The following is a 53,625-nucleotide window of genomic DNA, read 5'->3' as shown; positions in this document are numbered from 1 at the left end:
GGCCCCGAGGGCCCCGAGGCCCCGAGGGCCCCGAGGCCCCGAGGGCCCCGAGGCCTCGCCGCGGCGGCCGGTGCGCGGACGAGGCCCTACGGCCGGTGGTTCAGGCGCGCGGTGGCGTCTCGTCGGTCACGGTCCAGCGCTGGTTCGCGCCCGACGTGGGGGTCCATGTCGTGACCCGCGCGCCGTCCGCCGTCGCGTGTCCGGCGACGTCGAGGAGGCGGCCGGTGGCGGCGTTGACGAACGTCCAGGTGCCGTCGCCCGTCGTCGACATGATCCACTGCGCTTCCCGGCCGGCCGGGACGGAAGCCGGGTCCTCCAGGACCGCTGTGCCCTCCCGCACCGCCAGCCGCTTGCCCGTCGCGGTGTGGACGATGCCGTACCGCTCGCGATTGCCGTTGCCGTGGGTCAGTTTCCGCACGGACCACCGCTGGGCGTCGGCGGCGGTGTCGGTGGTGCGGATGACGAGCCCGGTGGCGTCGTCGTTCGGGGCCAGCGACTTGCCGCTCTGCACGCCCTGGAGCCGGTAGACGTGGCCGGGCCGGACGAGCGAGGCGTCCCGCGCGGTCCCGCTGACGCCCGAGACGCGGAAGGTGGTGACCGACCTGGCGGGGACGGTGAGCGTGGCGGACCGGCCGGTCACCCGCACCGGTTCGCCGCTGACCAGTGCCCCGGCGTCGCTCGTCACCACGGGGGTCACGGTGGCTCCCGGCGCGACCCGGCGGAAGCGGGAGAGGTCCAGGGTCACCGTGCGGGCCGTGGTGCCTTCGTTGACGTGCACCACCGTGGCCCCGGTGCCGGACTTCTTCACGGCGGCGACGCTGGAGGCGTCGTCGGTCCTGACGAAACGGTCCCCGGGCCGGATGTAGTGGGTGAAGTTGCGGATGGTGTGGAACTTGGTGTTGGTCCGGATCGGACAGGTCTGCGGGGTGGCGTCGGCCGTGCAGTTGAACGGGATGTGGATGCTGCCCCAGTTCTTGCCGGCCGCCGCCTGCGGGACGGAGTCCTCGACGGGCTGCCAGAACACCCAGGCGGACGGCTCCAGTTCGCGGATGTCGCCGACCATCCGGGTGGCGATCCCCAGCCCCGGCTCCATGCTGGTGAAGTCCGTGCCCGTGCCCCAGGTGCCCTCGACCTCGCTCATCCACAGCTTCTTGCCCGTGCCCTTGGCGCCGTCACGGGCGCTGGTGCGCTGGGCCGTGCCGTAGGTGTGCACATTGAGCTGGTCCACGGCGGCCCGCGTCGTCGCGTCGTAGGCGTTCCAGTTGTCCGTGAAGATCTTCGGGTTGGTCTCGTCCATCGCGGAGACCGTGGCGTGCGTCTTCGCCCCGGTGAGGGCGCGTCGCAGCGCCAGGACCACCTTCTGCTGGAGCGCGGGTCCCGCGTGGGCGCCCTCCTGACGCCCGCCCGTGGGCTGACCGTCCGCTCCCAACTGCGTGCCCCAGTAAGGAGTGTTGGGCTCGTTGAGCGGGGCGATGGTGTCGAAGTCGACGCGGTGCTCCTTCTCCAGGTGCTCGGTCACCTTCACCAGGTAGGCGGCGAAGTCGTCGACCCGGTCCGCGCGGATCTGGTCGGCGCTCGCGTCGAAGCCGCCGGAGACGTATCCGCTGACCGTCTGGAACCAGGGCGGTGAGTTGCTGAACGCCTCCCAGCGGGTCACCTTGCCCTTGATCTGGTCGATCCACCAGCGCTGGTTGGCGTCGGCGGACCAGTTCCAGTGGTCGGGGTCGGCGGGGTCCCACCAGTCCATGTCCTCACGGGTGGTGCCCTCGGGGGCCTTCCAGAAGCCCTCCATGGTCGCGCCGGTCTTCATGTAGTCCTTGCGCACGTCCGGGGCGTTGCCGCCGCCGATGTTGTAGCGCGCGATGTTCAGCCGCAGACCGTCCCGGCCGAACAGCAGGTCCACGAGCTGTCTGCGGATCGGGTCCGGGTAGCCGCCGGTGACATTGGCGAACCAGACCAGACTCGTCCCCCAGCCCTCGAACTCCTGCTGCTGGTACGACGGATCGACGCGCACGGTCACGGCGCTCACCGCCTCGGCCGGGGGCGGGTCGGCGGCATTGACGGCGGGGGCGGTGGCGAATCCCGCCCCGAGCGCCAGGGGGAGGGTGAGCGCCATGGCTCGGACTGTGCGACGTCTCCTGGGCATGACGATCCCTTCGTGACGTGGGGGTGACACGGAGGACAGCTGCTCCGGACGGATCAACCATCGAGAGCGAACAAAAACAAGCAGAACTCGGCGGGCTGAAGGGATGCTTGACGACAAGACCGAACACGTCAAGACATCGTGCCGGGTTCGGCCTGATCACGCGGTGCCTCGGCGCGGCGAAGGTCCGGCAACGGCCGGGCCCCGCGACGCCGGGGTCCTGACCGTCACATGGTCGAGGAGGATCCGTGTGCGGTCCTCGGGCACCCTCGGTCCACGCCGAGCGCGACGGTGATGTCCAGTCCGTGCACCACGTGGCAGGTTCATGTAGGCGAACGCCCGTCACGTACATAACTATTGACGTGCTCAGGGCAACGCCCTACGGTCGCACGGACGCGTCACTGGAAAGCGCTTTCTCCTCTCGTTCCGTCCAAGGCCCGCACACCCTGGAGACGAACCATGCGCCTGCGATCCGCCGCTCTCTCCGTCGGCTTCCCCGGTCTCCTGGCCGGTCTGCTCGTCCTGCCGTCCGGGGCCGCCGCCCATGCCGACGCGAGTGCGGTGCAGGCGACCGACCTGTATGTGGCCACCAACGGCAGCGACAGCAACCCGGGAACCCTCAGTGCCCCGTTGAAGACGATCCAGCGCGCGGTGGATCTCGCGCAGCCGGGGACCACGATCCAGGTCAGGGGCGGTACGTACGCCCCGAGCGGCAACATCCGGCTGCTGAAGAGCGGCAGCGCCGGCCAGCCGATCACCCTGCGCGGCCACAACGGCGAACGCGTGGTCATCGACGGTGAGAACATGCCGTACACGCCCGGCGCGGTGGGGTCGAGCATCCCCCGGGCCGAGCGCGGCGCCGTCCACATCGAGGGCGACCACTGGCGTCTGATCGGCCTGGAGATCATCCACGGCCCCTACGGCGTGTTTGGACTGGACACCAACAACAACGTCTTCGACCGGCTCGTCACCCGGGACAACTACGAGTCCGGCTTCCATCTCCAGGGCGCCTCGGCGAACAACCAGATCCTGAACCTGGACAGCCACGGCAACCGCGACCCGCGCAAGAACGGCGAGAGCGCCGACGGGCTGGCCGTCAAGGAGGGTTCCGGCGCCGGGAACGTGGTGCGGGGAGCCCGGCTGTGGAACAACTCCGACGACGGCCTGGACTTCTGGATGTTCGACGCGTCACCGATCCTCGTCGAGAACACCCTCGCCTGGGGCAACGGGTTCAACCGGTGGAACCTGCCCGACTACCAGGGCGACGGCAACGGCTTCAAGATGGGCGGCAACGGGGTGGCGGCCGACCACACCGTGCGCAACAGCATGGCGTGGGACAACTCCGCCGGGGGCTTCGTCGACAACAACAACCCGGGCCGGATGAAGATCGAACGCTGCACGGCGTGGCGCAACCCCAAGACCGGGTTCGCCTTCAACCGGTCCTCCAGCACGCTGACCAAGAACCTCGCGGTCGCCAACGGCACCAACGCCTCGCTGGGGTCGACCTCCACGGGCAGCGGCAACTCCTGGAACCTCGGCGGCACCTGGACCCTCGCCGGCACCGACGCGAGCGCGATCACCGGCCCCCGGACGGCCAGTGGCGCCATCCCCTCCTCCACCTTCCTGCGGCCCGGCAACGGGGCGGACGTCGGGGCGCGGTTCTAGGTGTAGGAGGGCTGGACATGGGTGACACTGACCCGAAGCCGTGAGGCTGGCGATTGCCTCCTGCTCCGCTATGCGGGCGGCGGTTGTCGCAGTGGATGTTCCAGACTGCGATCGCCGCTGACCTGCCGTCCTCGCTGGTGTACTCGCGCACGTAGAAGACTTCCTCGGCCAGGATGCGCTGACAGCGCTCTACCTTGCCGTTGTGGCGCGGGGTGGAGGGCTTGGTCTTCTGGTGCCGAGACTGGCTGCCGACGACGCGGGCGAAATCGGCAGATCGATAGCAGGCGCCGTTGTCTGTGACGACACGGTGGATGTGGGTGATCCCATGAGCTGCGAACCAGACCTTCGCTCGGGCGAGGAACGCCTTCGGACTCCGGTGTGGCGTCGAGGGACGGTCCTGTAGTCCGGCATCGCCATGGCGTCGCCAGCGGTTGACCCATGTCGACGCGCAGGCACGTGAGATGCCCATCTCGGCGGCGACGTGAGCGATGGGCGGGTGCGGCAGCGTTCGATCAGGCGTCGACGGCCTTCGATGCTGAGGGGTGAGCTGGCATGTGTCATCTCTTCTTCCTTCTTGGCGGCTGCCGGGCGGACAAGCGCAGCAGGTGCGAGGGCTCGGGTCGGAGGCTCTACCCGAACCAAGGCACCCAGGGGCCGCGGTGTCCTCGGCCCGAGTCGTTCGAGACCCGGGACGCCCGGGGTCAATCTGCGGTGACTACGGCGTCTTCGTGGTTGGTCTCGCGCGAGGGGCGGGTAGCCACGACCGTCATGAGCAGGCCGCACATGGTCAGGCCCGCTGCTGCGAGGTAGATGGGCCTGGGGCCGGCAGCGGAGTCGGTGATCAGTCCGCCGACCAGGCCGGCGCAGGCGGCTGCGACCTGGTATCCGGAGGCGTTGACGGCCATCGCCAATGTCGGGGCTTCGCCCGCGGTCATCATCACGCGAGCTTGCATTCCGGGGATGATGGCGAAGCCGAACAGACCAATCACGACAACTGCCACCCCAGTAAGGGCTGTCGAGGCTGCAACGAACCAGGTGCCGACAAGTGTTGCCGCCAACAGGCCGAGCAGGGCGGGTTGGAACAGTCGCGGGTTGCGATCGTAGAGCGTGCCGCCGACGAGGTTGCCGATCGTCGCGCCGACGCCATAGGCGAGCAGCAGAAGCGGCAGTCGGGTCGTCGAGTGACCACCCAGATCCGTGAGCAGGGGCGCGAGGTAGCTGAACACCATGAGCGCACCAACGTTGCCGACCGCGGTGATGGCCAGTGCGAGCAGCACCGGCGCTTGTCGCAGCACTCGCAACTCCGAGACCGCGGAGGTCCGAACCTTCTCACGGGGCGGCGTGAGTTGCCAGAACACCAGACCCAGCCCGATCAGGCACGCAACGGCAATCGCGACGAATGTCGAACGCCAACCCCACTGACCGCCGATCTGGGTGCCGATGGGCGCGCCGAGGATCATGGCCAGGTTCATCCCGAACGCCAGCCGGGCAACCATGGTCCCGGCTCGCTCAGGTGGCGCGGACTGGACCGCGATCACAATGGCTTGGGCGAAGAAGGTCGAGGTCACCAGTGCGGTGATCACCCGGGCCGCCAACAGCAAGGAGAACTCAGGAGCGAGCGCGGAGACCGCATTCCCGACGACCGCGACAGCCAGCAATGACAACATCAGTGGTTTCCGGTCGACACCGGTGGTCACCGCAGTAAGCACCGGACCGCCGATGATCATGCCGACGGCGTACGCAGTGACCAACAACCCCGCGGTGCCGACGGTGACTCCGAGGTCGGTGGCGACCTCGGGCAAGATCCCGGCGACCACGAACTCGCCGGTGGTGATGCTGAAGACGCAGAACATGAGGATGGCAAGTCGAAGCATGACCGGCACGCTAAACTCTCACGTCAACGTGAGAGTCAAGCCCGAGTCGTGAACGGGGCAGCCAGGTGAAGATCGGCGAACTGGCAGATCGGACCGGAGCCAGCGTGCGAGCGTTGCGCTATTACGAGGAGAAGGGCGTCCTGACCCCGGACCGGACCCCCAGCGGATACCGAATCTTCGCCGACTCCGACATCCACAAGGTCGCGCACATCCAGACCCTGCTCGCCGCGGGTCTCGGCATGGACCTCATCGGCGAAATCCTGGCGTGCCTGTCCGGCGAGTCGCTGCTGCTGGACGACTGCCGGGAACGCCTCGAAGCAGAGCGTCGCCGGATCACCGGCGACATCGACCAACTCGTCCACACCCGATCGCTGCTAGACGAGTTGCTCGCCACCACTCGCGGACCCGCTCGACGAGACACTGCTGAGCCATCCGGCGCGTAACCACCAGCCCGACTGTCACAAAGGTCTTGCCCCGCAACATCTAGGCATTCCCCCGGAGGCGGCGCCCGGCCGTGGGGTCGGGCCGTGGCGCCCGCCGCACAGGAGGTGCGGTGGCGCCGCCGCCGTCGGTCCCCCGGCGCGCAGGGTCTACGCTGTGCCGCGGTCACGGCGCGATCTTGGGACGCGGCGCAGGCGGAGAGCGGAGACGACAAGTGAACAGCCGAACGGGAGACCCGCGAAGAAGCGCTCGCGGGATACGACAGGGCCGTCGGGGACGGCCCCTCCACCGGACACGCACGGTGATACGCGCCTCCGGACCCCTCCCCGCGACACCGGTGCGCACCGGACCGGTCCCGGCCGGCGAACGTCCGCCGCTGCTGCCGGAGTTCGCCCGGCGCCTCGCCGCGGGGAGCGTGCTGGTGCTTCTGCTGAGCGGTGTCGTCTCGCTGGTGGTGTGGTTCTGCGTCACCTTCCAGGCCGTCGTCACGCCCGTGCTGCTCGCGCTGCTCGGCGCCGCCCTGTTGGGGCCGCTCTACCGGCGGTTGGTGGCGATGAAGGTCAACAAGTCGGTCGCGGCCGGGCTGACGTGTGCCGCGGTCGTCGTGGTCATGGGCGGCGCGGTGTCCATCGTGGTGTTCGCGCTCATCGACACCGGCGACCAGATCATCTCCTCGCTGCGGGACGCGGCGCAGGCGCTGAGCGAGCGGTTCGAGGCGGCGGGGACCTCCGTGGACGACCTCGCGGCGAACGCGAAGGACATGCTGGGCAAGTTCGGCGGTACGGCGGTCTCCGGTGTGCTGAGCGGCGTCGGCGTCGTCACCGGGATGCTCGCGACGGGGGTCCTCGCGATCCTGCTCCTGTTCTTCTTCCTGCGCGACTCCGACAGGGCCGTCGCCTCGCTGCACTCGCTCGCGCCCCGTGGCTCGGGGGAGACCGCGGAGGTCATGGCCCGCCGCGCCTTCCAGGCCATCGAGGGCTTCATGCGCGGCACCACGCTCATCGCCTTCATCGACGCCCTGTGCATCGCCGTCGGCCTGCTGATCCTCCAGGTGCCCAACGCCATCGGGCTCGGGGCGCTGGTGTTCGTCGGCGCCTACATCCCGTACCTCGGTGCTCTCCTCTCGGGCGCGGTGGCGGTGCTCGTCGCGTTCGCGGACGGCGGTTACACGACCGCGCTGTGGGCCCTCGGCATCGTCCTCGCCGTGCAGGTCCTGGAGGGGAACGTACTCCAGCCGATGATCCAGAGCCGCACGGTGCAGATGCACCCGGCGGTGGTCCTGGTGGCCCTGACGGCCGGAGCCTCCGTCGCGGGGATCCTCGGCATGCTCCTGTCGGTGCCCCTGACCGCGGCGGTCTTCGGAGTCCTGTCGGAGCTGCGCGGGCGCTACGCGGAGGCGGAGAACAGGGCGACGGCCGGTCCCTCATAGGGAGTCGGGCGGCCGACGACCGGCATACGCGTATCTGGCGGCCGACGACCGGCACAGGTGCATCGGGCGGCCGACGACCGGTGGCTGTGAGGCGGGCGCGCGGCCCGCGTGGCGCACGGCGCGGACGGCTGGTTCAGCCCGGACCCGCCCGGGCTTGTCGCGCTCGGCTCCGGCGGGGCTGGTTCGTTCCGGCCCCCGCCAGGGCTCGTCACGTCCGGCTCCGGCAGGGCGGGTTCTGCCCGGACCCGGCAGGGCTGCTGAACTCCGGCTCCGGCAGCGGGTCGAGGCCCCGGGTGCCGGTCACCACGGCCGTGGCCAGTTCCACCCGGGAGCGCACGCCGAGGCGTTGGTACAGCCGGTTCAGGCGGGTCGACACGCTGGTCTCGCTCACCGACAGCACGGTGGCGATACGGCGGTTGGACAGGCCCTCGGACACCAGCCGGGTCAGCAGTACGTCGTTCTCCTCGGCGACGGCCGGCCGGCGCGGCACCGGCAGCCCGGCGTCCCGCAGGGCCGTGCGGGTCCGGTGCCGCCACAGCAGCGCGCCCAGCCCGCCGAACAGCTCGTACGCCTCGCCCAGGAGCTGTCCGGCGGGCACACCGTGCCCACCCGGTTCGAGGAAACGTTCCGCCCGAGCGACCGCCAGCAGGGTGCGGGCCAGTTCGAAGGGCTGCCCGAGCGAGCGGGCCAGCGCGATGGCCTCGGAGGCGGCCCCGGCGTGCCCGGCGCGGGCCTCGACACGCGTGCGCAGGTAGGTCAGGCGGTCGCCGTCACCGCCCGTGGAGGCGATGCGGCGCAGTTCGTCCAGACCGGAGGCGACGAGGTCGGCGCGCCCCCGCTCGGCCTCGACCAGGGTCAGCCCCGACCACAGGGCCGCGGTGCCCACCACGGCGCCGCGTTCGGCCGCTTCCGCCAGTCCGCGGCGCAGACTGTCCCGCGCGGCGTCGGTCCGGCCGAAGAAGAGGTGGACCGCGGCTCGTTCGGCGGCCAGCAGGTAGGCCATGGGCAGCCCGGGGACGTCCGCGATGTCCAGCACGGTGCCGGCGCGGGACGGCCAGCCCTGGGCGAGCAGCGTGGTGGACGCCCTGGCGTGGACGAGGACACCGACCGGTCCCGAGACGGTGGGCGGGGTGGTGGCCATGAGGGACCCGGCGGCCGCCAGCGCCCGGGACCAGGCGCCGGTGAGGAATCGGTGCAGGACGGCGGCGGGCGCCGGTAACCGGTCCGACGTCGCCCCGTGGCGGGCGAGCTGGGCCGTGACCGTCCTGGCGTCCTGCCCGATGAGCAGGCGTTCGCACAGCGGCACGACGGCCTCCAGGGCCGGGGTGTGGGAGGGGCGTTCACCGGGCGGCAGGTCCAGCATCCGGTAGAGGTCGGCGGGGTCGCCCGCGACGAGCCGGGCCGCCGCCTTGGCCATGCGGGGGAAGTACCGCACGCCCGGCTCCGGGTGCCGGTCCGCCCCGGTCGCGTCGATCAGGCCGGGGAGGTCGGACCAGCGGCCCAGCAGACAGGTGGCCACCACGGCCGGCAGCAGGGGCACGCGCCGCACATCCGCGACCAACGCCCGGTAGCGCGCCGCCAGTTCGGCCAGGTCGCCCTGCGCGGCCAGCTGCGTCATCTCCATGGCGAGCAGCGACTGCCGCGTCTGGGGATCCAGCTGTCCGGACCTGGCCCGCACCACGGCCCAGATCGTCTCGTCGAGGGCCTGGAGGTCCTGCTCGCGCATCGCGTTCACCGCGTACTCGATCACGGTGGAGGTGTACAGCGCGGGCTCGTCGGCCAGTTCCACCGCGGCCGTCAGCCATCTGGCGGCCTGCCCGCGGTGGGTGTCGCGCAGCCGTGTGACAGCGGCCGCCAGCTCCCGCGCGGCCCGTTGTCGGTCGACCAGACCGCCGGCGTCGACCAGGCGGTCGGCCAGCCACGCGTCGCTCTCCGCGGTCCGCGCGCCGAGGTCTTCGCCGGCGTCGTCGGCCGCCCAGCGGGCGCGTACGGCGACGGCGGAGACCGCCCGGCGTTCGTACGGGCCGACCCGGGCCCGCACCGCGAGGGCGACCAGCGGGACGCGGAAGGCCCAGCCCGAGGGGCGAGCCGCGGCCGCGCACCCGCTCCCAGGGCGGGTCCGGTCCTCGGGGCCGGTCACCAGCCCGGACGCCGCCAGGCGGCCGAGCGCCTCGTCCACCGCGGCGGGGGACAGCCCCGTCGCGCTCGCGACGAGCCGCGCCGTGCGGATCGGTGCCCGCTCCAGCAGGCTCAGCGCTTTGGCCACCCGCCAGGCCGTGTCCCCGAGTTCCCGCAGGGCCGGCGTGAAGCGGTCGTCGTCCGGCGGCACGGCGGGCATCCGGCCCTCCACCAGGTGGGCGCGACCGATCAGGACTTTGACCATCGTCGATCCGGCCGCACCGACGACCGCCAGGACCGCCGCCGGATTGCCCGCCCCGAGCCGGTGCACCTCGTCCAGCAGACGTTCGTCCGGAACGGCGCGCAGCCGGGCGGTGAGCAGGCGGGCGACGTCGCCGCGCGCGAGCGGGGGGAGATCGACCACGATGCCCGTGCCGTCCTCGCACCACGGCGTCGGGGCCGCCGCTGCCCGCCGCCCGGCCTGCCGTGAGGAACCCGCCGCGGAAAGTCCGAGCACGAGCCTGACGGACGGGAGCGTGGGCAGCAGCGAACGCAGCAGCGAGACCGACTCCGCGTCGGCGTGCTGGGCGTCGTCGATCAGCAGGACGGCGGGCCCGTGTACCCGGAGCGCCTGGTCCAGCGCGGGCGGACGGCCCGCCGGACCGGAGTCGCCCGGGCCGCCGGCCGGATCCGGTGCCTCACCGGCCCGGCGCGGCTCGGGCGGGTGGCCGGCGCCGGGGCACCCGGACGCCGGCTCCGTCAGCGCCGCGGTCAGCCGGTGCGCGAGCAGACCCGGCGTCAGACGCGCACCGGGCAGACAGGTCAGATGGTGGGAAGGCGTGCCGGCGGCCCGCAGGCGCCGCCCGAGCGCGTCGAGGACGGTGGTGCGCCCGGCGCCCGCCTCGCCGCGCAGCAACACGACGGCGGGCCCCGAGGGCGTGGTGACGGCATCCCACAGACGGCGGATCTCCGCGTCCCGGCCGACGAGTTCGGGCTGGGCCGGCGGGGCGGCGGTCTCCGTGCTCCCGCCCGGCCGGGCAGCGAGGTCCGTGGTCACGGCCACCCCCTGAAGGCGCTGGTGAGCCGCCCCCCACCCCACGGCACGGCGTGCCGACGGAGCCCGGCCTCATTGACGTTTCAAGGAAGCATAGATCAACTGGCCTGCCAGGGACGGAGATCGGGTCGGAGCGTTACGCGGAGGTGCTGACCGTTGGTGCGGATTCCGAGCCGGGGCAACCCGGTGCTGGCGGGACGGCGGGAGGAGTTGGAGGAACTCGTCGAGGCCCTGCGCGCGGCCGGGTCCCAGGGGCGGTTGCTGGCGGTGCTCGGCCTGCCCGGGGTGGGCAAGACCACGCTGGTGGAGGCGGCGCTGCGCACGGCCGCACGCGACAGACACCTGGTGCTCGCACTGGGCGCCGGGACGCGCCGGGTGCTGGGTCCGGACGCCCTGGTGGACCAGGTGTGCGACACGCTGGTCGGGGAGTCCGGCACGCGAGCCCTGGTGATGACACTGCGCCGCAAGCAGACCCGGACGCCGCGGGACGGCCGTTACGGCCTCTCCCTGATGCTGGAGACGCTGACGGCCGTGGAGCGGGCCGCCGCCTCCCGCCCGTTGGCGGTGCTGCTCGACGACGCCCATCTCGTCCCGGAGGGGGACCGGGGCGCGGTCGGGGCGCTGGTGCACGGACTGCGTTCCGCCGGCGCGTGCGTGGTGGTGTGCGCGGTGACGACGCACCAGGACACGGGTGCCGTCGCCGTCCGGGGCCTGGTCGGCCACGCCGACCGGACCCTGACGCTGCCGCCGCTCACCACGGCGCAGAGCGCCGAGCTGATCGGCCGCCACCTCGGCATGCCGCCCGCTCCGGAGCTGGTGGCCACGGTCCGCCGAGGGCTGGGACCGCTCCTCGCGGGCAACCCCGGGGCGCTGACGGAGGCGGTCGGCGCTCTCCGGCGGCGCGACCGGCTGGTCGAGGTCGACGGACGGGTCCACCTGGACAATCCGCACGGCGTGGTGTCGCTGCCCGGCTTCCCCACCCGGCTGCGGGCACTCCGGCCGTACCCGTGCGGCGCTCCGGACGCGGACGACGTCACCGGTGAGGTGCTGGCACTGCTCACCCGGCTGACCGCGGCCGGGGAGACGACGCTGGACGACTTCCTGAACCTGGCCCCGGCGTTCGGCGCCTCGGCCGACCGTCTGGGGCAGGCCCTGGACGCCCTGGTCGCGCTGGACCTGGTCGCCGTCGACGACCGGCAGCGCCTCACCTGCGCCGTGCCCGCCGTCGCCATCGAGCTGCCGCCCGGCCGGACGGAGCGGGACGTCGCCCGGCTGCACGCCCGGCTGGTGCTGAACGCGCACCGCGGACGCCGTGCCGCGGTGCGCGCGACCCCCGCGCGGCTCGTCGACCACGCCGTGGCCGCCGGGGCCGAACTGCCCACCCCGTTACGCACCGAACTGCTGCTCGCCGGCGCCTGGGGGAGCGGACGGCAGGATCCGCACCGCGCCCTGCGCGCCTGCCGCGTCCTCGTGCGCGAGCTGCCGCCCGACGACCCGCGCCTGCCCGGGCTGCTGCGCACCGCCGTCCCCCTGATGCTCCGGCACGGCGAGCCCGCCGACCTCCTCGACCTCGGCACCCGCCTCCTGCCCCGCCTCGCCCCCGGCGCGGCCGCCCCGCTCGCCCCCGCGTGGGCGCTGGCCGCCGCCCACGACCAGTGGCTGGGCGCGCGCACCGCGACCGAACCCACCCCGGCGGCCCGGGCGGCGCGGCGGGCACCGTCCGCCGCGCGACTGCTGGACCTGGCCGTACAACTGGCCGGCGAACCCGACGGGGGCCGGCCGGCACAGGAGGCGTCCCTGCCGCCGGAGTTCCCTCCCACGGGTGTGGAGCGCGCGGTGCCGTCGGACTCGTCTCCCACGGGCGTGGAGAGCGCGGTGCCGTCGGCGGAGGCGATCGAGTGGCTGGCCCGGGCCTGGGACCGGGGGGACCGGCAGGAGGCGTGGGTCGAGCCCGTCCCGGACGGTGGGCGGGCGGATGACGTCATGCCGCGGTCTCGGGAGGCGTCGGTCTCCTCCGGCCCGGGCGTGCGGGCGGATGACGTGCTGGACGGGCAGGAGGCGTCGGTCTCCTCCGGTCCGGGTGTGCGGGCGACCGACGTCATGCCGCGATTGCGGGAGGCGCTGGCCCTGGGGGATCTGGTGAGCGCGTGGGAGGCGCTGCCGGGAGAGCGGTGGACGACGTTCCGGGACAGCCCGCTGCATGTCCACCGCACCCTGGTCCGTGAGTACCTCACCGGCTCCTGGGACGTCGCCCTGCGGCTCGCGGGCAGCCTGGAGGCCGACCGCGCCGCCACCGGGCACGGTCCGCTGTACCTGCACAGCCGCAGCATCGCTGCGGAGATCTGCCGTCGGCGGGGCGACATCGCGCGGGCCGGCGCCTGGCTGGACCGGGTCACGGACGGCGCGGGCCGCTGGCCGCTGCCGGTCTGGGCCCGCATGGGGCTGCGCCACAGCAGCGGCGACACCACCGGCGCCTGGCGGCAGGGCCTGCGGGACTGCCATGTGCTGTGGCGGGGCGGACGGGTCGCGGGCCTGGAGAGGCCTCTGGTCCGGGTGGTGGAGTACGCCGTGGACGAGGCGCGGGGTGCCGACGCCGCCCGTACCGCGCTGGAGATGCTGGAGGAACTCGACGCGGCCGCGCCCTCACGGCTGACCCGGGCCGCCGCGCTGCTCGCACGCGGCTTCGTACGGGACGACGTGGACAGCGCCGCCCGGGCCTACGACCTCCTCGCCGCGGGCGGCGGACGGCAGCCGGCGTTCAGCGCCGCGCGGTGGCTGCTGCGGCGCACCGGCGAGGAGAAGTGGCTGCGCGAGGCGTGGCGACAGCACGAGGGCATGTCCTCGCGGCCGGACCGGGACGTCCTCGTGAACCTGGCCCGCCGCTTCGGGCTCCCGGTGCCGCGGCAGAGCGAGGACAGGCCCGTCCTCGGCCGGCTGGAGCTGCGGGTCATCGAGATGGTCGCCGCCGGATCGACCAACCGGCAGATGGCGGCCGCGCTCGCACGCAGCGAGAAGACCATCGAGGCGTATCTCGCGCGGATCTTCAAGCGCACCGGCTGCCGCTCCCGGGTGGAACTCGCCACGGCCTGGCTGGACGGCGGCCTGACGCGGATGGTGCCCTAATTCCTGACCGACATTCAGTCACGACAAGGAAAGCGGGTGCCTTTCGGCTTCCCGGAACAACCGCGCCCGAGCGCGGCGTGACTTTTCCCTATCCTCGGCCGACCGACTGTGCGAACCGTGTGACCGCAGTGGCTCCTGTGCCATCATCGGCTGCATTCGTCAGGCATCAAGCGGGCGGTCGTTCCGGCAGTGGGAGACCTTTGTGCGCGATGTTCGAGTGGCGGTGCACGCCGAAGACGCCATCACATTCCTCGGGCTCGTCGGCGTGTTGGCGGACGCGCCCGGCACCACGCTGGTGGCGCCCGCCTCGGGCGGCGAGGCCGACGTCACCGTGGTGTCCGAGCCGTCCGCGGGCGCCGCCACCACGGAACTGCTGAGGGCGCTGGAGAAACCGGCCTGCGGGTTCCTCCTCATCTCCGCCCACGCCGCCACCGCCGATTGGGCGCGGCTCGTCGAACTCGAAGTCCGGGCCGTATTGCCGCGCGCGGAGTTCACCCGGGAGAGGCTGCTCCAAACCATCCGGGTCATCCATGACGGCCAGGCATGCTTTCCCCCCGCACTGCAGGGCGGGCTGCTGGACCATATGAACCGTGTCCAGCGGGAAATCCTCACCCCCCGGGGCCTTTCCGCCTCCGGTCTCTCCGTGCGGGAAATCGACGTTCTGCGGATGGCCGCCGACGGGTACAGCAACGTCGAGATATCCAAGACACTGCCGTATTCCGAGCGCACCATCAAGAACGTCTTCTACGGTCTCATGAAGCGATTCGACCTGAGGAACCGCACGCACGTCGTCTCCTACGCGATCCGGTCCGGTCTGATCTGAGCCCCGCGCTCCCGGTGCCGCGGGAATCCGTGCCGCGGTGACCCGAGACCGCGACGACGGCGTCCGGGAGGAGCCGCGGCGCGCGCACTCGAGCATTCTTCACTCCGGGCGTCAAGGTAATGAAATGTATGACCACCGTCCGGCGTCGGGTCCGACTTCGGAGCCGGCCGCGGAAAGGCTCCGGTGACTATGCACTCCGGTTCTGACGGACGGCTGACTCGGCGCTGACCATTGTCCGGCCGCGGGTCGGCGCACCCGCATCCGGGACCCGTCGGCTTTGGCGTCCGCACGCCCCGCCGCGGAATTGCGGGACCGCCGCGCGAAGCGGGCCCACCGGACTGTTTCGCCATCCCGGGCGCGCGGCGGAAGGGGCGTCGAGGCAGGTCACCCGGGTTGCCGAGCCGGTCGCGCCGGCCCCGTCGCGCTGCCTCCGCTCCACCGCTCATCCGCCGTTCACCTGGTGTTCCGCGCGGCCGGTCCCCCGCCGCCCGGGGTGTCGTGAGAAGTCGACGACCGTCGCTGACCGATCGCGCGGGGATATGCTTCAATGAGTAATGCCTGTCAATTACCTCCGAGGTAATGCGCGATGACGCTTGCCCGACCGGGCCGTCGCTCTGCCCAAATGGGCATGCCTTCCGATTCGAATCGGTCAACGTGATGTAGCCGGTATCGCGCGCTACGTGCCGGTAGCCAGCCCCCTGACCGCGCAAGTGTCCTTTTTGTAGCGGTGTGCGGTCCAGTGCGGGCGCAAATAAAGGTTCGCCGCAGGTCGTGGCCAATAATCGACTCTCACCCCCTCCCGCCCTTGCCTTCCGGTTGCGGCATGGCATTAATTAATGCGTTGACGGGGGTGCGCTGCTCGTGCGTGATCGGAGAATAGCGGTGCTTCAAAGAGTTGACTCGATCGAACAGAATGCGGCCTTCGGGCATCGTTCCCACGAAGAAAAAGTAAACCCGGCACAGATTAAAGGCCCGCTAAATTTCCGGCTTCTGGGGCCGCTGGAAGTACGGGCCGGCGACCGGGTGAGCACACTGGCCGGCGCCCGCCAGCGGACTCTGCTGGCGGTCCTGCTGGTCGACAGCGGACGTCTGCTCCCCGTCGAGCAGCTGTACAACGAACTGTGGGGGGAGGCGCCACCGCCCACGGTGGGCAACTCGCTCCAGGCGCACGTGTACCGGTTACGCCGCACGCTCCAGCGCCTCGCGGAGCCGGGCACCGGCCCCGTCCTGCTGACCCGTCCCTCCGGGTACGTCCTGGAGCTGAACGGGGCCACGGTCGACACGGACCTCTTCCACCGGTCGATCGCGCAGGCCAGGGCCTGCATGACCAGCGATCCGGTGAAGGCCCACGCCCTGTTCGAGGAGGCGCTGGCCCTGTGGCAGGGCGACCCGCTCCAGGACGTGGTCCAGGGCCCGATGTGCCGCAGCGTCGCCCTCCAGCTCAAGGAGGAGTACCTCACGGCGGTGGAGGACAAGCTGTCGCTCGGCATCGACATCGCCGACCCGGTCCGTACCATCGGCGAGCTCAAGCGGATGAGCGTGGCACACCCGTGGCGCGAACGGATCACCGAACTCCTCATGCTCGCCCTGTACCGGGCCGGCCGCCAGGCCGAGGCGCTCGAGACCTACAACTGCGCCCGGCGCAGACTCGTGGACGAACTGGGTATAGAACCCTCCGTCCAGCTGCGGCAACGGCTGCGGGAGATCCTCAACCAGGCGCCCCACACGCGCGGACACCTGTCGGCGCACGGGATCCGCGCGACGGCGGCCGGACCCGATCAGATGGCGGTGGCGCCGCCCGGGAGGATGCGGTCGAAGCCCGCGTAGGGCACCAGCGCCTTGGGCAGCACCACCGAACCGTCCGGCCGCACATGCTGTTCGAGGAGCGCGGCCATGGTCCGGCCGACCGGCAGCGCGGAGCCGTTGAGCGTCACGACGGGCGCCTTCCGGGAGCCCGGGCCACGGTGGCGGATGCCGGCCCGCCGCGCCTGGAAGCCGCCGCAGTCGGAGACCGAGGAGATCTCCCGGAAGGCTCCGCCGCCCGGCAGCCACACCTCCAGGTCGTAGGTCATCCGGGCCGAGAAGCCGAGGTCCCCGGCCGGCAGCAGCACCACCCGGTACGTCAGCTCCAGCGCCCGCAGGCACTCCTCGACCTGGCTCACCATCAGCTCCAGCTGCTGCCGCGCGTCGTCCGGCGCGCACAGCCGGACCAGCTCCACCTTCTCGAACTGGTGCAGCCGCAGGATGCCCCGGTTGTCCCGGCCGTAGGAGCCGGCCTCGGCGCGGAAGCAGGGGGAGTGGGCGGTCACGGCGAGCGGCAGCCGGGCCGCGTCGATCACCTCGCCGGCGAAGAGGTTCGTCAGCGGCACCTCGGCGGTGGGGATCAGCAGCAGATCCCGGTCGCCCACCCGGGTGGTGAACAAGTCCTCCTCGAACTTGGGCAGTTGCCCGGTGCCGGTCATCGTTTCCCGGGTGACCAGGTACGGCACGGAGTACTCGGTGTATCCGTGTGCCCCGGTGTGCAGGTCCAGGAAGAAGTCGACCAGCGCTCGCTCCAGCCGGGCGCCGGCACCCCGCGTCACGGAGAACCGGGCGCCGGACAGCCGGGCGGCGCGGTCGCCGTCCAGGACGCCCAGGGCCGCGCCGACCGCCGCGTGATGGCGGGAGCCGTCCGCCGGGGCCGGCGGCGGCCCGCCCCGGCGCACCTCCACCGCCTCCTCCTCGGTCCGGCCGTCCGGGACCTCGTCCAGCGGGATGTTGGGGATCGTCAGCAGCAGTTCGGTGAGGCGCTCCCGGGCTTCCCGGGAGCGCGCCTCGGCCCGCTGCACCCGCTCCCGCAACTCCCGTGCCGCGGCACGCCGTTCCTCCGGGACGCCGTCCTTGCCGCCGCCCCGGGAGGAGCGGTTGAGCGCCGCCCGGGCGGTGTCCAGCTCCGCCGCGGCGTCCGTCCGCTCCCGGTGCAGTGCCTCCAGCTCCTCCAGCCGCAGCGTGTGTCCGCGGCGGGCGAGCCGGGCCACCGCCTTCTCGCCCAGCGCCAGCAGCTCACGGGCATCGTGCATCGATCGTCCCTTCTTCCAGGTGCCCGCGGTGCCGCAGGTGCCTGCGGCACCGCGGATGGAGGTTGCGTCAGGTGTGGCGGTGCGTCAGATGTCGGTGCCGCAAAGGGTGCGGTGCGGCAGGTGTTCGCGGTCCGGCAGGTGCCTGCGGTGCGCGGCCGGGCGCGCTCAGGCCGCCGCGATGGCGAGCACGGCGTTCTGCCCGCCGAAGCCGAAGGAGTTGCTCAGCGCCAGTTCCGTCCGGCGGGGCGTCACCGTGGTCGCGACCTCGATGTCCAGCCGCGGATCGAGCCGGGACAGCCCGGCCGTCGGCGGCACCACGCCCTCCTCCAGGGTCAGCACCGTCAGCGCGGCCTCCACCGCGCCCGCCGCGCCGAGCAGATGTCCGGTCACCCCCTTGGTCGAGGTGACGAGCGGGTCACCGGTCAGCACCCGGCGCAGCATCCGGCCCTCGGCCAGGTCGTTCAACGGCGTCGACGTGCCGTGCGCGTTCACATGCCCCACGTCCGACGGGGCCGCGCCGGCGTCGGCCAGGGCCGCGCGCACCGCGGACTCGGCGCCCGCCCCCTCGGGATGCGGGCTGGTCATGTGGTGGGCGTCGGCGCTCGCCCCGTACCCGACGACCCGGGCCCGCACCCGGGCGGCGCGCGCCCGGGCGTCGGCGAGCCGCTCCAGCACCAGCACCCCGGCGCCCTCGGCGGCGACGAACCCGTCCCGTCCCGCGTCGAAGGGACGCGAGGCGCTGTCCGGGTCGTCCTCCCGCTGCGAGAGCGCACCCATCTGCGCGAACCCGGCCATCACCAGCGGCGTGATCATCGCCTCGCTGCCACCGGCCAGCACGATGTCGCAACGGTCGAGGGCCAGCAGGTCCCGGGCGGTGCCGACGGCCGTCGCGCCCGACGCGCACGCCGTCGCCACCACCAGGTTCGGGCCGGTGGCGCCCAACTCGATGGCGATCTGCCCGGCCAGCATGTTGGGCAGCTGCATGGGCAGCAGCAGCGGGGAGACCCGGCGGGCCTCCTCGGTGATCAGCACCAGGTGCTGCTCCTCCACGGTGCCCGGCCCGCCGTCGGCCGAGCCCATGACCACACCGACCCGGGCGCCGTCCCAGGTCCGCGGGTCGAGACCGGCGTCCGTCACCGCCTCCTGCGCCGCCACCAGCGCGAACTGCACGAAACGGTCCAGCCGCAGCGCCCGGCGGGCGCCGAGCAGGGCGTCGGCGTCGAAACCCGGCACCCGGCAGGACAGCCGTACCGGGTTGCCCTCCAGCGCCGGGTCGAGGGCCGCCGTCGGCCGGCCCGCGCGCACCGCCGCCCAGTTGTCGGCGGTGCACGTCCCGGCCGGCGTCACCAGTCCCACACCGGTGACCGCGATGTCGGCGCCGACTTTCACGCCGCCGCGCTCCGCTGCTCCATCAGCTTCGCCATCTCGCCCACGGTCTCCGCCGACAGCAGTTCGTCGTCGCTGATCGTGAGCCCCAGCTCCTTCTCCAGGACCAGGGACAGCTCCACCACGGCGAGCGAGTCCAGCTCGATGTCCTCCCGCGTCGCGTCGGGGACCACGCTCTCCGGGGTCACCTTGAGCTTGCTGACCAGCATTTCCTTCAGGGTCTCGAACACGGTGTCTCCTAGATGTGAGTGCGTCGGGGTGTCGTGGGGATACGGTCTTCGCCGCGGACGGCGGTGCTCAGCCCGCCTTGAGGTCCGGCCACACCAGCGCGGTCGCCCCCCAGGCGAGGCCACCGCCGAACGCCGTCAGCAGCAGCCGGTGACCGGCCGACAAGGTGCCCTCCGCGGTCGCCTGCGCGAGCAGCACCGCCAGGGACGCGGCCCCGGTGTTGCCGACCCGTTCGATATTGGACAGCCGCCGCTCGGGCGGGATGCCCAGCTCCTGCGCGACGGTGGCCAGGATCCGGGCGTTCGCCTGGTGCGCCCCGAACCGGTCGGCCGCCGCCGGGGCGCCCCAGCCGGCCGCCTCGGCGGCCTGCCGCGAGGAGGCGGTCATCCGCTCCACGGCGTGCCGGTACACCTCGCGGCCGGACATGCGGAAGAACTCCTCACCGGGCGCCGCGGCCACTCCGGAGGAACGCTGCCGCGACCCTCCGGCCGGCACCTGGATGAGCCGGTTCAGCCCACCGTCGCTGCCCAGCACCACCCGGCCGACCGCGCCGGGCTCGTCCGGGTCGCCGGCCCGCAGCAGGACCGCTCCGGCACCGTCGGCGAAGATCACCGCCGTGCCGCGGTCCTGCGGATCGATGATCGTGGTGAACGCGTCGGCGGCGATCAGCAGCACCCGCTCGGCGGTCCCGGACGTGATCAGCCCGGAGGCGGTGGCCAGCCCGTACAGGAAGCCGCTGCACACCGCCGACACGTCGAACGCGGCGACGTTGCCGAGCCCCAGCCGGTCGGCGACGTCCGGGGCGGTCGCCGGGCAGGGCCGGTCGGGCGTGGTGGTGGCCAGGACGACGGCGTCCGCGCCGTCTCCGGCCGATTCCAGCGCCCGCTGCCCCGCCTCCACGGCCAGGTCCGACGTGGCGACGCCGGGGGCGACCATGTGCCGGGCGGCGATCCCGGTGCGGGAGCGGATCCACGCGTCGGAGGTGTCCAGACGGCGGGTCAGGTCCTCGTTGGTCACCACGTCCGGCGGCAGGTGACAGCCGATCCCGGCGATCACCGCCGCCCGTCCGCGGAAGGCGCCGCTCATGCGGCGGACCCCCCGCCGCCCAGCAGTTCCGGCGGCAGGCCCATGTACGCCATGCGGACCTCGGCCATCTCCTCGGTCCAGCGGTCCGCCATGTCGTAGCGCTGGTCCGGGGTGGTGTCCAGCATGCGCACGCCCGGCCAGATCTCGTAGTCGCCGATCAGGTCCGCGTGCGCCGCCATGCCCTCCTGGAACAGCTTCTCGCGGTGGATCACGAACTCCCGGTCGGGCACCTCGTCCCACATCTTCACCCCGGCCTGGATGATCTCCACGATCCGGTCCCGGGACTCGGGGTGCGCGGCGAGATGGTCCTTCAGGATCGTGCTCGCCACGGTCAGGTGCCGGATCTCGTCGATCGCGGTGCCCCGGGAGATCTCCCCGGTCGCCGGGGACAGCGGGGTCCACTTGCGTTCGCTCAGCTCGGCGGCGGGCGCGAGGACGCCCTCGATGACGATGGCGAAGACGGCCACCCCGCCGGCGAAGTCCTTGCGGTCCCGCACGATCTCCAGGGTGAAGTCCTCGACCGGCTGGAGCACCCGGCGCCGGTAGTCGGCGGACATCTCCGTCAGGTCCCGCAGCAGGGTGTCGGCCGGCATGCCCAGCTCCACCAGGTGGTTGCGGAACACCCGGGCGTGCCGGGCCTCGTCGAGCAGCTGCGTCGCGTAGAACTCCATCTCCGGGATGCCCGGCGCGTGTTCGACGTACGGGGCGAGCAGCCGGGTGGCGATCTCCTCGGACACACCGCGGAAGCCGAACTCCAGGATCAGCGCCTCGCGCAGCGGGCCGGGCTCCTTGAGGAAGTCCGGGACCTTCGCGTCCACGTGGTGGCCGGTCACCCCGCGGTCGCGCAGGGTGCCCTGGGCGACCGAGGTGATCCAGTAGGCGAGATCGCAGTCGGCGGGCCCGAGGGTGAGCTGCATGGCACCGTCGAGGAGTCCGGGAGCGGCGTCCCAGTCGGCCTCCGGGGCGACGGGCCGGTCGCGTTCGTCGATGCTCACAGTGCTGCCTTCTCCTTCTCCAGGGAACGGATCGCGGGAAACACGGGAACCACGGGAAAAGCCGTGGGGTACGGCGTCCGCGCCAGGTCGGTCGCGGGGCCCGGCGCGCCCGCGCACAGCTCGCCGTCGTAGCTCAGCAGCGGCACGCCCGGCGGGCCGCCGTCGGCGCGGACCACCAGCCCGAGCAGCACCTCGTGGTCACCGACGACGAAGCTGCCGCGGACCCGGCAGGCGTAGTGCGCCAGCGCCCCCTCCAGCAGCGGCGCGCCGGAGTACGGGTCGCGGCGCCGGGCGAGCCCGTCGAACTGGGCGGCGCCCGGCGGGCGGGACGGGTCGGCGAACCGCCTGGCCAGCGCGGACTGCCCGCCGCTGAGCACATTCACGGCGAACCGGCCCTCGGCGAGCGCGAGATGGGCCAGGTGCGAGCCCTCCTTCAGGCCGGCCGCCATCAGCGCCGGGGTGCGCGACAGCTGGGTGAGGGCGGACACGGTCGTCCCGTGCACCTGTCCGGCATGGCACACCGTCAGGACGGTGACGGGCGCGGCGAGCCGGCCCACCGCGGCGTGCCGTGCCTCCGCCGCGGCCGGGGCGCTCACCGGACGGCCCGGTGCGTCGCCGGCAGATGCCCCACCGGAACGGGACCGTCGGCGTGGCCCGCCGGCTTGGGGTGAGGGAGCCCCAGGTCGTCCAGCAGCCGCAGGTAACCCCGCTGCCGCACCGGCTCGAAGGGCAGCGCGAACGACTTCATGAAGTTGCCGAACAGCCCCCGGTCGCCGAACAGATGGAACGGGATCGCCAGCAGCGCCCACTCCGGCCCGACCAGCCAGCACCACAGGGCCACCACCGCGCCCTGCGTGATCAGACTGTGCATCACGTTGTAGAGGACGTAGTACGCCTTGGGGATCGGGCGTCCCTTGGCGCGCTTGAACGCGAGGGCGCCCGGGATGTAGCCGATGAGGTCGATGTAGAGGAACAGCCCGATGAAGGGCAGCCACCGGATCTCCCCGAGGTTGGCGAGGATCAGCCCGGTGGACACCGCGAAACCGACCAGGTACTCGGCGCGGTGCAGGGCGAAGGTCCGGGGCGTTTCGAAGGGATTCGCTTGGTCCATGGTGTCTCCTGCTGAGAGCCCGTCCGGCCGACGGGGCGCGTCACGCGGTGGCGGGTACTGAGGTGGACGGGCTGCCGAGGCCGGGGTCCTCGCCCAGCACCTCGGTACGGGGGAACAGGCCGGTGACGGCCCAGGCGACGGTCTCCCTGATGACCCGCTCGGCGATCGGGTCGAGGATGCCCTCCAGGCTGGGGATGCCGAAGTCGAACACCGCGCTGAAGCGCACGGTCACGTCCGGGCCGTCCTGGGCGATGTGCCAGGTGCCGTGGAAGGAGTCGAAGTCCCCGTCGGTCTGCTCGAACCGGATCTCCAGGGTGTCGGGGAGGAAGACGTCCCGCTCGGTCCAGCGCAGCAGGCCGCTGCGGAAGTGCAGCTCCCAGCTGGAGGAGCAGTCCGGGTCGGGGTGGGTGGCGTGCACCGTCGTGGCCTCCACGTGCGGCGCCAGTTCGGGGTAGCGCTCCCAGCGCCGTACGGCGTGGAAGACGTCCTCGGCCCGTTCCGCGCGCACCAGCGCCTCAAGGGTTACCTCTCGCACGGTTCGCTACCGCCTTTCCGGCATCGTGGCGGAGCCGCTGACCAGGTCGCGGGTCGCCTTGTCGAAGGAGTCGAGCAGGTGGTCCACATCGGTGTCGGTCATGATCGCGGGCGGTGTGAAGCGCACCACCGAGCTGCCGTTCATCGAGTGGTTGGCCACGACCCCGTGGTTGAACAGCTCGATCAGCAGCTCTCCGGCCAGCCCCGCCTCGACCAGCTCGACACCGATCAGCAGGCCCCGCCCGCGTACGTCCACCAGCAGGTCGGGCAGGTTGCGGCGGGCGATCTCGGTGATCCGCGGCAGCAGCCGGGCGCCCAGCTCCATGGACCGGGTGACCAGCCGTTCCTCCTGCACCGCCCGGATCGCCCCCTGGACGGCGGCCATCAGCAGCGGCTGACCGGAGAAGGTGCCGGTGTGGACGTAGGGGTCCTTGTCGAACGGCCGGAACGCCTTGCGGGTGGCGACGACCGCGGACACCGGGGCGACCCCGCCGCCGAGCGCCTTGCCGGCCAGCAGGACGTCGGGGACGATGCCCTCGATGTCCGCGCCCCACCACTCGCCGAGCCGCCCGAAGCCGGACTGCACCTCGTCGAGGACCAGGAAGCCGTCGTACTCGCGGACCAGTTCCTCGACCTGCTTCAGGTAGCCCTTCGGCGGGATGATCACCCCGCCCTCGCCCTGCACCGGCTCCAGGATCACGCAGACCTCGCCCGGATGGGCGGCCAGTTGCTCGCGCAGGGCGTCGGCGTCGCCGTAGGGGATGTGGGTGAAGTCGGGCAGCAGCGGGCGGAAGGGGTCCTGGTAGACCTTCTTCGCGGTCGCCGACAGCGCGCCCATGGTCTTGCCGTGGTAGCCGCCGAGCATCGCGACCGTGCGGCGCCGGCCGCTCGCGCGGGCCAGCTTGAGCCCGGCCTCGACGGCCTCGGTGCCGGACAGCGCGAAGTGGACGCGGTCCAGGCCGGCCGGCATCACCGAGACCAGCGCCTCGGCGGCCTGCGCCACGGTCGGCTCCAGCAGGATGCGGGTCGCCACCGGGTGCCGGTGCAGCTGCCGTTCGACCGCCTCCACGACCATCGGGTGCCGGGCGCCCATGATGAAGACGCCGTAGCCGCCCGCGTTGAGGAAACGCTCGCCGTCGCTGGTGGTGAGCCAGGCGCCGGACGACTCGGTCTCCATGTGGCTGCCGAACAGCTCGGCGACGGTGGCCCGGCCCTTGCTCAGGTGGGCCCGGTACAGGCCGAGGACCTCGTCCTCGCCGACGGTGCCCAGGGTGGTGGGGGGTTGTGCGGTGGTGGTCATGGAGTGACTCCCGGAAAGCGGAGACGGACGACGTGCACGGTCATGACAGCTCCAGGGATCCGCCCGCGAACCACTGGAGCAGCGGTTCGGCGGCGGACGCCCGGCCGGGCGGGTGGAAGGCGAGGGGCCGCACCGAGTCGGCGAGCCGGGTGTGGTCGCCGCCCCGGACGAAGTCGATGCCGCCCAGCAGCTCCAGCGCCTGGTCGGCGGCCCGCACCAGGGCCTCCTGGGCGGCGTACCGGGCGACCAGCACCTCCGCCACCGCCGCCTCGCCCGCCAGCCCGTCCCGGACGGCCCGGGCGGCGCCCTCCAGCAGCGCGAACGCCGACTCCACGCGGACCGCGAGCGCCGCCCGGTCCTGCGCGCCGCCGCGCTCCCGCTCCAGCACCGTGGCGGCCAGCGCGGTGGCGGCGCCCGCGTACCCGGCGCAGATCAGCAGCTCGAACCAGATGAAGCCGGTGGTCTGGAGATCGTCCAGCAGGTGCGGCGCCTCCGGCACGGTCCGCACCACCAGCTCCTCCGGTACCAGGACGTCGGCCAGCCGCACCTCGTCGCTCTCCGAGGCGGCCAGCACCTCGTTGCCCCAGAAGGGGTGCACGGAGAGGCCGGGCGAGTCGGCGGGCAGCAGGGCGAGCGCGAGCTCCGGCGTGCCGTCGGCGCCCGGCACCGCGATGCTCGCGGTCAGCAGGTCCATGGAACGGGCCAGGCTGCACGGCTTCTTGGACCCGTTGAGCAGGAAGCCGCCCTCGGTGGGCGTGGCCGTCACCGACGGGATGAGGATGTTCTGCTGGGTACGGCCCTCGGCCCAGCCGGACGCGAGCAGCAGCCGCTCCGGCGCGATCTGGTGCAGCAGTTTCGTCTGGGCCGGCGTCAGCCGCCCGTCGCCGCCGGCCAGCTCGTACAGCATGGCGACGGTGAAGTGGTGCATCGCGGCGGCGGCGGCCAGGGACGGCGAGACCGAGCCCAGGGCCCGCTGCACCCGGATCGCCTCCAGGATGTCGGCGCCGTCGCCGCCGTACTCCTCGGGCACCAGCAGGCCCGCTCCGCCGTGGTCGCGGAACAGGGCGGTCACCGGGGAGCCGGGCGCCTCGCGCTCGGCGAAGGGGAGGTTCTCCAGGGCCGTGAGCAGGCCCGGGTGGTGGCGTTCGCACACCGCTCGGGCGGACATGAGGGATCGCATGGGGAGCTCTCCTACAAGGGTGGGTGGGTCAGGAGCCGAAGACGGCCTCGTGCGGGCTGACGTCCCGCGCGATGCTGACCCCCTGGAGGTGCGAGGTCTTGAGCATCGGGTAGTTGGCCTCGCCGAAGGCACCGCCGGTCAGTCCGGTGCCGCCGTGGCTGGGCAGGTAGGGCAGGAAGCCGATGTGCGAGTCGTTGACCTTCAGCAGACCGCCGTTGCCGACCCGCCGCACGAAGGCGTCGACGACCTCGGGGTCCTCGGCCCACAGCGAGTTGCGCAGGCCGTAGTCGTTGGAGTTGACGAACTCGATGAACCGCTCCAGCAGTTCGTCGTCCGAGCCGGGCTCCGGCACGACGACGGGCAGCAGCGGGAAGAAGGTCTCCTCCCGGACGACGTCGTACTTGCGGGCCTCGGTCAGCCCGTCCACCCGCAGCACCGTCGGCTGGAGGAAGACCCCCGTGTCGGACGGGGTGCCGTCCACCTCGGCCCGGCTGCCGCCGGTCACCAGCCGGGCACCCCGGTCCAGGGCCTGCTGGAGCAGCGCGAAGAAGCGTTCGCTGCGCCGCACGGGCGACAGCAGCACCTCCGGGTCCTCCGGATAGCCGGGCCGGATCGCCGCCGCCCGCCGGCCGACCTCCTCGACCAGCCGGTCCGCGACGGCCGGGTGGACCAGCACGTAGTTGGGCACCATGCAGATCTGGCCGGAGCCGTAGAACGCCTCGGCGATCGCCTCGGCGGCCCGCGCCGGGTCGGCGTCCCGCCACACCACGATGCCGTCGTTGCCGGCCAGCTCCAGGATCGGCTTCTTGCCGCGCGCCACGCACTGCTCCTGGAAGCGCAGGCCCTCCTGGCTGCCGCCGATGTAGAAGATGTCGTCGATCAGCGGGTCCTCCAGCCAGCGGTCCAGCGTCTGGCGCGGGTTGCCGCAGATGGCGTTGAGCACCCCGGGCGGCGCGCCGACCCGGTCGAGCAGCGGGGCCACCACGTCACGCATCAGCCACATGGTGCTCAGCGCGATGCTGCGCGGCGCGCGCACCACCACCGCGTTGCCCGCCATGACCGCCAGCACGGCCAGGGCGGCGCTGGGGGCGGGCGCGTTCTGCGGCGGGTTGAAGGCGACCACGCCGTCGGGCTGCCGCCGTACGATCAGCCGCCGCGAGCCCTGTTCGAACTCGGTGTGCATCTGCTGCCGGTACCAGCCGAGGCTCTCCTCGCTGTAGACCTGGAGCAGGCAGCTCAGCTCCCATCGTGCGAGCTTGACCGGGTGGCCCTCCACCATCAGCATCTCGATGAACTCGTCCTGCTTGCGCAGGAGTTCCTCGCGGAAGAGGGTGCCGAGCCGCATCCGCTCGTCGAGCGGCACCGCCGCCCAGCGGGGGGCCGCGGCCGCGGCGGCCGCGGTGGCCCGGTCGATCGCCGAGTCGCTCGCGACCGCGCACCGGCCCGCCACATACGGATGGGTCGCGGCCGCCGACTCCGGATCGCGTTCCAGTTCGCGTTTCAGGCTGACGCTCGTGAAGACGTCCTCCAACAGAGACCGTGAGCTGACCGTGTACACCCAGTGGTCGCTCGGAACATCCTCGCCGCCAATGAAGAGCTGGTAGCTGCGGATTTCTGACGTATGCATCGGCCGCCCCATAGATTGCGCCTCCGTATTGCCGTCCAATTTCCTGTGCAGCCTGTTTCAGTCTGTTCGGGAAAAGAGTGTTCCAGTGTTCTCTGATACGGACCTGACGCGCGACTGACCCTCATCTGACATGCGCCGACCTCAGCACCCGAACCTCTTTCGGCGGCGAATTGGTGTCTGCTGTACTTTCCTCATGTCCGACACACTTCTGCACGCCATCAGGAACTGGACCCGGGCGGAAAACCCCAGTGCTTTTCTGGCCATGAACGACGACAAGGAGGTCTTCACGCTTCCCGGCACCGACGGGATCGTCCTGTACCGGCGGGCCGGCCGGTATCTGGTGCAGTTCGGCGGCCCGTTCGCGCCGGACGAGTCCTACGACGCCCTTTTGGACGCCTTCCTCGCCCACGCCCGTGAGCAGGGGCTCGGCGTGGTGGGCGTGCAGTTGCAGCGCCTGGACGCGGAGGCGTACGTACGGCACGGCTTCACCGTCAACCAGATCGGCGCCTCGTGGGCGGTGCGCCTGCCGGAGTTCAGCCTGCGGGGAACCAAGTTCATGCAGCTGCGCAACAAGATCTCCCGGGCGCTGCGCAACGGCCTTCAGGTCCAGGAGGTGGAGGCGGGGCGCTGGCACGACGCGATCGAGCGCATCGACCAGGCCTGGCTGCGGTCGAAGGGGGAGACCGCCCGCCCCCTGGAGTTCCTCGTCGGCCAGATCGGCGGCCCGGCGCAGGAGCACCGCCGGCTCTTCCTCGGCACCATCGACGGCGAACCGGTGGCCTACATCTCCTACTCCCCGGTCTACGGCAGCCGGGCCGGTTGGATGCACGACCTGAGCCGCCGGCTGCCGGACGGATCCCCCGGGCTGATGGAGGCCGTCAACGCCGCGGCGATCGACATCTTCCGCGCCGAGGGCACGGAGTGGCTGCACTTCGGCTTCACCCCCTTCACCGGGCTCGACCCCGCCCGCGAACTCCCGGGCCACAGCCCGGCCTTCAGCTGGCTGATGCAGTTCCTGTGGGCCGAGGGCGGGGCCCTGTACCCGGCGCAGAGCCAGCTCGCCTACAAGGAGAAATGGGGGCCCGAACTGGTGATCCCCGAGTACGTGGCCTTCGAGGGACAGGCCTCGCTGGCGTCCTTCGCCCACATCTTCCGCGCCTGCAACTCCTTCTGACCGCCCGGCTTCCGCCCGGTCCGACCGTCCGATCCCAGGGAGATCCGTATGTCCACCGACACGACCACCGCCGAGACGACGAGCGAGCAGATCACGAACCCGCAGACGAACAGCAGTACGGACGCGCTGCGGCACTCCGTGGTGGAGTTCCTGATGGCCGTCATCGGCGCCCCGGACGACGAGGAGATCGCCCGCCACGCCGACGCGGCGGTCCGCGCCCTGGACGCCCGCCTCATCGAGGAGCGCACGGGCTGACGACGACCCCACCCACCGCACACCGCGACGGCCGTGGCGGCGGAGCCCGGAGCACCGGGTCCGCCGCCACGGCCTTCAGCGTGCCGGGAGCCGGTCCACCGGCCGGCCCGTCGTGCGGTCCCCGAGGACGGCGACGTCGAGCGCGAGCACCGCCATCGCGCCCGCGATCACGGTGAAGAGCAGGCTCGCCCCGCCCGAGTCGAGCAGCGGCAGCAGCAGGAACGGCAGGGCCGCGGCGGTGAGCTTGGACAGGGAGTAGGCGATGCCGGAGGCGCCGGCCCGGATCGCCGTGGGGTACTGCTCCGCCAGCAGGACGTGCGAGGCGGCCGAGAAGACGTTGCTGATCAGGGTGTAGGCGAACCCGAAGACGACCACCGGGCCGGGCGAGGAGGCGAAGGCGAAGCCCAGCCCCGCCGCGGCCATGGCGCACGCGGACACCGCCACCAGCACCTTGCGCTCCACCCGGTCCATCAGGGGCGCCGCCAGCAGCGAGCCCACCGGGTAGCCGAAGAACGACACGGCCGTGTAGCCGAGCCCCTGCACCACGTCGAAGCCCTTGGCGGCCAGCACCTGCGGGGCCAGTGTGCCGAACCCGTAGTACCCGACCGTGGACAGCAGACAGAAGACCCACATCATGACCGTCCGGCGGCGGTACGGCGCCGAGAACAGCGCGCGCAGCATGCCGCCCCGGGGCGGCGAGCCGTCCGCCGGCTCCTCCGGTTCCGCGGGGCCGGCGGGCACGGGCTCCGGCGCCGCCTCGACGACCCGGCCGCTGGCCGCCAGCTGTTCGGCCTCCTTCTCCAGCCGGACCGTCAGCGCCTCCGCCTCCTCGGTCCGGCCGACGGCCGCGAGCCAGCGCGGCGATTCGAACAGCCCCCGGCGCAGCACCCACACGACCGCCGAGCCGAACGCGCCGAGCACGAACAGCCAGCGCCACCCGGCGATCCCGAGCGGGCTGAGCGGCACGAGCCACACCGCCAGCAGCCCGACCGCGGGCACGCCGCAGAACCCGATGGTGTACGTCCACGCGATGAGCCGGCCGCGGTGCCGGGCGGGCAGCACGTCGGTGAGATAGCTGTCGGTCAGCGACTGCTCGGCGCCGATGCCGATGCCCGCCACGAACCGCATCGCCACCAGCCAGCCCACCGACGGCGCGAACGCGCAGGCGAGCGAGGCGCCCGAGTACAGCGCCAGATTGACCAGGAACGCCCGCCGCCTGCCGAACCGGTCGGCGAACCGTCCCATCACCACCGCTCCGAGGAACTGGCCGAGGAACGCGGACGCGAGGACCAGCTTCAGCGCGGTGCCGCCGAGGGCGAAGTCCGCCTGGAGCACCTTGGACAGGACACCGGACAGGTTGTTCTCGTACATGTCGAACAGCAGGCCGACACCGATGACGCCGGTGAGACTGCGGTGCGACGGAAGGACCGGCAGCCGGTCGAGCCGGTCACCGACGGACAGCCGGCGGCCCTCGGGCACCGGCGCCGGGACCACCTTGGTCGATTCGTCGGACATGGGGGAGTGGCAACTCCTCTCGGGACGTGACGCGGCCCGGCTCCGGCACAGGGGCGCCGGGGCCGGGCCGTCGGACAGATCAGGCCGCCTGGGCCGTGGGACCGGCCCGGCCGTCGCGCACGGGCGCGCTGACCTCGTGCAGGAAGGTCGCGACCTCCCGGTAGGAGGCCCAGAAGCCGACCTCGTGGTACGGCATGCCGCGCTCGGCGCAGTAGGCGCGGGTCAGTTCCCGGGCCCGGCCGAGGTTCTTCTGCGGCATCGCCGGGAACAGATGGTGCTCGACCTGGTAGTTGAGGCCGCCGTAGAGGAAGTCCATCAGCAGGGACGGGCGGATGTTGCGGGAGGTCAGCACCTGGCGGGCCAGCCAGTCCAGGTTCTCCTCCTCGCCGTCGCGCAGCGCCATGCCCTTGTGGTTCGGCGCGAAGATCAGTCCGAAGTACACGCCGAGGGTGGCCTGCTGCACCAGGACGAAGGCGATCGCGAGCACCGGCGACAGCACCATGAACACGCACGTCAGATAGATCGCGGCCCGCGCCAGCAGCAGGGCGGCCTCCAGCGCGGGGCGGCGCACCTCCCGGCGGGCGATCATCGTCACGGCCGTCTTCTGCATCTTGTACGACTCGAGGACGAGCAGAACGAAGAACAGCACGCTCTGGTAGCGGACGATCAGCCGCTGCCGGCCCGTGCGGGTCGCGTACTGCTTCATGTCGAAGATCACGGTGCGCCGGCCGATGTCCGGGTCCATGTCCAGGTGGTTGGGGTGACTGTGGTGCCGGTTGTGGTGGTTGACCCACCAGCCGTAGCTCACCCCGTTGACCAGGTTCGCGTGGATGTACCCGACCAGCGAGGCGGCGCGGCGGTTGCGGAACATGGCCTTGTGGCCCGCGTCGTGCCACATGAAGGCGCTCTGGCCGCCGCTCAGGCCCATCCATACGGCCACGAGCAGCTGGAGCCAGGAGTCGCCGAGCGCGAAGAAGGCCACGACGCCCGCGGCGAACAGAGCGGTGTTCAGCGCCAGACGGCCGGCGTAGTAGCCGGGGGCCAGATCCAGCAGGCCTTCCGCTTTGACGCGCTGGAGCAGTTCGGCGAAGGTCGCCGACGCTCCCACGGTCCGCTCGCCCTCGTCGGCGGGGCGTGGTGCGGACGGCCGGCCCTGTCGTACGGATAAGGCGTCGTCATAGGGAGGATTCATGCCTGGGTCCCCTCGCACGAGATGATCCGTCGTATGAGACGGGCGGAATTCGAGCATCGGTGAGCTGCCTGATAACCAACTGACTGCGCCCTGACGAGGCTGTTCTCGGGTCCGTCAGAGGGATATCAGCAGGAAATCAGAAAGGTGCGGCAGAGTTGTTCTCGTGAACGGCGCCGGAAAGCGAAAGCGGACCGGTTCCGGAATCAATGGAGAGGTGCCCGGAGTGGTTGATCGGGGGCCGGGTTTTCCCGGTCGGGTGGTTTTGCCCGCCTGCGCAGGTTCGAATCCTGCCCTCTCCGCTTGGAGAGGTGCCCGGAGTGGTTGATCGGGGGCCGGGTTTTCCCGGTCGGGTGGTTTCCCCGCCCACGCAGGTTCGAATCCTGCCCTCTCCGCTCGTTCGTTCCGTACGGCTCGTGTGCCGTGCGGTCCGCCCGCTTCCGGAGGATGTCCATGACCGAGGAGTCCGACGCGCGCGTGCGGAGCGTGCTCGTCGTCGCGAATCCCGCCGCGGGAACCACCAGCGAGGGTCTGCTCGCGGAGGTCCTCGGCCTCTGCGCGGCCGGCGCGGACGAGGTGCGCCTGCACCGCACCACCGGACCGGGCAGCGCCACCTCGGCCGCCCGCGCCGCCCGCTCGGGAGCCGACGGACGCCCGGCGCCGGACCTGGTGGTCGCGGTCGGCGGCGACGGCACCGTGCACGAGGTCGTCGACGGTCTCGCCCCGGCCGGCCCCGCCGCCCGCCCCGCCCTGGCCGTCGTGCCCGCCGGCACCGGCAACTCCGGCTACAAGATGCTCTGGGCGGACCGGCCCTGGCAGACCGCGCTGCGGGCCGTCCTCGACGGACCGGGCCACGGCGCCCGGCTGCGCGGCCTGGACCTGGCCCGGCTGGCCGAGACCGGCGCCAAGGTCTTCCTCGGCGCCTGCTCCGGTGTCATCGCCGACGCCCTGCGTGTGGCCCGCTCGGTCGCGCAGAGCGGCCGGGACCGCTACTCCACCGCGTTCGCCGAGGCCGCCGACGCCTTCGTGCCGTACCCCGGCCGGGTCACCGTGGACGGGGTCGTCCTCCACGAGGGCCCCACCGTGCTGGCGAACGTGGGCGGCGGCCGCTTCCGCGGCGGCCGCTACCAGGTGCTTCCGCACTCGGAGCTGGACGACGGGCTGCTCGACGTCTGTGTGATCGGCTCACCCGTCGCACCCCACGAGGTGCCCGAGCTGACCCGCCGGGCCGCCCACCTCGGCCTTCCCGGCGTCGCCTACGGCCGCGGCCGCCGCGTCGTCGTGGAACGGCTCGACGGGGCACCGCTCTGCCACGAGCACGACGGCAACCTCCAGCCCCCGCTGCTTCACCGCCTCACCTTCGAGGTGCTGCCCGGCGCCCTGCCCGTGTGGGCGGCCGACACCGCCGTCCTCGCGGCGAGTGCCGAGGAGCCGCGGTGACGCCCCTGGAACGGCTGTGCGACTGGGCCGCCCGGCTGACTCACGACGCCATACCGGAGCGGGTCCGCGCGCTGGCCGCCAGCCAGATCCTCTCCCAGGCCGCCTCCGTCCGGGCCGGCGCCGCCCACCCCCTGGGCGCCCGCCTGGTCGCCGCGTTCGGGGAGCCCTTCCAGCCCGACGCCCGGCAGAGCGCCTGCGTGCTGGCGGGGCTCGGTTCCTGGCTGAACCTCGACGACACCGCCTACGCCGGCCACCTGTCCAACTCCACGGTCGCCGTCCCCCTCGCCTTCGCCCACGCCCGGGGGCTGACCGGCGCCCGGCTGATCACGGCCGTGGTGGCCGCCACGGAGTGCGCCGCCCGGATCACCGCCGCCGTGACCCTCGGCCCGCTGCGGGGACAGAGCGCGGTCCACGCCCATCTGGTGGGTGCCGTCTGCGGACGGCTGCACTGCGAGGGGGTCACCGATCCACGCCGCTGGACCGACGCGCTGGGCCTGGCCCTGGCCATGCCGCACCGGCCGCTGCTGCGGGCCTTCCTGGCCAGCGACGCCCGCCTCCTGAACGCCCTCACCCCGGTGCGTACCGGCATGGACGCCTGCGACGCGGCCGCCGCCGGTCTGCGCGGGGCACCGGACCTGCTGGAACACCCGGACGGCTTCCTCACCGCGCTGTCCTCGGTGCCCCTGCCCGAGGAGGTCACCGACGGCCTCGGCGAGCGCTGGCACACCGACACGCTGTCCTTCAAGATGCGCCCGGGCGGCCCCGGCATCGACGCGGCCGTGGACTGCGCCGTCGAACTCCACGGCGCGCTGCGCGCGGACACCGGAGCGGTGGACCCGGCGTCGGTGGCGGAGGTGCTGGTCGAGGCCTCCCTCTACACCGTGTACGCGGGCCGCCGCGCCGACCGCTATGTCACCGGCCCCGACTCCCCGCTGGGCGCCCTGGTCCTGCACACCCCCTACCCGGTGGCCACCGCCCTGCTCACCGGTGGCCTGCGGGTGGCCGACTTCGAACGGCCGGCGCTCGCCGAGCCGGGCCGCTGGCAGCTCGCGCGGCGCGTCCGGCTCGCCCATGACCCCGCCCTCACCAGGGAGTTGTTCGCCTCCGACGCGCCCTTCGGGGCCGCCGTCCGCAGGGCGGGACCGGCCGCCGAGCCCTGGCTGCTGGAGTTCGGCGGGCCCGAGACCGTACGCATCGCGCTGGATGCCACGGCCCCTCGGCGGGAGCCGGATTTCACGGCGGCCACCAAGGCCACCGGCGCCCGGGTCACGGTACGGCTGCGCGACGGCCGGGAGTTCACCCGCGAACGGCTGATTCCGCTGGGCGCGGCGGGCCCGCACACCCGCGCCTGTCACGGCGAGCTGGTGCGGGAGAAGTTCATGAGCCTCGGCGGCGACGCGGACACCGCCAAGGCGGCCGCGGGGCTCGGCGGGATGGACGCCGCCCGGCTGCGCGACTGGCTGGAGGCGGCACTTCTCGTACCGCGCCCGGCGGCGGACGCCGCAATCGTGCACTGACGGTCGGTGTCGTGCACGCAACGCATTGGGTCTGTCGCTCGCCGCAGTTAATGTTGAAGATATGATCACCCAATTACTGCGGTCGCCCGGTACACCCGAAGTCGGCGCGCTGCTGCGCCGATGGCGGGACAGGCGTGGAGTCAGTCAGCTGGAACTCGCCTCCCGGGCCGACAGCTCCGCCCGGCACATCAGCTTCATCGAAACCGGCCGGGCCAGACCCAGCCACACCCTGCTCATGCGTCTCGCCGAGCAACTGGACGTGCCCGTACGGGAACGCAACACCCTGCTGGTCGCCGCCGGCTTCGCCCCGGTCTTCCCGGAGACCCCGCTGAACGACCCGGCCATGGAGACGCTCAACGGCGAACTCGAGCGCCTGCTGGCCGCCCACGACCCCAACCCGGCCCTCGTCCACGACAGCCTCTACAACGTCGTCGGGGCCAACCGCAGTCTGCTCGCGCTGGTCACCGGGGCCGGGGTCGCCGACCACCTGATGCAACAACCCCTCAACACCATGCGCCTGACGCTGCATCCGCAAGGGCTGGCACCCGCGATCCGCAACTTCGCGCAGTGGCGCGCCCATCTGCTGGAACAGATGGAGCGGCAGATCGCGGTGAGCGGCTCCGAGGCCCTGGCAGGCCTGTACGAGGAGGTCTCCGCCTACCCCGTGCCCGACGGCCCGTCCGAGCCGCCGGCCACCGGAGCCGCGTACGCGCTGCCGCTGGTCATCGAGTCGGAGGGCAGGACGCTGTCCTTCATCTCCATGCTGACGACCTTCAACACCCCACTGGACGTGACCGTCTCCGAGCTGGCGATCGAGACCTTCCTGCCCGTCGACCCGGAGACGGCCGCCGCCCTACGCGACCTCGTCGGTGAGGTCAGGCCCCCGGCACCCGGTCCAGGAAGCCGCTGACGGAGCTGATCCGCCCGTCCTCGGCGAGGGTGATGACGTCCGAGCCGCCGGCCGGGGAGGAACCGTCGGCCACCGACACCAGGTCCCAGGAGAACCGGGCGATGTGGTGGTTGCCGTCCACGGAGCCCTTCAGCCGGAACTCGAAGCCCGGGAACTGGCCCTGGGCCCCGGCGATGGCGGCGGCGATGCCCTCGTGGCCGGCCACGTCGGCCAGCGGGTCGGTGTAGGTGGCGTCCTCGGTGAAGGCCTCGGCCACGGCCTTGGCGATCGCTTCGGATCCGTCGGCGTTCCAGGCGGCGAAGTAGCGCTCGGCAGCGGTGTCGTACGTCGACATGGAGGTCTCCTCAGATGTTCTCGCGTCGAAGCCGCGGTGTCGGCGCGGCCACGTGATCACTGTGCAGGCCCTCCCGACGGCCAGTCGATTACCCCACAGGTAATCGTCGTCCCCGTCCGGCGCCGCGGACGGGGCCCGCGCCCGCCGAGTGCCGTGTCAGCGGCGTGTCAGCGGCGTGTCAGTGTGGCCTGATCTGCTCGGTCCCGGCCCCGTTCGGCCTGGTCGACCTCGGATGGACGTACCGGGTCGTGGCGGGAAGACATCGGTCGTCGACTTCCGGGTGGTTCACATGCGTTGCAAGGATCTGTACATCGCCGGCACGGGGGTCTGGCTCCCGCAGCGGCAACCGGTGGCCGCCGCCGTGGCCGCCGGACTGGTGGGCGAGTCGCACCTGGGACTCGGCTTCGAGACGGTCGCCGTGGACGACACCGGGACCGCCCCGCCGGACATGGCCGTGCTGGCCGGGACCACCGCCCTCGCCAGATCCGGCGTGCCCGCCGAGGAGGTCGGGCTGCATCTGCACGCCAGTCTCTGGTTCCAGGGCCTGGACTGCTGGACGCCCGCCCACTACATCGCGCACAACACCTCGGGCCCCCAGGCGCTGCCGTACGGCATCGACCAGCGGTCCTCGGGCGGCGTGGGCGGGCTCCACCTGGCCGCCGGGTTCATCGCCTCCGGGATGGCGCGGGCCGCCGTCGTCACCACCGCCGACCGGTTCGCGGCGCCGGGCGTGGACCGCTGGAACTCCTACCTCCAGGCGCTGTGGGGAGACGGCGGCACCGCGCTGGTGCTGTCGGCCCGCACCGGGTTCGCGCGGGTGCTGACCACGGTCGCCACCGCCGCCAACGACCTGGAGCGCTGGGACCGCGGATCGTCCTCCTTCGCCTCCGGCCCGATGCAGGAGGCCCCGGTCGGCGTCCTCAAGCGCGCGCTCCAGCAGGCCGCGGAACCGGAGTCGGAACTGCAGTGGCAGCGCTGGGCCGAGTGCATCACCCGCACCTGCGAGCAGGCACTCGACGAGGCGGGCGTGCGGCGCGCCGACATCGCCCGCGCGGTGCTGCCGTTCGTCCACCGGGGCGGCGGCCGGCAGGAGCTGCACGACCTGCTGGGCTTCACCGAGGAGCAGACCGTCTGGCGGGAACTGGGCCGCCACGTCGGCCACTTGGGCGCCGGTGACCAGCTCGCCGGGCTCAACCACCTGGTGGAGCACAAGCTCCTCGCCGCCGGCGACCGGGTGCTGCTGTTCGGGCTGGGGATGGGCTTCACCTTCGGCGCCGTGGTGCTGGAGGTGCTCCACATCCCCGAGTGGTGAGCGCGGACGGACGACGGGCGGGGCACCGGTGAGGCGTCCCGCCCGTCGTCCGTCGCGCCGGTCAGACCATGACGTTCGCCAGCCAGTGCTCCAGCAGCCGCAGGTCCCCGGTGACCTCCACCGCCGCCTCGCGCGGCGCGACCCGCCGCTTGAGCAGCAACAGCAGATCACCGGCCCGGCCGGCCACCGTGACACCCGCCCGCCGGTCGTCGTCACCGGACGCCAGAACCGGCCCCTCGGGGGTACGCAGCACCAGCCACTCGGCGGCGATCCCGTCCGGCGCGTCCGTGGCCCGGAACCGCAGTGACTCGCCCGACCCGGCGAGCGCCCGCAGCCCGGGGCCGAAGAACGCCTCCGCGCCGGGAGCGGTCACCGCCCGCAGCCAGAACCGGACACTGTCCACGGACAGGTCACCGGCCAGGCGTACGGCGTCGGGGGCGCGCCCCAGCAGCAGCTCCGCGTCCGCCCGGTGCACCGCCGTCTCCAGCGCTCCCCAGCTGGCCCAGAACCGCGCGCCGCCGGCCCCGAAGGAGTTCCACACCTCGGCGTCCGGCCCCGCGTCACGCAGCGCGGCCACGAGCTTCCCGGCCGCACCCAGCACCCACCGCGCGCGGGCCTCGGCGCCGCCCAGCCGGTCCGCCTCGTCGAGCGACACCCCGATCAGCGCGTCCACGTACTCGGCCCAGCCGCCGCTCTGCTGCTTCGCCCACCTCTCCTCGTCGAGCGGCCCGAGAAACGCGTGCGGGGCCACGAACGCGGCGGCCCGCGTCTCCACCAGCCCGGCCGCCCAGGTGAACGCCTGGAACAGGTGGGCCATCAGATGGTTCGTCGTCCACCCGGGGCAGGTGCCCACCGGCTGCGCCGGATCGGCCCGCCGCAGCGCGTCCGCGAGCAGGACCGCCTCGCTCTCGATGCCCGCGCAGATCCGGTCGTGACTGATCTCGTACACCTCGTACACAGGGGGTCTCCTTCGGCTCCGGCTGCCCTGCGCACCGGGCGCAGCACGCCCCCACCGTGCGGCGTGCCGCTGACGCCACGCCGACCGGCCGCTGACGCCCGGCCCTCGACCTCGGTCAGCTCGTGATCAGCGCACCGTCAGGCCGGTTTGTTTGCATCGGGGCGTTGACCGTGCGGGGGACTCGCAGCAGACCGGCCCCGCGCGTCCGCGACCGCCGGAAACGAGGTAGAGGCGATGGCTCCCTTAGACGACCCCACGTCCGTGAACCTGGCCACCCTGCCGGAGTCGGAGCAGTACGACACCGTCGAGGCGCTGGTGACCGGCACCTTCCGGGCGGCGCTGCTGATGGACGACGACGAGGACCTCCCACTGGAGAGCAGCTATCTCGAGCTGGGGCTGACCTCGCTGCGGCTGATGGACATCCGGCGCTCCCTGGAGGAGCGGTTCTCACTGGAGATCGACACCGCGGCGCTCTTCAACCGGCCCACCGTCGAGCAGCTCGTCGACTACCTCGTGCAGCGCCTGCGCTAGCGACCACCACGGACGTCACCCCAGACCCCCGAAGCCCCGAAGCCCCGAGAAAGGGAGGCCGAACGTGCCGGACGAGACAGACGCCGGGCAGCGGACCGCGGTCGGCGCGGAGCCGATCGCCATCGTCGGGGTCGGAGTGCGGTTCCCCGGCGGATGCGACTCCTTCGAGGAGTTCGGCGAGTTCCTCGCGGCCGGCCGCTCGGGCATCCGGCCCGTCCCCGAGGACCGCTGGGACGTCGCCGCGTACGCCGCCGACCCCGACGACCCGGAGGCACCGGGGAAGATCCGCACCACACGCGGCGGATACCTCGACCGCATCGACCAGTTCGACGCCCCGTTCTTCAACATCTCGCCCAAGGAAGCCCAGTTCATCGACCCGCAGCAGCGCATGCTGCTGGAGACCGCCTGGCACGCGCTGGAACACGCCGGCATCGACCCGGCCACGCTGCGCCACGGCAACGGCGGCGTCTACGTGGGGGCCAGCTCCATCGACTACGCCTTCGAGGCGGAGGCCCTGCCGTACGAGAAGCTCGACGGCCATCTCGCCTCGGGCATCACCATGTTCCCGCTGTCCGGCAGGCTCTCCTACTTCCTGGGCTGGCGTGGTCCCAGCATGAGCATCGACACCGCCTGCTCCTCCTCGCTCACCGCGCTCCACTCCGCCGTGACGGGACTGCGCGCCGGCGAGTGCGACATCGCCCTGTGCGCCGGCGTGAACGCCCTGCACCACCCCCGGGTGCCGGTCATGTTCAGCCACGCCCGCATGCTGGCCCCGGACGGGCAGTGCAAGACCTTCGACGAGTCCGCCGACGGCTACGCCCGCGCCGAGGGCTGCGGCGTGCTGGTCCTCAAACGGCTCTCCGACGCCCGGCGCGCCGGCGACACCGTCCTCGCCCTGGTCCGCGGCACCGCCGTCGGTCAGGACGGCGACAGCGCCGGCCTGACCGTGCCCAACGGCGCGGCCCAGGAGATCGTGCTGCGCCGCGCCCTGGACGCGGCCGGACTCGCCCCCGGCGACATCCAGTACGTCGAGGCGCACGGCACCGGCACCCCGCTCGGCGACCCCATCGAACTCAGCGCCGTCAACGAGGTGTTCGGGGACTCCCACACCAAGCAGGCGCCGCTCCTCGTCGGCTCGGTGAAGACCAACCTGGGCCACATGGAACCGGTCTCCGGGCTGGTGGGCGTGGTCAAGACGGTCCTCCAGATGCGCGCCGGCACGATCTTCCCGCACCTCAACCTCACCACCCCCTCCGGCCGTATCCCCTGGGACTCCTACCCGGTCGAGGTGCCCACCGAGTGCCGGCCCTGGCAGGCCCCTGTGCGCCGCGCCGTCGTCAACAGCTTCGGCTTCGCCGGGACCATCGCGGCCACCGTGCTGGAACAGGCCGACGAGCCCGCGCCGCCCCCGGCCGACGACGACGGGGCCCCCGCCGACCGGCCACGGATCTTCACCCTGTCGGCCAAGGGCGGGGCCGCGCTGCGCCGCCAGATCGAGCGCTACCGCGGCTTCCTCGACGAGCGGCCGGACCTCGACCTGGACCAGCTGTGCCACACCGCGAACGTCGGCCGCGCGCACCTCACACACCGGATCGCCGGCCCCGTGCCCGACCGGACCGCCCTCACCCGGCTGCTGGAGGAGAGCCTCGCCCGCGACACGCTGCCCGGCCCTTCCGGCATCCGCAAGGTGGCGTTCCTCTTCAGCGGCCAGGGCGCCCAGTACGCGGGCATGGGCGCCGACCTCCACCGCCGTTTCCCCGTCTTCCGGCACTGGCTCGACGAGTGCGACCGCCGCTTCGCCCCCCACCTGGGGCTCTCCGTGCGCGACCTGGTCCTCGGCACCGCGCGCCCCGAGGATCTCGCCCTCATCGACCGCACGGGCCACGCCCAACCCGCGCTGTTCTCCCTGGAGTACGCCCTGGCCCGCCTGTGGCTGTCCTGGGGCGCCAAGCCCAACGTGCTGCTCGGCCACAGCATCGGGGAGGTGGTGGCCGCCACCGTGGCCGGCGTCTTCTCCCTGGACGACGCGGTGACGCTGGTCGCCGCGCGGGCCCGGCTGATGGAGTCGGTGCGCGCGCCCGGCGCCATGGCCGCCGTCTCCGCGCCCGAGGAGCGGATCGTGCCGCTGCTGGCCGGCCGGCCGGACGTGGCGCTCGCCGCCGTCAACGCCCCCGACCAGTGCGTCGTCTCCGGAGCCGTCGACATCGTCGCCGAGGTCACCGCCCTCCTGCGCGACCAGGGCGTCCGCGTGGAGCCGCTCACCGTGTCGCATGCCTTCCACTCCCCGCTCATGGGCGAGGTCCTCGACGACTTCCGCACGGCACTGGACGGCATCACCTTCCGCCGCCCGACGATCACCCTGGTGTCCAACCTCACCGGAAAGCCCACCACCGCGGCGGAACTGGCCGACCCCGGCTACTGGGTCCGGCACATCGCCGAGCCCGTACGGTTCCTGGACGGGGTGCGCTCGGTCGGCCGGCGCGGCCGGCACGCCTTCGTCGAGATCGGCCCGTCCGCCGCCCTGACCGCGCTGGCCAAACGCTGCCTGCCCGCCGACGACCACCGCTGGCTGCCCAGCATGAGCCGCCGCGACACCACCGGCACCACCGTCCTGAGGGCGCTGTCGGACTTCTACACCGCCGGACTCCCCGTCTCCTGGACCGGCTTCCACGCCGGACGGCACCACCCGAAGGCCACCCTCCCCGGCTACGCCTTCGACCGCAAACGCCACTGGCTGCCCACCGGCGGACGACGCACACGGACCGCCGACGCCACCCACCACCCGCTGCTCGGCCCCGAACTGCCCGCCGCCCAAGGCACCGACACCGTACGGGAGTTCCGTACCGAGGTCGCCGCCGACCAGCCGCTCACCCTGGCCGGACACCGGGCCGCCGACCAGGAGCGGCTGCCGGCCGCCGCGTACGTCGAACTGCTCCTCGCCCTCGCCGACGCCGTGCACGGCCACACCCGGGGCCCCGTCCTCGACCTCGCCCTGCACCGGCCGCTGCCGCTCACCGCGGACGCCGTCACCGCACTGCGCACCCGGCTGCGGCCCCGCCCCGACCAGAGCGCCGACGTCGAGGTGGTGAGCGGCCCGGCCGACGCCGAGGTCCGGCACGCCACAGCCGTCCTGGCGCCCGCCACCCCCGACGCGGACCCCGCACCGCGCCTGTCGAAGCTCGCCCTGAACCCCGGCACGCCCGTCGAGGAGACGGACGGCGAGGACGCGTCCACCGACCTGGCCGCGGCGGGCCGCCGCTTCGGCGACGCCTACCGGCTCATCACCCGGCTGGTCCGCCACGACACCGGCACCCTCACCGGCGAACTCGCCCTGCGCGACCCCGCCGCCGGCGAGCACCTGCCCGTCGAGGCCGTGGAGTGCGCCCTGGCCGCGCTCACCGTCCTCGACCCGGACGGCCCGGTGTTCCTGCCCGAACGCATCGGACGCATACGGCTGTTCAAGAAACCCCGCGGGAAACGGCTGCGGCTGACCGCCACCGTCACCCCCGCCCCGGACGACGCCGCCCGCCGCCATGCCGACCTGCTCCTGGACGACGACCACGGCCCCGTCGCGGAACTCCTCGGCGTGGAACTCGCCGACCCCGCCCCGCCCGAGGAACGCCGCCGGTTCCTGCACCGCGCGAGCTGGCTGCGCCGCACCGCCGACCCGGTCGACGGCCGCCCCCGGCACGTCCTGCTCCTGCACCGCACGCCCGAGGAGTGCGCGACCGTGCCGGACGGCGTCCGGCTGTCCCACGGGGCCGACGCCCTGACCGACCCGTCGGTGACCGACGTGTGCTGGTTCTGGCGCGCGCACCCCGGCGAGCCCGGCGCCGACACCCTGCGCGAGGAGTGCCGCCTCAACTACCAGGACCTGCTGGAGACCCTGGCCGTGCTCCGCACCCGCGAGGGCCGGCAGACCCCCCGGCTGTGGCTGGCCACCGAACGCGCCCAGTGGCTCCCGGGCGACCGGCCCGGCACCGGTGAACGGCTCGCCGCCACCACCCTGTGGGGCTTCGCCCACGTCCTGCTCTACGAGGACCCCCGCCTGCGCACCACCCTGGTCGACCTGCCCGCCGACGGCACCGGCCCCACGGCCCTGCTCACCGAGGTGCGCACGGACGCGCCGGGGGAGTTCCAGATCGCCCACCGCGACGGCCGGCGGTACGTCCGCCGGGTGCTGTCCGGCGCCGCCACCCCGCCCTGGCCCGGCGGTTTCGCCGCCGTCACCGGCCCGGACGACCCCACGCCCACCCTGACCCCCGCCATGGACCCCGCACCCGGCCCCGGCGAGGTCCGCATCCGCGTCCACACCGCCTTCCTGGGCCCCGACGACCTGCCCACCGCGTCCGACACCGACGCCGAGCCCCGCGTCGTCGGCAGCGGCTGCGCCGGCACCGTCGTCGCCACGGGACCCGGCTCCCGGCACACCGTCGGCGACCGGGTCACCGTCACCGCCACCGGCACCCTGCGCCGGACCCTGACCGTGCCGGACGAGGCGGTCGACCCCGACACCGGCGCCCCGGCACCGGCCGACGGCGCCGAACCGTACGACCCCTACTCCCTCGACGAGCTCGACGAGGCGCTGCGCGCCCTGGGCCGCGCCCCGCACGGCACCCGTGTGCCGGTCCGGATCGAGGCGGAACCGCGGGCCGAACACGCCCTCGTCCCGGTCCGCCCCGACCGCACCTACCTGGTCACCGGCGGCCTCGGCGGACTCGGCCTGGTCACCGCGCGCCACCTGGCCGACCGGGGGGCCCGGCACCTGGTGCTGGTCAGCCGCACCGGGCGGCCCGCCCCGGACGCGGCCGGCATCCTCGACGACCTGCGCGCCCGCGCCGACGTGACGGTCCTGACGGCCGACCTCGCCGACGCCGCCGACGTCGAACGGCTGACCGGCCGCCTCCACGACCTGCCGCACCCCGTCGGCGGCGTCGTCCACGCGAGCGGCGTGCCCGGCGAGTCCCTCGTCTCCGCCCTGACCTGGGAGGCGATCGACGAGCAGCTGGCCGCCAAGGTCTACGGCGGCTGGCTGCTGCACCGGCTCGCCACCGCCTGCCCCGCGCTGGAGTTCTTCCTCGCCCACACCTCCATCGCCTCCCTGGTCGGCGGACCCACCCGCAACTCCGCGGCCTACGCGGCGGCCAACGCCTTCCTCGACGGCCTCGTCGAATGGCGGGCCCGCCAGGGCCTGCCCGGCCTCGCCGTCTCCTGGGGCGCCTGGTCCCGGATCGGCATGACCGCCCGGCTCGGCGACGGCCTCGCCCGCGAACTGGAGCGCAGCGGCGTGCTGTTCTTCTCGCCCGGCCGCGCCCTGCGCACCCTGGACAGCCTGTGGAACGGCCCGCTGGCGGTGCCGGTGGTGAGCGACTTCGACTGGCCCCGGCTGACCGCGAACACCCCGGTCGACGACGCCCTCTACGAACGTCAGCACCGGATCCCGGCCGACGGCGACGGACCGCGGGACACCGCCTTCGACCCGGCCGCCCTGGCCGCGCTGCCGAGGCCGGAACGGCTCGCCGTGATCTCCCGCGCCGTGCACGCCCGGCTCGCCGCGGTGCTGCGTCTCGAACCCGACGACGAGGTCGACCCGGACACCGAGTTCGGCTCCCTGGGACTGGACTCGCTGATGGCGCTCGACCTGCGGTCCGGCCTGGAGAAGGAGTTCGGCCTCGCGCTGCCCGCCTCCCTGGTCCTGGACCACCCCTCACCGCTGCGGCTGGCCGAGTTCCTGGACACCCAACTGGCCGCCGGCGAGGAGCCCGCGACCATCGGAGCACCCGGAGGGACACCGTGAGCCACACCCCCGACCGACCCGCCGCCGCGCCCTGGACCCTGACGGCGAGCAGCGCCGCCCTCGCCCGGGACCGGGCGGGCCACCCCGCCGTGATCTGCGAGGGCCGGGTCACGACGTACGAGGAACTGCACCGGCACAGCAACCGCGTCGCCCACGCGCTGCGCGCCGCCGGCATCGGACCCGGGGACCGCGTCGCCCATCTGGCGCGGGAGTCGGAGCACTACTACGCCGCGATCCTGGCCTGCGCCAAGACCGGCGCGGTGATGGTGCCGGTCAACTGGCGGCTGACCGAACGGGAGGCCGCGCACATCCTGCGCGACTCGGGCGCCACGCTGCTCTTCACCGAGGGCGAGTTCCTGGCCCTCGCCGAACGGGCCGTCACCGGGCTCGCCGCCCCGCCCCGCCTCGTCCGGCTGGACGCGCCGGGACAGGACGCCACCCTCGACCGGGGGCCGGGACTGCGCGCCTGGTGCGGCGACGCCCCCGACACCGACCTGGACCCCGGCACCGGCCCCGACGACCCCGTGGTGCAGATCTACACCAGCGGCACGACCGGACTGCCCAAGGGGGCCGTCCTCGCCCACCGTTCGTTCTTCACCCTCCCGGCGGCGACCCGCGAGGCGGCGGGGGAGTGGATCGAGTGGCTGCCACGGGACGTCAACCTGATCTCGCTGCCCGGACTGGGCATCGCTGGCATCGGCTGGTTCATGCACGGCTTCAACGCGGGCTCCACCAACGTCCTGATGCGCGCCTTCGACCCGGCCGAGGCGGTACGGCTCATCGAGAAGCACCGGGTCACCACCACGTTCGTCGCGCCCGCCATGCTCCAGATGATCCTGGCCGAGGCCGACCGCGCGGGCGCCGCCCTCACCTCGCTGCGCACGGTCGCCTACGGCGCCGCGCCGATCTCCGAGGGCCTGCTGCTGCGCTGCCTGGAGAAACTGACCTGCTCGCTGGTGCAGATCTACTCCAGCACCGAGGCCGGCAGCATCGCCGTGTGCCTGCCGGCGGCGGCGCACCGGCCCGGCAGCCCGCTGCTCGCGGCGGCCGGACTGCCCTGCCCCGGCAACGAGGTGAAGATCGTGGACGGCGAAGGCCGCCCCCTGCCGCCCGGCCGCGTCGGCGAGGTCTGCGTCCGTACCCCGGCGCGCATGCTGGGCTACTGGAACCTGCCCGAGGCCACCGCCCGCACCCTGGTCGACGGCTGGCTGCACATGGGCGACGCGGGCTACCTCGACGACGACGGCTATCTCTTCCTGTGCGACCGGATCAACGACACGATCATCGTGGGCGGCCAGAACATCTACCCGGCGGAGATCGAGAAGCAGCTCAGCGAGCACCCGGCCGTCGCCGACGTCGCCGTCGTGGGCGTACCGCACCCGGAGTGGGGCGACGAGGTCCACGCCTGTGTCCTGCCCCGCCCCGGGGCGGACGTACGGCCACGGGAGCTGATGACGTTCCTGCGCGGCCGGATCGCCGACTACAAGGTCCCGGTCCGCTACCACCTGGTGGACGACCTGCCGCGCAACCCCTCGGGCAAGATCCTGCGCCGCGAGGTACGGCAGCGGCTGCTGGCCGGGGCACAGCCCGCCCGGTGACGCCCTGACGGCTCTGCCCCCGGCACCTCCACGGTGCCGGGGGCAGAGCCGTCGTGTCCGGTGCGGGCTCAGGCGCCCGCGGTGGCCTGCACCTTCATCAGCCTGCCGTCGGCGGGGTCGATGTCGACCTCCAGGACGGTGATGATCCGGGCCAGTTGCAGATAGGAGCCGGTCAGCAGGAACAACTCCAGGATCTGCCGGGGCGTCAGCACCTGCCGCAGCTCCTCCACCTCGGAGGCCGGCACCTCCTCCCCGCGGCACACCCACCGCGCCACCCGCACGGCCGCCCGCTGACGGTCGTCGAGCCCGGTGGTGTCGCCAACCCGCAGCCGCTCCAGCTGCTCGGGCGGGACACCGGCGCGCAGGGCGAGCGGTTCGTGCTGCACCCACTCGTACTCGGCGCCGGTGTCCAGGGCGACCTGGAGGATGGACAGCTCGGTGACCTCCGGCGGCAGGTGGAGCCGGGTGAACAGCGCTTCGGCGAGGTCGATCACCGGTCCGACCAGGGTGTCCGCGTGCGACACCATCGCCATGATGTTGAGCGGGGAGGCGAGCCGCGCGAGTGCTTCACGGGCCTCGGGCGCCAGGTCGTCCGGATCGGGGTAGGGCAGGCGTGCCATCGGGCATCGTCTCCAGGGTCGGGGGTCAGGCGCGGGCGGGCGCGGGGGCGGTGGGGCGCGGGCCGGCGACGGTCTCCATGATCTGCGTCGCCGTCGTCACCCAGTTCTCGAAGGACCCGGCCGCCGCGGCGGCCTCGGTGAACGCGGGGCCGCCCGGCCCGACGAACACGTGCAGCGGAGACGCCGGGTCGAGGGCGGCCGCGATGACGGCCTCCCCGGCGACGGCCGGGTCGGCGGCAGCCTGCGCGCCGCCGTCCAGGAAGTAGGAGTTGGCCCACGCGTGGTCCGCGCTGTAGGGGCCTTCGGTGTCGACGGAGCCGGCCCAGCCGCGGTCGAAGATCCGGGTGGCGAAGAAGTCGGGTTCGACGCTGACGACGCGGATGCCGAACGGCGCCACCTCCCAGGCCAGTGACTCGCTGAGGACGGACAGCGCGTGCTTGCTGGCGCAGTAGAAGCCGTTGTGCGGCAGCCCGGGGACCCGGCCGGCGACCGAGCCGAGGTTGACGACGACACCGGAGCCGCGCTCGCGCATGGCGGGCAGGACCGCCCTGCTCAGCCGCACCGGCCCCCACACATTGGTCTCGAACACCTCCCTGGCGCGCTCCGCCGGTACGGTCTCGACCGGCCCGGCGGCGGAGACGCCGGCGTTGTTGACCAGGACGTCGATCGCGCCGTGCGCGTCCTCGACCGTGGCCACCGCGGCGCTCACCGAGGCGTCGTCGGTGACGTCGAGGGTCAGCAGACGCACCGGGAGGTCCTCGGCGGCGGCCCGCTCGCGCAGTTCCCCGGACCGGGACAGGTCGCGCATGGTGGCGTAGGTGATGAGCCCGCGCCGGGCCGCGGCGAGGGCGGTTTCCAGGCCGATGCCGGTGCTGGTGCCGGTGATGAGTGCCACGCTCATGGGGTTCGGTTCTCTCCTTCGTCGAGAAAGGCGCCGACGGCGCGATGGGTCGGCGCGGTCAGCTCCCACTGCGGCGAGTGACCGCAGCCGGGAAAGGTCGTCACGGTGCTGTCGCCGCCGATCCGGTCCGCGAAGCGCTTGGCGTACCGGACGGGGTTGAGGCGGTCGTCCTCGCCCCACAGCAGCAGCGTGGGCGTCGTGAGGCGGTGCAGCCGGCCGGCCAGGCCCTTGTCCGGGATCGGCCAGACGAACTTCCCGGCGCACCCCATCGCCCAGATCGCGGCGACGGCCGCCTCGACGGCCGCCCGCGGATCCTCGACCGGGGCGGGTCCCGGCTCCGGCGGGTTGGCGAACAGCAGCCCGGGCAGCTCCTCGGCGGGCACCGACAGCCAGTCGGCGACCGGCGCGTCGTCCTCCCACAGACCGATCGGGGCGATGAGCACCAGCCTGGTGAACAGGCCGGGGAAGGCCGCGGCGAGTTCCGCGGCCAGCATGCCGCCGAAGCCGTGCCCGATCGCGGGGACCCCGGCGAGCCCGGCCGACCGCAGCGCCTCCTCGTGGGCGAGGACGACGTCCCAGAGGTCGTCGAGGACATGGACGGCGTACGGGTCGCCCGCGGAGGTGCCGGGGAACTCCACGACGTGCACGGTGTGGTCCTCGGCCAGCCGGGCCACCAGGGGGTCGTCGGCCGGGGTGCCCACGGAGGGGAAGTACACCAGGTCCGGTCCGCTGCCGAGGACCCGGAAGCGCAGCTCCAGCCGGCCGCCCCAGACCTGGGCGGTGCGCAGCGCCGGTCCCCGGCCGTCCTGCGGCGGCGCCGTCTGCGGGTGTGTCATCGCGTGCCTCCTGCCGTGAGCGCGGCGCCGGCCGGGACGGGCTCGCCGCCCAGCCTGCGCGGCCACCAGTGATGGGCGTGGCCCTCGTCCTGCCAGACACCGCGCAGTCGCGGCAGCACCTCGGCGGCGAACAGGTCGATGTTGGCCTTGGTCAGATCAGTCGGCAGGGAGCCGAACTGGAGCATCGCGTGCAGGTTGCCGAACCCGAACTCCCTGGCGATTGCCACGAGTTGCTCGGTCACCGAGTCCGGGCTGCCGGCGATCACACAGCCGGCGTCGACCAGCTCCCGGTAGGTGGCGGTGCGCATGGTCGCGTACACCCCGGTGTCGCCGGGGTCGGTGAGCAGCGCCTCGACGCCACGCGGGTCGACACCGCCGGGCAGCAGCAGCCGGTGCAGCGGCATGGCGCCGATGGCGTTGCGGAAGAAGTACTCCACGTGCCGCGCGTACCGCGCCTCGGCCTGCGCGTCGTTCTCGGCGACGGCGATGACCTGCATGAACCCGATGCGATAGGGGTTGAAGGCGATACCGAGCCGGTCGGCGATCTCACCGAACCGGCGGAAGATGCGCGGCCCGGTCAGCCGGGCACCGAACCAGCCGAAGTAGTTGAACCCGAAGTTCGAGCGGAGGATGTACTCCATCGTGCGGGGGTTGCCGGTCGCGGTGATCCACACCGGAGGGTGCGGATCCTGCAACGGCCGGGGCCAGATGTTGACCGCCCGGTGCTGGCTGAAGCGCCCGTTGAAGGTGAACGGCTCCCGCGCGGTCCACGCCCGCAGCACCAGTTCGAGGTTCTCCTCGTAGCGGGCGCGGGTGTCGATCGGCGGGACGCCGTTGTTGATGTTGGCGTCGTAGGCGAGGCCGATCGGGAAGCCGGAGACCAGCCGCCCGCCGGTCATGCAGTCCAGCATGGCCTGCTCCTCCGCGACGCGCAGCGGCTCCCGGCTCTTGCCGAGCGAGCGCCCCAGCGGATAGACGGCCGTCTGAAGCCCCTCGGACTCGGTGGCGTAGGCGAGGGCCGCCGCGAGCAGGTCGGGGTTGGGGCACACGTCGAAGGAGGTCTGGCTGTGCTCGGTGACGGCGAGGCCGTCGAAACCGGCCCGTGCCGCGTGCATCAGCTCCTCCAGCGCGTCCCCGAACACGGCGCGGGCGCCCTCGGGGCCCACCAGGTCGTGGTACGGCGTGGTGACCACCGACTCGTGCCGCCGGCCGAAGTCGTCGGGCAGCTGCCGGTAGGGGAGTTGCTGGAAGTAGGTGACTTTCATGCGCTCTCCAGGGCGGGCGGTACGGCGATCCGCGGCCCGGGGCGGCGGAAGGAGCCGTCCTGGAAGAGCAGCGGGTCACCGGAGGTGAAGGCGAAGTCCTGGACCTCGCCGAGGAAGAGGACGTGGTCGCCGCCGTCGTAGGCGCGCCAGGGGCGGCAGCGCAGCCAGGCCACGGTGCCGTCGAGCCGGGGCACACCGTCCTGGTCCACCCAGGGGACGGGCAGCCCGGACTGCGGCCGGCCGGCGAAGTGCAGCGCGAGCGGCGCCTGGTCGGCGGAGAGGACGTTGACCACGAACGGCGCGTCGCGCAGGCCCGCGCAGGCCCGCGCCCGCCGGCCGACGCTGATCAGCACCAGGGAGGGGTCCAGGGAGACCGACGTGAACGAGCTGATGGTGATGCCGCGGGCACCGGTGTCCTCGGCGTAGGTCACCGTGCTCACCCCGGTGCCGAACCTGCCCAGGCAGTCGCGCAAGGGCCGGGCGGCGGAGTCGGGCGGCGGCGGGGGCGGTTGGGTCAGAGCTGGCTGCATGAGCCCTCCTGCGGGAGTGGACTCGACCAGTCGGCCGGTGCGGGGACCGCCGACTGCCGTCGGATGCGGCGGTCCAGATCGAGCTGGATCGCCATGGCGTGCTCGAAGAGGAAGAAGTGGTCCCCCGGGAACTCCCGCACGCCGAGGAACGACGTGGTCCGGCCGGACCAGGCGTGCATGGCACGCGGCGGCACGAGCGGGTCGCCCGCGCCGGTGTAGGCGGCGATCGGGCACGGCGCGACGGCACCGTCGTCGTCGAACCCCGCCACCAGCGCGAAGTCCGCCCGCAGCGACGGCACGGCGGCCTCGAGCAGGGCGCGTTCGCGTGCCGTCGTGGTGTGCACCAGACCCAGCCGCCCCACCGTGGCGAGGAGTTCGGCGTCCGGCATCCGGTGCACCGCCGACAGCCCTGCCGCGTTCGGCAGTTCGGGCGCCCAGCCGGACACGCCGAGCAGCGCCGGGGGTACCGCGCCGCGCCCGGCGAGCGCCACGGCCAGCCGGTAGGCCAGCAACGCGCCGAGACTGTGCCCGAAGAACAGGTACGGCCGGCCGTCCAGTTCGGCCTCGACCGCCTCGCACAACTCCTCGACCAGCGGGCCGAGGACCGACCGGGGCGCCTCACCGCCCTCCCCGGGCCGTCCGGGCAGCCGGGCCGCGCGCAGCTCCAGCCCGCGCGGCAGTGACGCGGCCCAGGACAGATAGCCGAGCGGGGAACCGCCCGCGTGCGGGAAGAGGAAGAGCTGGGCCTCGGCGTCCGGGCGGGGATCCGCCGACGCGAACCACTCGTGCATCAGAACTCCAGCGGGAAATGAAGGACAAAAGAGAACGTGTGGCGGTGAGGCTTTTCGAAGCTAGCACGTGAATGTGCGGCCGCATAAGGTCGATTGGCCGGGAAAAACGGCATCAGTTCCTCGTCAGTATCCGGTCAGCAGGGCGTGATTGAATTCCCCGGCCGGTTATCGGAAAGTGAAAGAGGAGACGTGATGCAGAATATCCCGGAGGTCACCGAATTCACCGTGCCGGACCGTCCGGCCGCCGTCCTCGGGGCCGGCACGATGGGCCGCAGGATCGCCCTCATGCTCGCCGCCCGGGGCGGACAGGTACGGATCTTCGACACCTCCGCCGAGCAGCGCGCCGCCGCCGAGCGCTATGTCACCGACCTGCTCCCCGACATCGCCGCAGGTCTTCCGGGGGGTGCCGTGGGCACGGTGGTGCCGCGGGACGACCTCGCCGCGGCGGTCGCCGACACCTGGCTGGTGGTGGAGGCCGTCCCGGAGCGCCTGGAGCTGAAGCGAGACCTGTTCGCACGGCTGAGCCGCACGGCCCCCGCGTCGGCCGTTCTCGCCAGCAACTCCTCCTCCTATTCCACCCGGCTGATCGCCGACGCAGTGGAGGTCCGTCCGGAGCGCGTGGTCAACGCGCATTTCTTCACCCAGCTGCCCGACTGTCGTATTGTCGAGGTGATGTCGAGCGGCCGCACCGACCCGGACGTCATGAAGCTGCTCATGACCGCCCTGCCGGAATTCGGGCTGCGCCCCTACGAGGTGCGCCAGGAAAGCACCGGATTCATCTTCAACCGCATCTGGGCGGCCATCAAACGGGAATCCCTGATGGTGGCGGCCGAGGGCGTGGCCACCGCGGAGGAGATCGACGAGATCTTCCGCGACACCCTGCACACGCCGGTGGGCCCGTTCCGCGCGATGGACATGGTGGGCCTGGACGTCGTCCTGGACGTCGAGGAGCACTACGCCAAGGAACGGGACGGCATCCCCGAGGGCCCCCGCCGGCTGCTGCGCGACCTGCTCGCCGAGGGCCGCCTGGGCGCCAAGAGCGGCCGCGGCTTCTTCTCGTACGACGACTGAGGGGCCGTCGGCGCCGGGCCGCCCGTCGGACGGCGCGGCCCGGCGCCGACCGGCCTCAGGCGCCGCTCCCGCGCACCGCCGGCAGGACGACCTCGGCGATCTCCTTCAGCTGCGGTTCCGGTCGCAGCGAGCCGATCCGCACCACGATGTGCCGGGCGCCGGCCCGCACATAGCCGTTCAGCCACTCCGCGCAGTGCTCGGCGGTGCCCCAGGCGTAGGCCTGGATCGCGGACATCTGCTCCAGGGTGCGGCCGTAGTAGTGCTCGATGTAGTGCTCCAGCTCAGCCTTCGCCCCGGCCTCGTCGGCGCCGACCGTGATGGTGGCGTAGAACCCGGGGACGACGGCCCCCTCCGGGCGCCCGGCCGCGGCCCGCAGGGACTCCAGCCGCCGCCACGCCGCCCCGTAGGCCTCGGCGGACGGCAGGAACGGCAGCCAGCCGTCGTAGAGCCGGGCCACCCGGTCCAGCACCCGGGGCGTGTCGCTGCCGGCCAGCCACAGCGGGGGACCGCCCGGACGCGGCGGCCGGGGCAGCCGGTCCAGCTGCTCGGCCTGCCAGTAGCGGCCGTCGAAGCGGTCGGACGGCCCCGGACCACCGTCGCCCCAGGCCGTCCGCCACAGCGCGGCGATCTCGTCGAGCCGGCCGGCCCGGCCGGCGAACGAGGCGCCGACGGCGGCGAACTCCGCTTCGGTCTCGGGGATGGGGAAACCGGAGCCCAGGCCCATGATCAGCCGCCCCCCGCACACATGGTCGAGGCTGCTCACCATGTTGGCGCCGATGAGGGGGTGCCGCAGCGCCGGGGTCAGCGCGGCGGTGCCCAGCGTGATCGAACCGGTCACCGCGCCGGCGGCCGACAGCACCACCAGGGGGTCGAGCCGGGGCCGCGCGGTCAGGGAGTCGCCGGTCCACAGCGAGTCGAAGCCGAGCTCTTCCGCCTGGCGCGCGAACTCCATCAGGGGGGAGGCGGTGAAGTCGCCGAGGATCGCCTGTTCCCGGGTCGGCAGCAGGACGCCGACGTGAGCCGGCCGGTGGACAGTGGCCATCGCATGCCTCTTCTCAGGCTTTCGGGGGTCGGGGAGCCTCAGGGATCCAAACACCCACCCCTGACACGTCACTGACCTGCTCCTGAGAGCGCCGACGAGTCCACCGCGCCCCACATCCCATACCAGGCGACAATGCACTCAGGCCGCCACATGGTGGAGAGGGGCCCCGGTGGATCTGGACACTGTCGCCGACGAGCTGTACGGACTGCGGCCGGAGGAGTTCACCGCCGCCCGCGCCACCCGGATGGCCGCCGCCCGCACGGCCGGCGACCGCGCGCTCGCCGACCGGATCGGCAAGCTGCGCCGCCCCAGCCGGTCGGCGTGGGCCAGCAACCTCCTCGTCCGTGAACGGCCCGACGAGATCGAGCCGCTGCTCCGGCTCGGCCAGGCGCTGCGCCAGGCCCACCACGACCTCGACGGGACGCAGCTGCGCGCCCTCGTCCGCCGGCAGCGGCAGCTGGTCGGCGCGCTCGCCCGGCAGGCCGGGGAGCTGACGGCGGCGGCCGGCCACCCGATCGGCGAGGACGCCCGACGCGAGGTCGAAAGCACCCTGCACGCCGTCCTCGCCGACGAGGACGCCGCCCGCGCATGGGCCACCGGCCGCCTCGTCAAGCCCCTCACCCCGGCCGTCGGCTTCCCCGAGGTCGCGGACACGGCCCTGCGCCGCACCCCCGCCCCGCCCCCGCCGCCCCGGCCGCCCGCGCGACTCGACGACAAGCGCCGCGAGCGCCTCACCCGGGCGCGGCAGGCCGCCCGCGAGGCCGACGACGAGCTGCGCGACCGGCAGCGGGAGGCGCGCTCCGCCGACCGCGCGGCCACCGAGGCCGGGGAAGAGACGGACCGGCTGCGCCGGCGCGTCGACG

The 53,625-nt window shown here is 73.0% G+C and carries 43 protein-coding genes, 2 tRNA genes and 1 pseudogene; 19 read left to right on the top strand and 27 right to left on the bottom strand.

Going from position 1 to position 53,625, the window contains the following annotated elements:
- Positions 1-100: 100 nt before the first annotated feature.
- On the bottom strand, positions 101-2,116 hold the full coding sequence (locus tag ALMP_RS09670) for an RICIN domain-containing protein (protein WP_375803462.1): 2,016 nt from the start codon (positions 2,114-2,116) through the stop codon (positions 101-103).
- Positions 2,117-2,602: 486 nt separating this feature from the next.
- Here ALMP_RS09670 and ALMP_RS09665 point away from each other — a divergent pair, with 486 nt between their 5' ends.
- Entirely contained in the window at positions 2,603-3,808 is a 1,206-nt protein-coding gene (locus ALMP_RS09665; RefSeq protein ID WP_264925875.1) for a right-handed parallel beta-helix repeat-containing protein, read from the top strand.
- Here ALMP_RS09665 and ALMP_RS09660 read toward each other — a convergent pair.
- Positions 3,805-4,369: pseudogene (locus ALMP_RS09660) on the bottom strand (integrase core domain-containing protein). The gene ALMP_RS09665 and the pseudogene ALMP_RS09660 sit on opposite strands and share 4 nt — an antisense overlap.
- Before the next feature lie 140 nt (positions 4,370-4,509).
- Positions 4,510-5,682, bottom strand: a complete 1,173-nt coding sequence (locus tag ALMP_RS09655) for an MFS transporter (RefSeq protein ID WP_264925874.1) — start codon at positions 5,680-5,682, stop codon at positions 4,510-4,512.
- Positions 5,683-5,747: 65 nt separating this feature from the next.
- Here ALMP_RS09655 and ALMP_RS09650 point away from each other — a divergent pair, with 65 nt between their 5' ends.
- Together ALMP_RS09650 and ALMP_RS09645 are read left to right on the top strand one after the other, a co-directional pair.
- Positions 5,748-6,125, top strand: coding sequence for a MerR family transcriptional regulator (locus tag ALMP_RS09650; RefSeq protein ID WP_264925873.1), 378 nt, complete (start codon positions 5,748-5,750; stop codon positions 6,123-6,125).
- Between the two features lie 335 nt (positions 6,126-6,460).
- Positions 6,461-7,552: an AI-2E family transporter gene (locus ALMP_RS09645; RefSeq protein ID WP_264925872.1), complete on the top strand. Its 1,092-nt coding sequence runs from the start codon at positions 6,461-6,463 to the stop codon at positions 7,550-7,552.
- 208 nt (positions 7,553-7,760) lie between these two features.
- Here ALMP_RS09645 and ALMP_RS09640 read toward each other — a convergent pair whose 3' ends face one another.
- Entirely contained in the window at positions 7,761-10,727 is a 2,967-nt protein-coding gene (locus tag ALMP_RS09640; protein ID WP_264925871.1) for an AAA family ATPase, read from the bottom strand.
- A gap of 156 nt (positions 10,728-10,883) precedes the next feature.
- Here ALMP_RS09640 and ALMP_RS09635 point away from each other — a divergent pair, with 156 nt between their 5' ends.
- Positions 10,884-13,847 (top strand): LuxR family transcriptional regulator, encoded by a 2,964-nt coding sequence (locus tag ALMP_RS09635; RefSeq protein ID WP_264925870.1) that lies wholly within the window; start codon positions 10,884-10,886, stop codon positions 13,845-13,847.
- Between the two features lie 217 nt (positions 13,848-14,064).
- The gene (locus ALMP_RS09630) at positions 14,065-14,670 is read left to right on the top strand and encodes a response regulator transcription factor (protein ID WP_264925869.1); all 606 of its coding nucleotides are present in this window, start codon (positions 14,065-14,067) and stop codon (positions 14,668-14,670) included.
- A gap of 789 nt (positions 14,671-15,459) precedes the next feature.
- Here the strand turns inward: ALMP_RS09630 and ALMP_RS09625 are convergent.
- Complete coding sequence (locus ALMP_RS09625; RefSeq protein ID WP_264925868.1) at positions 15,460-15,609, bottom strand: hypothetical protein; 150 nt, start codon at positions 15,607-15,609, stop codon at positions 15,460-15,462.
- Between the two features lie 84 nt (positions 15,610-15,693).
- Between ALMP_RS09625 and ALMP_RS09620 the strand changes: the two genes are divergently transcribed.
- A complete protein-coding gene (locus ALMP_RS09620) occupies positions 15,694-16,497 on the top strand; it encodes an AfsR/SARP family transcriptional regulator (RefSeq protein WP_264925867.1) in 804 nt (267 codons plus the stop codon).
- On the opposite strand, the gene serS is transcribed toward ALMP_RS09620, so the two are convergent.
- The 11 genes from serS to ALMP_RS09565 form a co-directional block, all read right to left on the bottom strand.
- Positions 16,449-17,729: a serine--tRNA ligase gene (gene serS, locus ALMP_RS09615; protein ID WP_264925866.1), complete on the bottom strand. Its 1,281-nt coding sequence runs from the start codon at positions 17,727-17,729 to the stop codon at positions 16,449-16,451. The genes ALMP_RS09620 and serS overlap by 49 nt on opposite strands.
- A gap of 165 nt (positions 17,730-17,894) precedes the next feature.
- On the bottom strand, positions 17,895-19,118 hold the full coding sequence (locus ALMP_RS09610) for a beta-ketoacyl synthase (RefSeq protein WP_264925865.1): 1,224 nt from the start codon (positions 19,116-19,118) through the stop codon (positions 17,895-17,897).
- Positions 19,115-19,345 carry an acyl carrier protein gene (locus ALMP_RS09605; RefSeq protein ID WP_264925864.1) on the bottom strand — a complete coding sequence of 77 codons (231 nt, stop codon included), beginning with the start codon at positions 19,343-19,345 and terminating at the stop codon, positions 19,115-19,117. The genes ALMP_RS09610 and ALMP_RS09605 overlap by 4 nt, the downstream gene beginning before the upstream one ends.
- A 67-nt stretch (positions 19,346-19,412) precedes the next feature.
- A complete protein-coding gene (locus tag ALMP_RS09600; RefSeq protein WP_264925863.1) occupies positions 19,413-20,429 on the bottom strand; it encodes a beta-ketoacyl-ACP synthase III in 1,017 nt (338 codons plus the stop codon).
- The gene (locus tag ALMP_RS09595; RefSeq protein ID WP_264925955.1) at positions 20,426-21,346 is read right to left on the bottom strand and encodes a VlmB-like protein; all 921 of its coding nucleotides are present in this window, start codon (positions 21,344-21,346) and stop codon (positions 20,426-20,428) included. Before ALMP_RS09595 ends, ALMP_RS09600 begins: the two co-directional genes overlap by 4 nt.
- Before the next feature lie 74 nt (positions 21,347-21,420).
- Positions 21,421-22,020, bottom strand: a complete 600-nt coding sequence (locus ALMP_RS09590) for a flavin reductase family protein (RefSeq protein ID WP_264925862.1) — start codon at positions 22,018-22,020, stop codon at positions 21,421-21,423.
- Positions 22,017-22,535, bottom strand: coding sequence for a hypothetical protein (locus ALMP_RS09585; RefSeq protein ID WP_264925861.1), 519 nt, complete (start codon positions 22,533-22,535; stop codon positions 22,017-22,019). Before ALMP_RS09585 ends, ALMP_RS09590 begins: the two co-directional genes overlap by 4 nt.
- Positions 22,536-22,575: 40 nt before the next feature.
- Positions 22,576-23,070, bottom strand: coding sequence for a type II toxin-antitoxin system RatA family toxin (locus ALMP_RS09580; protein ID WP_264925860.1), 495 nt, complete (start codon positions 23,068-23,070; stop codon positions 22,576-22,578).
- Between the two features lie 6 nt (positions 23,071-23,076).
- A complete protein-coding gene (locus ALMP_RS09575; protein WP_264925859.1) occupies positions 23,077-24,369 on the bottom strand; it encodes an aspartate aminotransferase family protein in 1,293 nt (430 codons plus the stop codon).
- 40 nt (positions 24,370-24,409) lie between these two features.
- Positions 24,410-25,549 carry an acyl-CoA dehydrogenase family protein gene (locus ALMP_RS09570; RefSeq protein ID WP_264925858.1) on the bottom strand — a complete coding sequence of 380 codons (1,140 nt, stop codon included), beginning with the start codon at positions 25,547-25,549 and terminating at the stop codon, positions 24,410-24,412.
- Positions 25,550-25,577: 28 nt separating this feature from the next.
- The gene (locus ALMP_RS09565; protein ID WP_264925857.1) at positions 25,578-27,176 is read right to left on the bottom strand and encodes an aldehyde dehydrogenase; all 1,599 of its coding nucleotides are present in this window, start codon (positions 27,174-27,176) and stop codon (positions 25,578-25,580) included.
- A gap of 193 nt (positions 27,177-27,369) precedes the next feature.
- Between ALMP_RS09565 and ALMP_RS09560 the strand changes: the two genes are divergently transcribed.
- Complete coding sequence (locus ALMP_RS09560) at positions 27,370-28,350, top strand: bifunctional lysylphosphatidylglycerol flippase/synthetase MprF (protein ID WP_264925856.1); 981 nt, start codon at positions 27,370-27,372, stop codon at positions 28,348-28,350.
- Between the two features lie 48 nt (positions 28,351-28,398).
- Positions 28,399-28,605 carry a hypothetical protein gene (locus tag ALMP_RS09555; RefSeq protein ID WP_264925855.1) on the top strand — a complete coding sequence of 69 codons (207 nt, stop codon included), beginning with the start codon at positions 28,399-28,401 and terminating at the stop codon, positions 28,603-28,605.
- Between the two features lie 75 nt (positions 28,606-28,680).
- Here ALMP_RS09555 and ALMP_RS09550 read toward each other — a convergent pair whose 3' ends face one another.
- Together ALMP_RS09550 and ALMP_RS09545 are read right to left on the bottom strand one after the other, a co-directional pair.
- Positions 28,681-30,120, bottom strand: coding sequence for an MFS transporter (locus ALMP_RS09550; protein ID WP_264925854.1), 1,440 nt, complete (start codon positions 30,118-30,120; stop codon positions 28,681-28,683).
- Between the two features lie 79 nt (positions 30,121-30,199).
- A complete protein-coding gene (locus ALMP_RS09545) occupies positions 30,200-31,312 on the bottom strand; it encodes an acyl-CoA desaturase (RefSeq protein WP_264925853.1) in 1,113 nt (370 codons plus the stop codon).
- Positions 31,313-31,520: 208 nt separating this feature from the next.
- On the opposite strand from ALMP_RS09545, the gene ALMP_RS09540 reads away from it, so the two are divergent.
- From ALMP_RS09540 to ALMP_RS09520, 5 genes are all read left to right on the top strand, one after another.
- Positions 31,521-31,611 (top strand) — tRNA-OTHER (locus tag ALMP_RS09540).
- A gap of 3 nt (positions 31,612-31,614) precedes the next feature.
- Positions 31,615-31,704, top strand: a tRNA-OTHER gene (locus tag ALMP_RS09535).
- A gap of 58 nt (positions 31,705-31,762) precedes the next feature.
- Positions 31,763-32,749, top strand: coding sequence for a diacylglycerol kinase family protein (locus tag ALMP_RS09530; protein ID WP_264925851.1), 987 nt, complete (start codon positions 31,763-31,765; stop codon positions 32,747-32,749).
- Entirely contained in the window at positions 32,746-34,266 is a 1,521-nt protein-coding gene (locus ALMP_RS09525; RefSeq protein WP_264925850.1) for an MmgE/PrpD family protein, read from the top strand. The genes ALMP_RS09530 and ALMP_RS09525 overlap by 4 nt, the downstream gene beginning before the upstream one ends.
- Before the next feature lie 61 nt (positions 34,267-34,327).
- Complete coding sequence (locus tag ALMP_RS09520) at positions 34,328-35,176, top strand: helix-turn-helix domain-containing protein (RefSeq protein ID WP_264925849.1); 849 nt, start codon at positions 34,328-34,330, stop codon at positions 35,174-35,176.
- Here ALMP_RS09520 and ALMP_RS09515 read toward each other — a convergent pair.
- Complete coding sequence (locus tag ALMP_RS09515) at positions 35,142-35,510, bottom strand: nuclear transport factor 2 family protein (protein WP_264925848.1); 369 nt, start codon at positions 35,508-35,510, stop codon at positions 35,142-35,144. The two genes, ALMP_RS09520 and ALMP_RS09515, sit on opposite strands and share 35 nt — an antisense overlap.
- A 289-nt stretch (positions 35,511-35,799) precedes the next feature.
- Here ALMP_RS09515 and ALMP_RS09510 point away from each other — a divergent pair, with 289 nt between their 5' ends.
- Positions 35,800-36,822 carry a ketoacyl-ACP synthase III family protein gene (locus ALMP_RS09510; protein ID WP_264925847.1) on the top strand — a complete coding sequence of 341 codons (1,023 nt, stop codon included), beginning with the start codon at positions 35,800-35,802 and terminating at the stop codon, positions 36,820-36,822.
- A 61-nt stretch (positions 36,823-36,883) separates the two neighbouring features.
- Here ALMP_RS09510 and ALMP_RS09505 read toward each other — a convergent pair whose 3' ends face one another.
- Complete coding sequence (locus ALMP_RS09505; RefSeq protein WP_264925846.1) at positions 36,884-37,780, bottom strand: maleylpyruvate isomerase N-terminal domain-containing protein; 897 nt, start codon at positions 37,778-37,780, stop codon at positions 36,884-36,886.
- A 234-nt stretch (positions 37,781-38,014) separates the two neighbouring features.
- On the opposite strand from ALMP_RS09505, the gene ALMP_RS09500 reads away from it, so the two are divergent.
- The 3 genes from ALMP_RS09500 to ALMP_RS09490 all read left to right on the top strand — a co-directional run bounded on the left by ALMP_RS09500 (position 38,015) and on the right by ALMP_RS09490 (position 45,706).
- Positions 38,015-38,311 (top strand): acyl carrier protein, encoded by a 297-nt coding sequence (locus ALMP_RS09500; protein WP_264925845.1) that lies wholly within the window; start codon positions 38,015-38,017, stop codon positions 38,309-38,311.
- A gap of 64 nt (positions 38,312-38,375) precedes the next feature.
- On the top strand, positions 38,376-44,108 hold the full coding sequence (locus ALMP_RS09495; RefSeq protein ID WP_264925844.1) for a type I polyketide synthase: 5,733 nt from the start codon (positions 38,376-38,378) through the stop codon (positions 44,106-44,108).
- On the top strand, positions 44,105-45,706 hold the full coding sequence (locus tag ALMP_RS09490) for a long-chain-fatty-acid--CoA ligase (RefSeq protein ID WP_264925843.1): 1,602 nt from the start codon (positions 44,105-44,107) through the stop codon (positions 45,704-45,706). The genes ALMP_RS09495 and ALMP_RS09490 overlap by 4 nt, the downstream gene beginning before the upstream one ends.
- Positions 45,707-45,774: 68 nt before the next feature.
- Here ALMP_RS09490 and ALMP_RS09485 read toward each other — a convergent pair whose 3' ends face one another.
- From ALMP_RS09485 to ALMP_RS09460, 6 genes are read right to left on the bottom strand one after another with little or no spacing between them, the layout of a single operon-like run.
- Positions 45,775-46,326, bottom strand: a complete 552-nt coding sequence (locus tag ALMP_RS09485) for a carboxymuconolactone decarboxylase family protein (protein WP_264925842.1) — start codon at positions 46,324-46,326, stop codon at positions 45,775-45,777.
- Positions 46,327-46,351: 25 nt separating this feature from the next.
- Positions 46,352-47,227, bottom strand: a complete 876-nt coding sequence (locus ALMP_RS09480) for an SDR family oxidoreductase (protein WP_264925841.1) — start codon at positions 47,225-47,227, stop codon at positions 46,352-46,354.
- Positions 47,224-48,063 (bottom strand): alpha/beta fold hydrolase, encoded by an 840-nt coding sequence (locus ALMP_RS09475; protein ID WP_264925840.1) that lies wholly within the window; start codon positions 48,061-48,063, stop codon positions 47,224-47,226. The genes ALMP_RS09480 and ALMP_RS09475 overlap by 4 nt, the downstream gene beginning before the upstream one ends.
- Positions 48,060-49,328 carry an LLM class flavin-dependent oxidoreductase gene (locus ALMP_RS09470; RefSeq protein ID WP_264925839.1) on the bottom strand — a complete coding sequence of 423 codons (1,269 nt, stop codon included), beginning with the start codon at positions 49,326-49,328 and terminating at the stop codon, positions 48,060-48,062. Before ALMP_RS09470 ends, ALMP_RS09475 begins: the two co-directional genes overlap by 4 nt.
- On the bottom strand, positions 49,325-49,858 hold the full coding sequence (locus tag ALMP_RS09465; protein ID WP_264925838.1) for a flavin reductase family protein: 534 nt from the start codon (positions 49,856-49,858) through the stop codon (positions 49,325-49,327). The genes ALMP_RS09470 and ALMP_RS09465 overlap by 4 nt, the downstream gene beginning before the upstream one ends.
- Complete coding sequence (locus ALMP_RS09460; protein WP_264925836.1) at positions 49,843-50,649, bottom strand: thioesterase II family protein; 807 nt, start codon at positions 50,647-50,649, stop codon at positions 49,843-49,845. The genes ALMP_RS09465 and ALMP_RS09460 overlap by 16 nt, the downstream gene beginning before the upstream one ends.
- A gap of 192 nt (positions 50,650-50,841) precedes the next feature.
- Here ALMP_RS09460 and ALMP_RS09455 point away from each other — a divergent pair, with 192 nt between their 5' ends.
- A complete protein-coding gene (locus ALMP_RS09455) occupies positions 50,842-51,720 on the top strand; it encodes a 3-hydroxyacyl-CoA dehydrogenase family protein (RefSeq protein WP_264925834.1) in 879 nt (292 codons plus the stop codon).
- 55 nt (positions 51,721-51,775) lie between these two features.
- On the opposite strand, the gene ALMP_RS09450 is transcribed toward ALMP_RS09455, so the two are convergent.
- On the bottom strand, positions 51,776-52,762 hold the full coding sequence (locus ALMP_RS09450) for an LLM class flavin-dependent oxidoreductase (protein ID WP_264925833.1): 987 nt from the start codon (positions 52,760-52,762) through the stop codon (positions 51,776-51,778).
- Between the two features lie 169 nt (positions 52,763-52,931).
- On the opposite strand from ALMP_RS09450, the gene ALMP_RS09445 reads away from it, so the two are divergent.
- A partial coding sequence (locus tag ALMP_RS09445) for a hypothetical protein (RefSeq protein ID WP_264925832.1) occupies positions 52,932-53,625 on the top strand: 694 nt, incomplete at its 3' end.

It is taken from the genome of Streptomyces sp. A012304 (assembly GCF_026008495.1).
Taxonomy (GTDB): domain Bacteria; phylum Actinomycetota; class Actinomycetes; order Streptomycetales; family Streptomycetaceae; genus Streptomyces.
This window is presented reverse-complemented; position numbering and strand designations above follow the sequence as displayed.

What these genes read in the sequence shown, in the direction of transcription:
- ALMP_RS09480 (WP_264925841.1), bottom strand. Translation starts at nt 47,227, where the DNA reads ATGAGCGTGGCACTCATCACCGGCACCAGCACCGGCATCGGCCTGGAA.
- ALMP_RS09520 (WP_264925849.1), top strand. Translation starts at nt 34,328, where the DNA reads ATGATCACCCAATTACTGCGGTCGCCCGGTACACCCGAAGTCGGCGCG.
- ALMP_RS09655 (WP_264925874.1), bottom strand. Translation starts at nt 5,682, where the DNA reads ATGCTTCGACTTGCCATCCTCATGTTCTGCGTCTTCAGCATCACCACC.
- ALMP_RS09460 (WP_264925836.1), bottom strand. Translation starts at nt 50,649, where the DNA reads ATGCACGAGTGGTTCGCGTCGGCGGATCCCCGCCCGGACGCCGAGGCC.
- ALMP_RS09550 (WP_264925854.1), bottom strand. Translation starts at nt 30,120, where the DNA reads ATGTCCGACGAATCGACCAAGGTGGTCCCGGCGCCGGTGCCCGAGGGC.
- ALMP_RS09470 (WP_264925839.1), bottom strand. Translation starts at nt 49,328, where the DNA reads ATGAAAGTCACCTACTTCCAGCAACTCCCCTACCGGCAGCTGCCCGAC.
- serS (WP_264925866.1), bottom strand. Translation starts at nt 17,729, where the DNA reads ATGCACGATGCCCGTGAGCTGCTGGCGCTGGGCGAGAAGGCGGTGGCC.
- ALMP_RS09555 (WP_264925855.1), top strand. Translation starts at nt 28,399, where the DNA reads ATGTCCACCGACACGACCACCGCCGAGACGACGAGCGAGCAGATCACG.
- ALMP_RS09595 (WP_264925955.1), bottom strand. Translation starts at nt 21,346, where the DNA reads ATGCAGCTCACCCTCGGGCCCGCCGACTGCGATCTCGCCTACTGGATC.
- ALMP_RS09565 (WP_264925857.1), bottom strand. Translation starts at nt 27,176, where the DNA reads ATGCATACGTCAGAAATCCGCAGCTACCAGCTCTTCATTGGCGGCGAG.
- ALMP_RS09510 (WP_264925847.1), top strand. Translation starts at nt 35,800, where the DNA reads ATGCGTTGCAAGGATCTGTACATCGCCGGCACGGGGGTCTGGCTCCCG.
- ALMP_RS09570 (WP_264925858.1), bottom strand. Translation starts at nt 25,549, where the DNA reads ATGCGATCCCTCATGTCCGCCCGAGCGGTGTGCGAACGCCACCACCCG.
- ALMP_RS09450 (WP_264925833.1), bottom strand. Translation starts at nt 52,762, where the DNA reads ATGGCCACTGTCCACCGGCCGGCTCACGTCGGCGTCCTGCTGCCGACC.
- ALMP_RS09585 (WP_264925861.1), bottom strand. Translation starts at nt 22,535, where the DNA reads ATGGACCAAGCGAATCCCTTCGAAACGCCCCGGACCTTCGCCCTGCAC.
- ALMP_RS09575 (WP_264925859.1), bottom strand. Translation starts at nt 24,369, where the DNA reads ATGACCACCACCGCACAACCCCCCACCACCCTGGGCACCGTCGGCGAG.
- ALMP_RS09670 (WP_375803462.1), bottom strand. Translation starts at nt 2,116, where the DNA reads ATGGCGCTCACCCTCCCCCTGGCGCTCGGGGCGGGATTCGCCACCGCC.
- ALMP_RS09515 (WP_264925848.1), bottom strand. Translation starts at nt 35,510, where the DNA reads ATGTCGACGTACGACACCGCTGCCGAGCGCTACTTCGCCGCCTGGAAC.
- ALMP_RS09485 (WP_264925842.1), bottom strand. Translation starts at nt 46,326, where the DNA reads ATGGCACGCCTGCCCTACCCCGATCCGGACGACCTGGCGCCCGAGGCC.
- ALMP_RS09545 (WP_264925853.1), bottom strand. Translation starts at nt 31,312, where the DNA reads ATGAATCCTCCCTATGACGACGCCTTATCCGTACGACAGGGCCGGCCG.
- ALMP_RS09665 (WP_264925875.1), top strand. Translation starts at nt 2,603, where the DNA reads ATGCGCCTGCGATCCGCCGCTCTCTCCGTCGGCTTCCCCGGTCTCCTG.
- ALMP_RS09600 (WP_264925863.1), bottom strand. Translation starts at nt 20,429, where the DNA reads ATGAGCGGCGCCTTCCGCGGACGGGCGGCGGTGATCGCCGGGATCGGC.
- ALMP_RS09560 (WP_264925856.1), top strand. Translation starts at nt 27,370, where the DNA reads ATGTCCGACACACTTCTGCACGCCATCAGGAACTGGACCCGGGCGGAA.
- ALMP_RS09500 (WP_264925845.1), top strand. Translation starts at nt 38,015, where the DNA reads ATGGCTCCCTTAGACGACCCCACGTCCGTGAACCTGGCCACCCTGCCG.
- ALMP_RS09465 (WP_264925838.1), bottom strand. Translation starts at nt 49,858, where the DNA reads ATGCAGCCAGCTCTGACCCAACCGCCCCCGCCGCCGCCCGACTCCGCC.
- ALMP_RS09530 (WP_264925851.1), top strand. Translation starts at nt 31,763, where the DNA reads ATGACCGAGGAGTCCGACGCGCGCGTGCGGAGCGTGCTCGTCGTCGCG.
- ALMP_RS09475 (WP_264925840.1), bottom strand. Translation starts at nt 48,063, where the DNA reads ATGACACACCCGCAGACGGCGCCGCCGCAGGACGGCCGGGGACCGGCG.
- ALMP_RS09455 (WP_264925834.1), top strand. Translation starts at nt 50,842, where the DNA reads ATGCAGAATATCCCGGAGGTCACCGAATTCACCGTGCCGGACCGTCCG.